Source organism: Geoalkalibacter sp. (assembly GCF_030604225.1).
Taxonomy (GTDB): domain Bacteria; phylum Desulfobacterota; class Desulfuromonadia; order Desulfuromonadales; family Geoalkalibacteraceae; genus Geoalkalibacter.
Map to the genome: position 1 here is coordinate 1 of NZ_JAUVWH010000003.1, position 54,570 is coordinate 54,570.

The following is a 54,570-nucleotide window of genomic DNA, read 5'->3' on the forward strand; positions in this document are numbered from 1 at the left end:
CGCCCATCTTGAGCATGATGCTCGCCAGGATCACGCTGCCCGCGGTGGGCGCCTCGACGTGGGCGGCGGGCAACCAGGTGTGCAGGGGGAACATGGGCACCTTGACGGCGAAGGCCAGGGTGCAGCCGAGGAAGATCCACGCCTGGAAGGCAAAGGCGTAGGGCTGGCCCATCAACTCGGGGATGAAGAAGCTGCCGGTCTGCACGTAGAGGGCGATGATGGAGGCAAGAAAGAAAATGCTGCCGGCGAAGGTGTAGAGAAAATATTTGATGGAGGCGTAGTCCTTGCGCGGCCCGCCCCAGATGGCGATCACCAGGTACATGGGAATCAGCATCGCTTCCCAGAACAGGAAGAACAGCAGGGTGTTGAGGCTCACGAACACCCCGATCATGGCGGTCTCGATGACCAGCAGCACGAAGATGAATTCCTTCATGCGCTCCTTGATGTAGCTCCAGGAGCAGAGCACGCACAGGGGCATGACGAAGGTGGTGAGCAAGACCAGCAGCACGCTGATGCCGTCGACCCCGACCACGTAGTCGAGGCCCAGGGCCGGCAGCCAGTGGCGCAGCTCGACGAACTGATACTGGGCGGTCGTGGCATCGAAGCGCGTGTAGAGGGGCAGCGAGGCCAGGGCCGTCAGCAGCGTCACCGCCAGGCCCCAGAGCAGAAGCGCCCGGTCGCTGTTGAACAAAAGGGTCAACACCGCCCCGATCAGCGGCAGCAGCAGCAGCACCGAAATGATGGGATAGCCCAGGTCGTTGAAGATCAGATACTGTTCCACGATGCTTCCTTCGTCGGTCGATGGGGGACGACCCCGGGCGCACATCGGTGCGACCCTACGGGTCATACGAACCGGTTGCCAAATCGTAGGGGCGCACCGATGTGCGCCCGGTTTTCACGATTTCGTCGCCTAAATCAAAACCACCACCAGCAGCACCGCCAGCAGGGCCACGACCGCCCCACCGATGTAGTGCTGGATGCGTCCCGTCTGCAGCCGGCGCAGGCGGTCGCCGCCGTCCACCACGCCGCGCGCGGCGCCGTCGATGGTCCAGTCGATGCCTTCCTTGTCAAACCAGGAGAAGGCGCGCGCCGCCGCCATGGTGAAGCGTGTGCCGATGGTGCGATAGACGTTGCTCACCCATTCGTTGACCGCCACCACCGGCCCGGCGGCAAAGCCGAGGAAGCGCAGCGACCCCTTGCGGTAGAACCAGTCGAGATCCAGGTTGGACACGTCGTGGGGCTTGAGGTACTTGACCATCAGGTAAAAGCCCAGGCCGGTGAAACCGAAGATCTGGAAGGTTTCCGAGAGGTGGTAGGCGGTGTAGGGGTGGTACTCCACCGGGTAGGGCAGCATGCTGTAGAGCGCCCCGGGAAACACGCCGAGAAAGATGCAGACGAAGGCCGCCATGGCCATGGCCAGCTGCATGTTCCAGGGGGCTTCCTTGGCCTCGACGCCGGAATCGCGGCCGAACCAGATGAAGTAGGGCAGTTTGATGCCGACGGAGAGAAAGGTCCCGACCCCGGCCAGGGTGAGCATCACCAGCAGGATGATCTGATGATTGTTGCCCGCCGCCGCGACGATCATGGACTTGCTGATAAAGCCGCTGGTCAGGGGGAAACCGGAAATGGCGATGCCGCCGATGACCGTGAAGAACATGGTCCAGGGCATGTGCTTGTAGAGTCCGCCGAGCTCACTCAGTTTGGAGCGCCCGGTCATCTCCAGCACCGCGCCGGCGCCCATGAAGAGCAGCGCCTTGTAGACGATGTGGGCGTAGGCGTGCGCGGCGGTGCCGTTGATGGCCATGGCGGTGCCGATGCCCACCCCGCACACCATGTAACCCACCTGACTGACCACGTGATAGGCGAGGATGCGCCGCGCGTCGTTTTCGATGACCGCGTAGGCGACGCCGTAAAGGGCCATGACCGCGCCGAGAATGGCCAGCACCTCGAAGCCGGGAAAGGCGCGCGCCAGGACATAAACGGCGGTCTTGGTGGTGAAGGCGCACATGAACACCGCGCCGGTCACGGTGGCCTCGGGATAGGCGTCGGGCAGCCAGGCGTGGATGGGCGGCACCGCGGCGTTGAGCATGAAGCCGATCATCACCAGATACTCGGCCCAGCCCGCGCCCTCCTGGGTGAACATGCCGAAGGACAGGTCATGCCCGCTGTGGTAGAGCAGGAAAATCCCCGCGAGCAGCGCCAATCCCCCGGCGGTATGCACCAGCAGGTAGCGGTAGCCGGCCTCGATGGAGCGCTTCTTCTTGCGGTACCAAATGAGGAAGGTCGAGGCGAAGGCCATCAGTTCCCAGAAAATGAACAGGGTCAGGTAGTCGCCCGCCAGGGTCACGCCGAAGGAGCCCGCCACGTAGAGAAAGGCGGCGATGTGCTGGCCGCTTTCCTTGACCTGCAGGGCGAAGATGCTGCCCATGAGCGCCATCAGGGCGAAGACGTGCAAAAAGACGAAGGTCAGCCTGTCGACCCGCCCGAACTGCAAGTCGAAGCCGAGATATTCGACCAGGCCGAAGCTCTCGGGCAGAAAGTGAATGCGCGCCAGGGCGATGAGCGGGATCAGCACCAGCCACACCTTCATCACCCCCAGGCGCCGCGCCACGGGCATGAGGGCCGCGCCGAGGATGAACCAGCTCGCCGGATGCACGAACAGGCTAGCGGTCATGGTAATCCTCCTCGCGCTCCAGCCACACGTGGGACAATCCCTTGCAGACGATGATCATGCCCAGGCAGCCGAGCAGCCCGAACAGGGACCAGAAACCGATGATCTGATCACCGAAGAAATGGGGCTCGTGGCGGTGGATGAGAAAATCGAAGGCCACCGCGAACACCAGGAAGGCGAAGAACACCCCTTTGACAATGTGCGCGCGCTCGCGCAGATATCCGATCCAGCGTGCCATCATGAGCCCACCATCAACTTGATCGTGTTCAAAAAGAGATCGGGCCAGATGCCGATCAGCACCGAAATCAGGCCGGTGATCAGCAGCGGCACCACCATGAGCAGCACCAGCGGCTGCGTTTCAAGGCTGCCCGTCGCCTCGTCACCCGCCCGGGGCTTGCCGAAAAAAGCCTTGAAAAAGATCGGCGCGAAATAGCCGGCGTTGAGCAGACTGCTGGCGAGGAGCACGCCAAGCAACACCATGCTGTTCACGTCCATGGCCCCCAGGGCCAGGTACCACTTGCTGACGAAGCCGCTCACCGGCGGGGCGCCGATCATGCTCAGGGACGCCAGGCCGAAGGCGATCATGGTCACCGGCATGCGCCAACCCAGCCCACCCAGTTCCTCGATGTCCTTCTTGCCCGAGGCGACGAAGATGGCGCCGGCGGCGAAGAACAGGGTGATCTTGGAAAAGGCGTGGTTGGCGATGTGCAGCAGACCGCCGGTAATCGCATGGGGCGTGAGCATGGCCACGCCGAGCACGATATAGGAGAGCTGGCTGACCGTCGAATAGGCCAGCCGCGCCTTGAGGTTGGTCTGGGTGAGGGCGATGACCGAGGCGGCAAGAATGGTGAAGGACACGAAATAGGCGGTGAACATCCCCATCCCGGTGACATCGAGCAGATCGACGCCGAACACCGAGAGCATCACCCGGCAGATGGAGAACACCCCGACCTTGACCACGACCACCGCGTGGAGCAGGGCGCTGACCGGCGTGGGCGCGACCATGGCGTCGGGCAGCCAGTTGTGCAGGGGCATGATGCCGGCCTTGGCGAACCCGAAAAGGCACAGCAGGTAGGCGACGATCACCAGCAGGCGGTCGGCCTCGGCGGGGAAGATGCCGCCGGCGATGCCCGCCATGTTGAAGTCCAGGGTGCCGGTGAGCACGTAGACCAGGGCCATGGCCGGCAGCAAGAAGGCCTTGGAGGTGAACATCAGGTAGATGATGTACTTGCGCGCCCCGGCGTAGCCCTCCTCGTCCTGATGGTGCATGACCAGGGGATAGGTGAAGATCGAAACGATCTCGTAGAACAGGTAGAGGGTGAACAGATTCGCGGAAAACGCCGCGCCCATGGCCGCGCCCACGGACACCGCGTAGCACACGTAGAAGCGCGTCTGGGCGTGCTCGTTGAGGCCGCGCATGTAGCCGATGCAGTAGACCGAGGCCAGAATCCACAGGAATGAGGCCGTGCCGGCGAAGATCAGCCCCAGGGGATCGAGATGGAAGCTGACGCTGATGCCCGGATAGAGGGTGATCAGCTGGTAGGCGTAGCCGCCCCCGGCAAGCACCTGCGGCGCCAGGTTGATCACCGCGAGAAAGGTCAGCACCGCGCCGCCGAAGGAGCAGGTCTCGCGCAGGTTGGGGTTGCGCCCCGTGGCCATGACGAGGGCAGCGGTCACCATGGGGATGAGGGTTGCCAGCAGGATCTTGGACGTGATCAATGGTTCCATGGTTTCGTCCTGGAAATTAGCCGCGCAAATCGTCGATGGCCTGGGGATCGACGCTGTGGAAGCGGCGATGCACGGCGATGACGAGACTGATGACGATGGCGGCCTCGGCCGCGGCGATGCCCATGATGAACAGGGTGAAGGCCTGACCGACGGCCGGATCCGGCGCGGTGAAGCGGTTGAAGGCCAAGAAGTTGACCCCGGCGCCGGCCAGCATCAGCTCGACGCTGATCAGCATGCCGATAAGGGTGCGATGGCGGATCATGCCGTAGAGGCCGACAAAGAGCAGAAACGCGCCGATGACCAGATAGGTGGTGAGATTGTCGCTCGGCATCATGACGGAGTCTTCTCCTCGGGGCTGCGCGCGATGATGATGGCGCCGAGAATGGCGATCAGCAGGATTACCGAAATGAGCTCGAAGGCCAGCACGAAACGATGCAGGAAACTCTCGCCGAGGTGCTGCATGGAAAAATCGCCGACGCGCTCGGCGGCAGCCGCCCAGCGGGTGCGGACCAGGGTCGCGGTGAGCAACACGAATCCCAGGCCGCAGGAGCCGGCGGCAAGCTGCCGATTATGCCCCGTCAAGCGCGGCTGGCCGGTCCGGGTCGGCGCCTGGCCGACCATGACGCCGAACACCAGCATGACGCACACCGCCCCGACGTAGATCAGCACCTGCATCATCGCCATGAACGGCGAGCCGAGATGGAAGAAAAGCCCGGCGACGCCGATGAAGGCGACCGCCAGCCCCAGGACCGCGTGCATCAGCAGCCGCGCCCGCACCGTGAGCAAACCGCCGAAGAAAATCAGCGCGATGAAGCCGAAGAAAATGCATTCGGCAAGATACCGGTAAACGATCATTTCTGCTCCTCCACCATGGCCAGCAGATCGTAGTGGAAGTCCTCGCGGCGAAAACCGACATGGCGGTATTCGTTGGAATAATCCAGCGCATCCGTCGGGCAGACCTCCACGCAAGTGCCGCACAGGCTACACTTGGTGAAATCGAGCCGGTAGCGCACCAGCACCAGGCCCTTGACCCCCTCGCGCTTCTCGCCCTGCAGGCCGATGCAGCCCGACGGGCACTCGCGCTCGCACATCTTGCAGGAAATGCAGCGATGCTTCTCGGGCTTCTCCTCGTCGCGGACCAGAATGGTGTGACCCCGGTAGTTGGGCGAGATGGGGAGTCTCTCGCGGGGATACTGCACGGTCACCACCGGGCGAAAGAATTCGCGCAGGGTGATCATCATGCCGACGAGCAGGCTCTTGCCCCCCGTGAAGATCTGGGCGAAATAGTCTTTCATATCTTGAGCACCACGGCGGTCACCAGGAGGTGAACCAGGGAAAAGGGGACCAGATATTTCCAGCAGAAATTCAGCAGCTGATCAAAGCGCACCCGCGGGAAGGTCCAGCGGATCCAGATCATGACGATGAGCAGAAAATACACCTTGAGGAAAAACCACAAGGCCGAGGTGTACTCGGCATAGGGCAGCGGCGGCCCGTGCCAGCCGCCGAGGAACAGAATGACGGTGAGCGAACAGGCGATGAACATGTAGGTGTATTCGGCCATGAAGAACAGGCTGAAACCCATGCCGCTGAACTCGGTCATGAAACCGGCGGTCAGTTCGCTCTCGGCCTCGGGCAGGTCGAAGGGCGCGCGGTTGGTCTCGGCCACGGTGGCGACGAAGAAGATGAGAAAGGCCACCGGCATCACCAGGATGAACCAAAGGCCTTCCTGCGCGGCGACGATCCCTTTCAAGCTGAAGGTGTTGGTCACCAGGATGACCGAGAGCAACGTCAGCAGCATGGGGATTTCATAGGCGACGTTCTGCGCCACCGAACGCATGGCGCCCAGCAGGGAATACTTGTTGTTCGACCCCCAACCGGCGATGAGGATGGCGAGCACATTGATCGCCACCACCGCCAGGATGAAGATCAGGCCGATGTCGAAATCGCGCCCCTGGAGCTTGGGACTGAAGGGGATCACCAGCAGGGGCAGCACCGCCGGGGCGAAGGACACGATGGGCGCGATGCGATAGAGCACCTTGTCCGCCTGGCGCGGAATCACCAACTGCTTGCCGACCAGCTTGACGCCGTCCACCGCCAGCTGCAGCAAGCCCTGCCAGCCTACCTCCATGGGGCCGGGGCGGCGCTGGAAGCGTCCGGCGAACTTGCGCTCCAGATAGCCCATGACCAGGGCATTGCCGAAAACCACGACGATGGCGCAGATCGCCGCGAAGAGGATGCGCAGCAATTCGGGGGGCAGAAAGGAATCAGTCATCACGCCGCTCACCTGTCAATCTCCGGAATCACCAGGTCCAGGCTGCCCATGCAGGCGCAGAGGTCGGAGAGGAGCATCCCCCGGCAAACTTCGGGCAGAATGCTGAGGTTGGAAAAAGAGGGCACCCGGATCTTCATGCGGTAGGGAACCTCGCTGCCGTCCGCCGTCAGGTGGTAGACCAGCTCGCCGCGGGGGGATTCCACGGCATAGGTGGCATCGCCCGCCGGCAGCTTGATCTTCTTGGGAACCTTGGCCAGAAACGGCCCCTCGGGCAGGCGGTCGAGGGCCTGTTCGAGAATGCGCAGGCTTTGCTCGATCTCGCGCACCCGCACCAGATAGGCGGCCAGGCAGTCGCCGCCGGTTTCCGTGGGGATTTCGAAATCAAAATCGGGATAGACCGAATAGGGCTCGGCGCGCCGGATGTCGTAGGCCACGCCGGTGCCGCGCAGCACCGGGCCGGTCAAACCGTAGCGCCGGGCGAGGTCGGGGGTGAACTCGCCGATGCCTTCGACGCGCTTGCGGAAGATGATGTTGCCGGTCACCAGCTTGTCGTACATGGGCATGCGCGAACGCTGCCATTTGATGTACTCGCGGGTGCGTTCGATAAATTTGTCGTCGATGTCGCGCACCACCCCGCCGACCCGCATGTAGCAGTAGGTCAGGCGCGATCCGGTGACATCCTCGAGGATGTCGAGGATTTTCTCGCGATCCTCGAAGGTGTACATGATGGGCGTGAAGGCGCCGAGGTCCAGAACCAGCACGCCGAGCCACAGCAGGTGGCTTTGCAGGCGGTTGAGTTCCGAGGTGATGACGCGGATGTATTCGGCGCGCGGCGTCGCCTCGATGCCCGCCAGACGCTCCACCACCCCGACATAGCCGTGGTTGTAGATGAGGGAGGCCAGATAGTCCATGCGCGCCGCGTTGGGCAGAAAGCCAGGCCAGGAGCGCGACTCGGCCATCTTTTCGTGCATGCGGTGGCCGTAGCCGAGCACCGGCTGCGGATCCATGACGTACTCGCCCTCCATTTCGAGGATGACGCGCAACACCCCGTGGGTACTCGGGTGCTGCGGCCCCATGTTGAGGACGTAACGATGCTCGCGAAATTCCGGCGTCGTGCTCATGCGCCCTCCTCCCCACCGGCGGGGGCCGGGGTTTTTTCGGCGACATCCGCTTCGGCGCGGGTCACCGCCGCGCGATCCTTGAGCCGCTCGTCTTTCTTGAGCAGCGGCTTGAGATCTTCCATGTCCTCGGCGAGCAGCAGCGGCTTGAGGTTGGGATGGCCGCGAAAGACCACGCCGAAGAAGTCCTTGGTTTCGCGCTCGTGCCAGTCGGCCCCCTGAAAGATATCCGAAATGGTCGGCAAGGAATGCTCGGCGTCCACGATGACGCGGGCGAGAATACGGCAGGCGAAGGCGTGGTTGGCGAACTGGTAGCTCACTTCGAGGGCGGGCTTGACGTGCAGACCGGAGACGAAACTCAGATAGAAATCGCCGCCGCGCAGCAGTTCGGCAAAGGGGCGCAGGCGCTCGGGCTCCAGCCAGACCTCCAGATGGTAGCCGCGCTGCCGGAAATCCACCTCCCGCACCTGTGCCGGCAGGCTTTGCAGGGCCGCGATGACGGAATCACGAGATTCCATGGGGTCAGACTCCTTCGGGCATCTTGTTCATGGGAACGGGGAAGCGCTTGCCGGTGATCTTTTCCTGCAGCTTGAACAGCGCCTCGAAGAGCGTTTCGGGACGCGGCGGGCAGCCCGGCACGTAGACATCGACGGGAATGAGGCGATCGACCCCCTCGATGACGTTGTAGTTTTCCTCCACCGCGAAGGGCCCGCCCGAAATGGCGCAGTTGCCCAGGGCGATGACGTAGCGCGGCGCGGCCATCTGCTCATAGAGGGTCAGCACGGCGGGCGCCATCTTCTTGTTCACCGTCCCGGCGACGATCATCAGGTCGCACTGGCGCGGCGAGGGGCGAAACACCTCGGCGCCGAAACGCGCCAGGTCGTAGCGAGCCATGCCGGCGCTCATCATCTCAATGGCGCAGCAGGCCAGACCGAAAGTCATCGGCCACAGGGAATTGGCCCGGCAGAAATTGAGCAGCTTTTCCACCTGGGCGAATTGAACGACGGAACTGACCTCCTCGGGAGGATGACCGTCGAGCTCGCGGCGACGAGCCTCCTCGGTCTGGGTATGAACCCTCAGGAGATCTTTTTTCTCTTCGGCCATGTAAAAACTCCTTTGGCCCAGGGATAGACGACGGTCAGCGACAGAACGAAAACGAAGATGAACAGCACAACGACGCCGTGCGCGCCGGACACCAGGTGATAGGCGGTCGCCACGGGAAACAGAAAGAGAATGTCCACGGCGAAGGCGACGAAGATCAGGGCGTAGAGGTAGTAGGCGACGTGAAAGCGGACATCCAGGGCGTCGCCGAAGATATCCATGCCGCACTCATAGGGATCGAGGGTGGTTTTGAGGATCGAACGCGGATTGACCAGGTTCGAGAGGATGAGCGGCCCCAGGGCGGTACAGATCCCCACCAGGAGGAAGAGGACAACATAGATGTAATCGAGAAGCTGACTCTCGGCCATGAGTGCCATCCTTTGCCGGCAATGATGTCCTCTCCCCCAGGGGCGGAAGCAGGCGGGATTTTTACTGCGACTAAATTTTTTGCGTATACAAGCTTCTGGTTTCTATCTTAACTGAAATAAAAATGTCAAGCCTTTATTTTAAAATTGGTCTGACCATTTATTATATAAAAAACCAGACCAAATACGGGACTCATCGGACCCAGGGCGCCGCGCGCGCCAGCCCATCACCTTTGCAACAGAGGTGCCAGCCTGAGACTCGCGCCCGCCGTCGCGCCAAAAATCATCAACATCCTGTATTTACAAGGGATTTTTTATCGCGAAAACCAACAACCCGCCCGGCCGGGCGGGCCGTGCGTCGAAATGCCCACAAGAAACCTGGCGAGAAACTCCCCCCTGTGGCCATCCTCCACACTTTGCCCCGAGCAAGCCCCCCTCAGGACGAACGCCGCGCCCAGGGAGAAAGCCCAACCAACTGCGCCGCTCGCAGCGTGACCTCGGCGCGCACCGCGCCGTCCAGGCGGCGCAGCCAGACGGCAGGCAGCTCGCCCGCGCCGTAAAAGGCGCCGGCGAGCATCCCGGCGATGGCCCCGGTGGTATCGGCGTCGCCGCCCTGATTGACCACGCCGATCAGGCATTCCTCGAAGGTGGCGGTGGAGAAGAAATAATGGAAGACGGTCTGCAAGGTTTCGACGACATAACCGCCGGCCTGCCCGCGATAGTCGGTGAAGCGGAAATTGGGGTGGGCCGCCACCAGCTCGCGCGCCACCTGATGCAGCTGGTGGCGGCTCGCGCCGAGCAGCGCCTGCTGCACCAGGCGACCGACGGCGACGCAGGCGGCATCGGAAAGAGGATGGTGGTGGGTGAGGCGCGCCTGGGCCAGGGCGCAGCGCGCCAGCAGCTCGCCGTCGCCGAGGGTGAAAAGCGCCACGGGCAGCATGCGCATGACGCCGCCGTTGCCGGCATCCCAGTCATTGGCGGGCGTTTCCAGCTGCCCCTTGTGCATGTAATCGCGAATGCCGCGCCGGCAGGTGGCGCCGATGTCGATGGGCTTGGCGCGCATCCAGGCGACGAACTGCTCGGCGATGCCCGCAAGATCCCAGCCGCCGGCCGCCACCAGGGCGCGGGCGATGCACAGGGACATCTCCGTGTCGTCGGTGACCTGTCCCGGCTTGAGGTGCAGCCAGCCGCCGCCGACGATCTTGCGATGCACGCCATGGGCGGCGCGAATCTCCGCCGGCGTCATGAATTCGGTGGTCGCCCCCAGGGCGTCACCCAGGGCCAGGCCGAGAAAAGCGGCCTGGGCGCGGGACAAGACCTCGCTCATCCGAAGCCGCCCGTGAGGACCTCGACCTCGAACTCCCCGCCCAGCACCAGCACCTCTTCTTCCCCCTTGAGCAGGCTCGACGGCAGGATGCCGCACTGGTAGACGATCTTGAACAGGGGCACCTCGGCCTTCATGACCTTGCTGCCGAATTCCCAGGCGCGCTCGAAATCGCTGGTAAAGGAGTTGAGGTTGTTGAGGCGCACAACAAAGCGGTTCTTGCCGAGTTCCTCGAGGATGGGGTACTCGCTGAAATCATGGACACCGCGATAGAGCGGCAGATGGCCGCGGCCGGGGTGGCGCCGCGCCAGCTCGTACTGCACGAAGGCGAAGAGCACGTCGAACTGGGTATTGATGGCGTTGGTGCGCGCCGCCCCCTTCATGCGCTCGACCAGATAGCGGTAGTAGGCCTCGCCGTGCTGGTCGGCGATCCTGGTGCCGTGATAGGTGGGCGGCAGGCCGAAGCGGCTCTCCACCCAGCCCTTGAGCACCGCCCCCTCGGGGGAGTTGGAATCGAACATCCAGCCGCGCAGAAAACGCAGGTAACTGTTCTTGAGGCTTTTGCGCCCCTTGGCGGAGGTTTCCTGCTGCCACTGGTGCAACTGGAAGGTCACATCCATGTAGTCGTGAAACTGCATGCCCCGCGCCTGGGGGTCTTCCAGGGCGTCGAGGCGCGCGAAGAGCAGGCGGTTGGCGTGGCGCACGCCCTGGATGTCCAGGGGCTGGGGATGGGCGTTGTAATGGCGCGAAGCGATGGCCCAGGGCGGCAGACCGCACAGATTCAAGGGAACCGAACGCATGGCAGCCCCCTTTCATTCCTCCATGAGCAGGATCGCCTCGGCCACCTCCTTGAGGGACTTACGCTTGTCCATGGCCAGCTTCTGCATGCGCCGGTAGGCCTCGGGCTCGCTCAGGCCCTTTTTCATCAGCAGTCCCTTGGCCTTCTCGATGGATTTGCGTGCCTCGAGGGTTTCGCGCAGGGCCGAGACCTCATCGCGCAGGGTGGTTATTTCCATGAAATAGTGGATGGCCAGATCCACGGCGGGCAACAGCTGCACGTCACGGAAGGGCTTGACCACATAACTCATGACCCCGGCTAGGCGCGCCCGTTCGATGGTGGCCGCATCGGCATTGCCGGTCAGCAGCACGATGGGAGCCGGCGCCTGCTTGCCTATTTTTTCAGCAGCGCTGATGCCATCCAGCACAGGCATGGTCACGTCCATGACGATGAGCAGCGGCCGCTTGGCCAGGGCCAGATTCAGCGCCTCCTGGCCGTTGCCGGCCTCGACGATCTCGTCAAAGCCGTAATTCATCAGGGTTTCCGCCACCTGGCGGCGGATCATGGGTTCGTCATCGACCACGAGAGCAGTCTTCATCGGGGCACCTCGCAAAAAAGGAAAATCAGGGACGGCCGACGCTGGCCCTCGCCGCTGGCCTGATGCATTGCACAAGGGATGCCGCCGAGGGTCAGCCCAGGGAGCGATCCCGGTCGGGCCCGCCCTGATGACGGAAGGCGCCGTGAAAAACCCCGCCCGCGGCCACGGTGGTCAGGGCCGAAACCAGAAAGACGCCGGAGAAGTGGATGGGTGCGGCCTCAAGGGTGCCCCGGGAAACAAAATGGATCAACACCTCGATGAGCCGCCCGGTCAGGGCCGCGCCGAAGGCCCCGGCGGTAAAAAACACCAGGTTGTACAGGCCCATGCCCACGCCGCTGTGTTCCGGCGCCAGGGTGGTGGACACGGCCTTGGCCAGCGCCGACTGGATAAAGGCGAACCCCGTATAGCAGACGATCAGCACCAGGGAAAGGAGACGAGCATCGGCTCCGGCCACCGCGGCGAGGGCGAGAAAACTCAAGAGCAGCAGGGCCAGGCCGAGCCTGACCACGAAAACGCTGCCGCGCCGATCCGCCAGGCGCCCGCCGAGAAAGCCGAAGGCCGCGGCGCTCAGGGCGCCGGGAAAAATCACCAGGCCGATGTGCAGGGTGGACAGATCGTAGAGAGCGCGCAGCATCAGGGGCACGGCGAAGAACATGCCGAACACCGGCCCCAGGGCCAGAAACACCGTGAGCAAACCATGGCGATAGAGGTGATTGGCAAACAGCCGGGGCGGCGCGAAAGGGCTCGGCGCGTGAAGAATATGCCGCCAGAACCAAGCAAGCAGCAGCAGCCCCAGGGGCAGCAGCCAGACATGGCCGTCGGTGATGAACACCAGCAACACCGCAACGCCTGCCGCCAACAGCAGGGCCCCGGCCAGATCGAAACTCTTATCGCGGCGCGGTTCGGCGGGCAGCAGGCGACGAAACAGCAGCAAGGCCACAAGGGTGGCCAGGGACAGCAGAAACAGGTAGCGCCAGTGCCAGCGCCCGGCGATCAGCCCGCCGATGATGGGTCCGATGCCCGCGGCGAAGGCCACCGTGGAGGCCATGGCGCCCAGCACCCGCCCCCGCAGTTCGGGACCGAAAAAGCGCGTCGCCACCAGCATGGAAAGTGCGGGAATCGCGCCGCCGCCGGAAGCCTGCAGCAGGCGCGCCGCGACCACCACCGGATAGCTTGACCAGGACGAGAAAAAGCCGAGGATGGCACCGGCGTTGAACAGCAGCAGGCCGATGGTTATGAGGCGCCGCAGGGCGTAGATGTCCGCCAGCTTGCCGTAGCTCACCGCCGCCAAGGCAAAGACGATGATGAAGCCGGTCACCACCCAGCTCACCTGGGTGGGCGACAGGCCATACTGCTGCTGAATATCCGGCACCGCCACGTTGAACATGGTGCCATTGAGCACCGAAAAAAAGACGGTGAACACCATCAGTGCAACGATGCGGCGCTGGAAATGCGGCTGGATTTGCGATGGATTCGACATTGTCAGGCAAACAGGGCCAGGGGGTTGGGGATCGTCATCAAACGGGCATCATCCTCCCGCGAGGCGCTTCTGTCAATCGCGGAAACGGAACCCGCCGAGGGCAAAATCGCCGGGGAAACCCGCAACGATTGCCCGGGCATCCACAGGAAGCGGGGCCGGGCGCGAAGGTTGAGCGCAGCGGCAAATGTTTGAGCCGCGGACGAGTTTTTCCGCAAGCGATGCCTCCGCGCCCGGCCCGGCATGTTGAACGGATACAAAGCCCCTTGACAAAAATGTAAAACATTCGTTTAAATCGAACGATCAAATTTATTCCTTCCGAGGTCCGATGAGCCAACCCGCCACCAAACAACGCATTCTCGACGCCGCCGAGCAGCTCTTCGCCGAAGGCGGCTTCCACCACACGTCCCTGCGCGCCATCACCACCAAGGCGGGAGTCAACCTGGCCGCGGTCAACTATCATTTCGGCAACAAGGAAGCCCTGGTGGAAGCCATTTTCGAGCGGCGCCTCTGCCCGCTGAACACGGCGCGCCGCCAACAGCTTGACGCGGTGCGCGACCGGGCGCGCGCCGAGGGTCGCGCCCCCGGCATCGAGGAGATCCTGCGCGCCTTCATCGAGCCGACCCTGGCCTTTCGCGACGCGGGGCCGGGAGCCAGGGCCTTCATCTCCCTGGTCGGTCGCGCGCTGAGCGAACCCGACGGGGTGGTGCGCGGCACATTTATCCACCACATGCAGCCGCTCTTCGCCTACCTGCTGGAACTGACCCGCGTGGCCCTGCCCCAGCTCAGCCCGCAACGAACTTTCTGGCGCCTGTTTTTTGCCCTGTCCGCCATCGGCCACACCATTTGTCTGCTCGACAAACCCCTGCCCTGGCCCCCCGGCGTCACGCCCTTGCAGGACAGCGAAGCCCTGCTGGCGGAAATTCTCCCCTTTCTCACCGCGGGCATGGAGGTCAAGGAATGAATCCGCGCCGCTGCCTTTTCGTCGTCCTGCTGATCTTGACCGGCGGCTGCGCCCTGCGCCAACCGCAGCCCATCACACTGCCCATCGACGAGGTGCCGGCGACCTATGGCGGCATATCCGGCCAGGAACAGGTGGAGCCGCCCCACGCCCCCTGGTGGCGAGCCTTTGCCGATCCGGCCCTCGATGCGTTGCTCAACCAAGCCTTGGTCGCCAATCCCGACTGGCGTCAGGCCCTGGCCCGCCTGGAACAGGCCGAGGCGCTGCAACGCGCGGCGCGCGCTCCCCTGCTGCCGAGCCTCGATCTCCAGGGCCAGGGGCGGCGCGAGAAGAGCCCGGGGATCTTCGGCGAGCACACCGGCACCAGCTACAGCCTGTCCCTGGCGGCCGGCTACGAGATCGACCTCTGGCAAAAAATCGCCGGGCGGGCGCGAGCGGCCGACCTCGACCTGCAAGCGGCCACGGGCGACGCCCAGGCCCTGCTGCTGACGCTTTCGGCGCGCGTCGCCGACTTCTACTACCTGGCCGCCGAGCAGCGCAGCCAGTTGGAACTCATCGACGCCAGCATCGCCACCTTCGCCGATACCCTGGAACGGGTGGAACTGCGCTACCGCGAGGGCCTGGTGCCCGCCCTCGATGTCCACCAGGCGCGACTGGCCCTCGACGCCGCCCGCGCGCGCCGTCCCCAGTACGAATCAGGACGGGCCCAGGCCGAACATGCCCTGGCGGTGCTGCTGGGGCGCTATCCCGGCGACTTGCCGACGGGCGCCCTGATCCCGCTGCCCGAGGTGCCCCGGGCCTTTCCCGCCGGCCTGCCCTCCACCCTGCTCGCCCGGCGCCCCGATGTCCAGGCGGCGCTGCTGCGCGTGCAGGCCGCCGACGCGCGCCTCGGCGCCGCCGTGGCCGAGCGCTTTCCCGCCCTCAACCTGCTTGCCGGCTACGGCTATGCGGAAAACTCCTTTGCCCTTGGCGACATCTCCGGCACCTTCTGGAACCTGATCCTCAACGCCGCTCAGCCGCTGTTCGACGGCGGACGGCGCCGGGCCGAGGTCGAGCGCCACGAAGCCCTGGTCCGCGAGCGGCTCGCCGCCTATCACGGCACGGTGCTCGGCGCCTTTCAGGAGGTGGAGGATGCCCTCGCCGCCAATCGTGCAAACGAGGAGCGCATCGCGCGCCTCGAAACCCAGACCGCCACCACCGCCGCCACCCTGCGCCTGTCCCTGGAGCAATACCTCGCCGGGCTCTCCGATTATCTGCCGGTGCTCTCCGCCCAAAGCAACCATTTCAACAGCCAGAGCCAACTGGTCAGCGCCCGGCGCCAGCTCATCAGCGACCGCATCACCCTGGCGCGCGCCCTGGGCGGCCGGTGGATGGCCGCCGAACTCGACCTTCAGCTCAGCGCAACCGACCAGCGAGGGGACCAGCTGCCATGAGTCGTACCGCCCTTTTCCTGAAGATCCTTCTGCCCCTGCTGATCCTTGCCCTCGGCGCCGCGGGCATGGCCGCGCTCATCAAGTCCCGCCAGCCGCCGGCGCGGGAAGCTCCCGAAACCCTCGGCGCCCTGGTCGACATCCTGGAAGTCCGCCGCGGCGACCATCAGGTGCGCATTCATGCCACGGGCACCGTGCGGCCGCGCCACGAGGTGAGCATCACCCCCCAGGTCAGCGGCCTGGTGGTGGACATCGCCCCCGGGATGCTGGCGGGCGGCCGCCTTGCCAAGGGCGAGGAGCTCTTCGCCGTGGAGGACGTCGACTATCGCCTCGCCGTGGAACGCGCCCAGGCGGCCCTAGCCCGCGCCGAACTGGACCTGCGCACCGTGGAGGGACAGGCCCGCGTGGCCCGCGCCGAATGGCAGCGTCTCGACCTCGATGGCCAGGAGGAACCCAATCCCCTGGTACTCTTCGAGCCCCAGTTGGCCAACGCCAAGGCCGGACTCGCCGCGGCCCGCGCCCAACTCGAGCAGGCGCGTCTCGACCTGGCCCGCACCCGCCTCAGGGCGCCCTTCAATGCCCTGGTGCGCAACGCCCAGGTGGAGATGGGCCAATACCTGCGCGCCGGCAATCCGGTGGCGACACTCATCGGCACCGATCGCGCCGAGGTCATCGTTCCTCTGCCCCTGGAGGATCTTGCCCTGGTGCGCGTGCCGCGTCCCGGCGCCAATCAGCAGGGCTCGCCCGCCGCGATTCACCTGACCTTCGGTGAACGCGGCTTCGCCTGGCAGGGGCAGGTGGTCCGCTCCCTGGGCGAGGTCGACGAACGCGGCCGCATGGCGCGCATCGTCGTCGCCGTCGAGGATCCCTACAATCTGCGCGGCACCTGGCCGGCCAACCACCCCGCCCTGGAAATGGGCAGCTTCGTGCAGGTCGAAATCCTCGGCGACACCCTGCCGCAAGTGGTGAGCATTCCGCGCACCGCTTTGCGCGAAGGTGACGAGGTATGGATCGCGGCTGAGGACGACAGCCTGCGCATCCGCGCCGTGGACGTCCTGCGCCGCGAACAGCATTCCCTGCTTATCGGTGCGGGTCTGGAGGAAGGCGAGCGGCTGGTGCTCACCCATCTCATGGGCGCCGCCGAGGGCATGAAACTGCGCCCCCGCGCTCCGGAGGACACCCGGCCATGAACGGTCCGATTCGCTGGATGGCTCGCAACCACGTGGCCGCCAACCTGCTGATGCTGGTGTTCGTGGTCGGCGGCCTGATCATGGCCAAGTCCATCAAGCAGGAAATCTTTCCCGAGGTGTCCCTCGACACCATCCAGGTTTCCGTCGCCTACCCCGGCGCGGGCCCCGAGGAAATCGAGGACGGCATTCTGCTGCAAATCGAGGATGTGCTCACCGAGGTCGACGGCATCCGCGAGTTGCGCGCCACGGCCGTGGAGGGCCTGGGCATGGTCAACGCGGTGCTGCGCGCCGGCGAGAATGCCGATGTCATCCTCCAGGACGTCAAGAGCGCGGTGGATCGCATCATCACTTTTCCCGAGGACGCCGAGCGACCCGTCATCGCCAAGCTGCTCAACCGCCGCGAGGTGGTGTCGGTGGTGGTTTACGGCGAGCTCTCCAGTCACGCCCTGCGTGAACGCGCCGAACTGATCCGCGACGAGTTGCTCGAATTCGCGCAGATCACCCAGGTGGACCTGGGCGGGGTGCGGCCCTACGAAATCTCCATCGAGATCGGCGAGGAGAACCTGCGCCGCTACGGTCTGTCCCTCGATCAGGTGGCGCAGCGCATCCGCCGCGCGTCCCTCGATCTGCCCGCCGGCGCGGTCAAGACCCAGGGTGGTGAGATTCTGTTGCGCACCAAGGAACGGCGCTATTTCGGGCCGGGCTATGCCGACATCAGCCTGATTACCCTCGCCGACGGCACGCGGGTGCGCCTCGGGGATATCGCCACAATCAAGGACGACTTCCGCGAGACCGATGAGTTCGCGCGCTTCGACGACCAGCCGGCGGCCATGGTCAAGGTCTACCGGGTCGGCGATCAGAAACCGACGGAAATTTCCCGCATCGTCAAGCGCTACGTCGCGGAGAAAAGCCGCGACCTGCCGCCCTCGGTGCGCCTGGGCATCTGGAACGACACCTCGGAACTGCTGCAAAGCCGCATGGACCTGCTGATCAAGAACGCCATGATCGGTCTGGTGCTGGTGTTTCTCATCCTCGGCCTGTTCCTCGAAATCCGTCTGGCCCTGTGGGTCATGCTCGGCATTCCCATTTCCTTTCTCGGCGCCATGTTCCTCATGCCGGGCATGGACGTCTCCATCAACATGATCTCCCTGTTCGCCTTCATCATGGCCCTGGGCATCGTGGTGGACGACGCCATCGTCATCGGCGAAAACATCTTCGACCACCGGCAGATGGGCAAGCCCTATCCGCAGGCGGCCATGGACGGCGCGGTGGAGGTGGGCCGGCCGGTGATCTTTTCGGTGCTGACCACCATCGTCGCCTTTTTGCCCCTGGTGTACGTCAGCGGCATGATGGGCAAATTCATCGGCGTCATCCCCCTGGTGGTCATCTCGATCCTCGCCGTCTCCCTCATCGAGGTGCTGTTCGTGCTGCCCGCGCATCTGTCCCTGGGTGGCCCGCGCCAGGCCCCCGGCGGCCTGCTCGGCGGCATCGACCGGGTGCGGCGGCGCTTCGGCCGGGCGCTGGACGCCTTCATCGCCGGACCCTACCGCCGCACCCTCGATCTGTGCCTGCGGTTTCGCTACGCTACCCTGGCCGCCGCCGTCGCGGTGCTGCTGCTTAGCGTCGGCCTGGTGGGCGGAGGGTTCATCCGCTTTCTGTTCATGCCCGCGGTGGACGGCGATGTGGTGCTGGTCAGCCTGGAGATGCCGCCGGGCACGCCGGTGGAGCTCACCCGCGAGGCGCAGGAGCACATCGTCGCGCAGGCCTACGCGACGGTCGCCGAATTCGACGAACAGCGTCCCGAAGGGTTCTCCATCCTGCGCAACATCTACGCCCTGGTGGGCGCCACCCTTGACCAGGGCGGCCCCAATCCCGGCGACACCAGCAGCGGCGCCCATCTCGCCAACATCGCCCTGTTCCTTCAACCCAGCGAGGAGCGCGGCCTGCCCGCCACGCACATCGCCCAGCGCTGGCGGCAACTGGTGGGCGAAATTCCCGGGGCGCGCAACCTCAGCTTCAAATCCAATCTGGTGATGCTCGGCGCCAACATCGACGTGCAGCTCGCCCATCAGGATTTCACCGTGCTGCAAGCCGCCGCCACCCGGCTCAAGGAGGCCCTGGCCGCCTACCCCGGGGTGGGCGACATCGCCGACAATTACGCCCCGGGCAAGCGCGAGCTCAAGCTGCGTCTCACCCCCGAAGCCTTGAGCCTGGGCCTCACCGAGGAGGACCTGGGGCGCCAGGTGCGCGCCGCCTTCCATGGCGCCGAGGCCCTGCGCCTGCAACGCGGCCGCAACGAGGTGCGCGTCATGGTGCGCTATCCCGAGGAGGACCGCCGCAGCCTCTGGGACTTCGAGCAGATGCGCATCCGCACGCCCCAGGGCGGCGAACTGCCCCTGGCGCGCGCCGCCTTCATCAGCGAAGGGCGCGGCTACAGCCAGATCAACCGCAGCGACCGCAAGCGGGTGATCAACGTCACCGCCGATGTCGATGAGAAGCGCGCCAACGCCAATCAGATCCTCGCGGACCTGCAGGCCGGCATGCTGCCGCAACTGCGCGCCGACTTTCCCGGCCTGTCCTTCGACCTGGAAGGCGAGGAAAAGGAGCGCCGCGACTCGGTGGGCAGCATGCGCCAGGGTTTCCTCCTCGCCCTGTTCGGCATCTACGCCCTGCTCGCCATTCCCTTCCGCAGCTACAGCCAGCCCCTGCTGATCATGACCGCCATTCCCTTCGGCGTGGTCGGGGCGATTCTCGGCCATCTGCTCATGGGCTTTGACCTGACCATTCTGAGTCTGTTCGGCATCGTCGCCCTCTCCGGCGTGGTGGTCAACGCCTCGCTGCTGCTCGTCGATCGCATCAACAGCGGACGGCGCGAGGGCAGCGATCTCGTGACCGCGGTCATCGAGGGCAGCATGCGGCGCTTCCGCCCGATTTTGCTCACCTCCCTGACCACCTTTTTCGGCCTGGCGCCCATGATCCTGGAAACCAGCGTCCAGGCCCAATTCCTCATCCCCATGGCCCTGTCCCTGGGCTTCGGGGTGCTCTTTTCCACCGGTATCACCCTGGTGCTGCTGCCCTGCCTGTACCTGGCCCTTGAGGATCTGCGCGGCCTGGTCGGCCTGCGTCCCGCCCACGGCGACCACCGCACCGAGTTGGAACCGCCGCCCGCCTGATCGAACCCGGCCCTGCCCCGCACGGCAGGGCCGCGGATTAATGAAATTCTCACGCGATCCCCCCTTGCTTTCCAACCCGACTCAGGCTAGCGTTTTTCGAGTCGGGCCGTTCCTCGTGCCACAAGCGCATCCGCGCCGCGGCAGGGCGAGAAAGGAGGTTGTCACGCCCCTGGCGGGGCCGCAACGGGCGATGACCGGCCGCCACTCACACCAGTTCGTCGGATTGTTTTATTTCAGGGAGGACTCTTTCGCCTTATGCGCGCCAAATCGCTGACCTTCGTCAAGGTCTTGATTTTTCTGGCCGTAATCACCAGCAACCTCTGGGCGGCGGTGCCTCCGCCTCCCGTCAACCAGTATCTGGGCGTCCCCGACAGCACCTTCGCCAACCTCGTCGAGGACGACTGTCGCTTCTGCCACAATCAAACCCCGCCCATCGAAGCGGTCGACCCGACCTACCTGCCCGACCGTCATCACAACCTGCTCGGCCAGAGCGTGCCGTTCAACAGCGCCGCGCCCTACGCCCAGCCCGGCCAGCCCTACGCCTGTCTGAGCTGCCACAGCCTGGGGCCCGATCCCGTTACCGGGCAGTTTGTTTTCCAGATGTTTCGCGACTGCGCCCTATGCCATCGCCAGTTGCAGGGGCGCCCCACGGTGCATCACGCCAAGCCCGAGGCCCAGGCCGGGCAATGCGTCATCTGCCACGGCAGTCTGGTCAACGACATGGCCGATGGCCATTACATTCCCAGTTATCGACCGAGCCTGGTCACCCCCTGGCCGAGCAACAAGCCCAACGGCGGCCCCCAAGGCCAAGGCAACTGCAACTTCTGCCACAACACCGTCGCGCTGCCCTTCTTCAACCCGGCGCCGGTCGTCGACCCCGCGAGCGGCGTGCTGGTCTTCCGCAACGCCGACACCCACCACGCCACGGGCTTCGTCCTTGATGCGGCCAAATGCGTCTGGTGTCACAACATCACCCCCGGCATCAACAACGCCCTGTCCATCCGCACCTGCCAGAACTGCCACGGCGTCGCCTCCCTGCACAACATCCAGCACGACGACGCCGGCGACGGAATCATCCCCGGCCAGGAGAAGCCCGGCTTCGGCCACATCGGCGCCAACAGCGACTGCGTGGGCTGCCACGGCTTCAGCACCCAGTCCCTGTCCGCCCCCGGCGCGGGGCCGGTGACCCCCTTCCTCAGCGGCATCAGCCAGGCGACCGCGATCGCCGGGCAAAGTCCTTCGCTGACCCTGTACGGCAACGCCTTCGTCAGCCGGACCTCGGCAGCGGAAACTCCCATCCCCTGCCAGGTGCGCCTCACGGACAGCACCGGGCGCGACGTCCTGATCGACCCCGCGCAGGTCACGCCGGACAGGCTGCACGTCCAGCTGCCGGGCGATTTGGCGCCGGGCAACTATCATCTGCGCGTGCTCAAGCAAGACCGCCTCAGCAATCCCCTGGTACTGGCCGTGCGGCCCGCCGTCGTCATCGACGCGGCGCGCTGCCGGGACGGCCTGGTGGACGTCACCGGCAGCGGCTTCGGCGGCCATGACCCTTCGCCCCTCGCCGGCACCGGCATCCGCCTCAGGGTCCAGGCGCAAAAGGACAAGGACAAGAAAACTAGGCCCGGCGATGTGCTCATGAGCGGCGAGGTTCTGTCCTGGAGCGACGCGCGGATTCTCGCCCGCTTTGCGTCCTGCGGGGAGAGCCTCAGCATCGAGTCCGTGTTCGGCAGCGCCTCCGCGCCGCTGGCGCGGACGACCAGCATTGCCGTCCAACCGGCAAAGAAAACAAAATAAACCTCTCCAACACCACGCAAAAAGGGCGACATCCCCTCAAGGATGCCGCCCTTTTTGCGTGGCCTCACTATTGACGAATCAGCCGATGGTCGTGCGCCGCGCGCCCATCAGCCAGCGCAGCCGCAGCAGCCCCAGGCTGCCGCGCCGTGCCAGGGTCAGCCAGCGTGCCGCCCGCAGGTGCGCGGTCGGCATGCAGTTGGCCATGGAGGTCAGCAGCGCCGCTCCGTAGGGCAGCGACTGCACCAGCAGCAGCACGCCCCAGAGCAGTGCCTCGGGGGACCCCAGGCCGAAGCGCCACCAGGTGGCGCCGGCACTCAGCCACAGCAGGGCGCAGATCTGCCACTCTTCCCAGGCCATGAGAAAACCCTTGAACAGCGCCGGCTGATTCTCGCCCTTGGGGGTGCGCAGGAAGGGTTCGTTCTTGTAGAACAGCCCCTTGAACACCGCGCGCGCGATAACATGAGTCAGGCCCATGCCGGCGATGGCCGCGCCGACGCTCTGCCAGAAGGTGCAGTTGACCCGCGCCCGATAGAGAACCAGGGCGTGGCTGACCTTGAACAGGAACAGGCCCAGGGTCGGCACGATGAAGGGCGCCAGGGGAAATTCGAAATACTTGGGCGCGGCCAGCAGGCCGATGGTCCAGAAGATCCCGGCGAAGGTGAAGAGCAGGTGAAAGGCATCGGCGAACCAGGGGAACCAGCCCGTGGCGAAGTGAAACTTCTGCCCGGCGCTCAGCCCCGAGGGATTTCCGGGCAGCAGCCAGCGCCAATGCCGGCGCAGGATCTGAATGGCGCCGTAGGTCCAGCGGAACCGCTGGCCCTTGTAGCCGGCGAAGGTGAAAGGCGTAATGCCGTCACCGAAGTTGAAATTGACGTAGACCGCCTTGTACCCTCGGGCAAAGAGGCGCATGCCCAGCTCGGCGTCCTCGCAGATGCACCATTCGCTCCAGCCGCCCTGGACTTCCAAGGCCTCGCGCCGCACCAGGGTCATGGTGCCGTGCTGGATGATGGCGTTGCGCTCGTTGCGATGCACCATGCCGATCTCGAAAAAGCCGTTGTATTCCCAGTTGATCATGGTCTTGAACAGGTCGCCCTGCCATTCACGATTGTCCTGGGGCGCCTGCACGAACCCGACCTCGGGATCCTCGAAATACGGCACCAGGGACCGCAGCCAGCTCGAATGCACCACGTAGTCGGCATCGATGACGCCGACCACCTGGGCCTCGGGATCGGTCTGGGTCAGGCCGAAATTGAGCGCCCCGGCCTTGAAACCCGGCCAGTTGGCAAGGTGAAAGAAGCGGAAGCGCGGCCCGAGCAGCCGGCAGTACTCCTCCACGGGCTTCCATACTTCGTCCTTGACCGTGTTGTTGTCGAGCACCAGCACTTCGAAGTCGGGGTAATCCAGCCGCGCCAGCCCGTCGAGGGTCTGCTTGACCAGTTCGGGCGGCTCGTTGTGGATGGCCAGATGGATGGACACCTTGGGCAGCTTCTGGTAGCGGCTCGGCGGCAGCGGCCGGAAGTGACGCTTCCATTTGTCCACCCACAGCACCTCGGCCATCTCCAGGCCGCTGGTCAGCACCACCAGCAGCAGGGCGGCCTGGGCGGGCAGCAGCAGACCCCAGACGATGAGCCCGGCAAGGGTCATGTCGGAGACCAGAGGCAGCGCCGCGCTCCAGATCAGCAGGGACGCGGCCCCTTGCAGCAGCGCCGCGTAAAAGAGCCGGCCGCGCCGGCGCAGATTGTTCCACTGACGCAAAAAGATGGCCATGGGCCCCAGGGCCAGCAGAGTGGCCAGCAGCGGCTGCAGCACCCAGAAGCGCACTTCGAGAACTTCGCCGGTCATGGAAAATTTGGGGCGGCGATCCACGTCGAACAGCCCCCAGTGGATACCGGCCAGACCTTCCGCTTGTCTCTTCCACGACTGGTCGAAGGCTTCCATGATGAAATAATCGAGGCCCTGCGCCGCCGCGACATTGAGAAATTCACGAATGAAGCGCGCCTGGCCGGTCAACGACGGATTGGCCTTTTCCTGGCGGATGCCGCCGCTCGGCCAGCCGATCTCGCCGATGAGGATCGGCTTGTGGGGAAAGGCGAGTTGCACGCGTCGGTAGGACTCCATCGCCCACTTGAGGGCGTCCTTTTCCGCGATGCCTTCCCAGTAGGGCAGCAGGTGAATGGTGATGAAGTCGACGTCCTCGGCCAGTTCCGGGTACTTGAGCCAGACATGCCAGGGCTCGGCGGTGCTGACCGGCACGCCGACCGAGGCGCGCACCTCGCGCAGGTATTCGCGCATCTGCCGCGTGCTCAGATCGCCGCGCAGCACCGCCTCGTTGCCGACGATGACCCGCCCCACGTTGTCGTAGGTGTTGGCGTTGGCGATGAGATTGGCAATTTCGCGCTGGTTGTTCTCCGGCCGCCGGTCGAGCCAGGCGCCGGCCGTGACCTTGAGGCCGCGGGCGCGCGCCAGGGCGGGAACCGCCTCCAGCCCGTCGGCGGAGGAATAGGTACGCACCGCGCCCGCCCAGCCTTCGAGCAGGGCCAGATCCTGGTCGATCTGCTCCGCGGTGGGGTAAATCTTTTTATAGGGATCTTGCCCCTTCTGATAGGGGCTGAAGGAGACGCCGTTGATCAGGCCGGCATAGGTGACGGGGCGCACCGGCCGATTGAAGGCGGCCCAGACCAGCAGGTTGGCGAGAATGACGAGGAGTACGATGGCGAGGGTGGATTTGCGCATAGGCTGTCTTCTGACTTCCTCCAGAAAGGAGCGTGGACGTCGTCCGGAAAAATTTCCCCCTACACAACAAAAGCCCTTCACCGGACGCGAAGGGCATTGCCAAGATCGTTTCAAATTTTCAAGGACGGTCCCGACTCGGGCCGACCGACAACTTCGAGAGCGGATTCTACGGCCGAAGCCCAACTCCTGTCAATCGGGAAAATTGCCGAGCTAAAAGCCGGGCAGTTCCGCCTTGACCTTTTCCACGCCGAGCAGTTCGATGTCGAAGGTCAGCTCGCGGCCGGCCAGGGGATGGTTGGCATCCAGGGTGACGCTGTCCTCGGCGACCGCCGTGACCAGAACCACGAAGCGATGGCCCTCGGCCGAGGTGACTTCCAGTTGGCGGCCAACCTCAAGGGGCAGATTCTCCGGCAGCACGCTGCGCTGGACATCCTCCACCAGCTCGGCGCGGTGGGCGCCATAGGCCTGCTCGGGAGCGAGGGTCAGGGTCTTGCGGCCGCCCTGGTACATGCCGATGATCGCCTGATCGAAGCCGGGGATCACCTCGCCGCGACCGATGATGAATTGCAAGGGCCGCTCCGGCGGGGAGGCATCGAAGACCGTGCCGTCGCTGAGGCGACCGGTGTATTGCACCTTGACGATGTCTCCCTGGTCTGCTCTGATCATCCTGAAACTCCTCGTGGAAAAAGTCGACCGCCTGTTGATACCCCGTTCAGCCCTGCCCTGTCAACCCCGGGCGGCCCACGCGCCTTTCCGCATCCGCCCGTCCGGCGAAAATGCTTGCCATCCGTGCCGCTTTCCCTTAAAAAACCACGGCATCAACCACTTTGGAGAAAAATCACGTGCCAGATTCCGACACCAGCCTGTTTCGCCGCATCCGCAAACTCACCGGCCGCGCCATCGGCGACTTCAACCTCATCGAGGACGGCGATCGCATCGCCGTGGGTGTTTCCGGCGGCAAGGACTCCTACACCCTGCTGCATGTGCTGGAATCCCTGCGGCGCAAGGCGCCGGTGCGCTATGAACTGGTGGCGGTCAATGTCGACGCCGGTTATCCCGGCTACCGCAAGGAGGTGGTGGAGGAGCACCTGCGCAGCCACGGCTTTGCCTACCGCATGCAGAGCACCAACAGCTATGAGGTCATCGAGGAAAAGCGCCGTCCCGGCTCCTCCTATTGTTCCTTCTGCGCGCGCCTGCGGCGCGGCGTGCTCTACAGCCTGGCCGACGAACTGGGCTGCAACAAGATCGCCCTCGGCCATCACCTCGACGACTTCATCGAGACCCTGCTGCTCAACCAGTTCTACGTCGGCACCCTGGCCGCCATGAGCCCCAAGCTGCTCGCCGACAACGGCCGCCACACCGTCATCCGCCCCCTGGTCTATGTCGAGGAACAAGACATCATCGCCTTCAGCCGCCGGCAACAACTGCCCGTCATCTGCTGCGCCTGTCCGGTGTGCGGAGTGGTCGACCAGAAACGCAAGCGCATGAAGCGGCTGATTCGCGACCTCCAGGCGGAAATTCCCCAAATCCGCCAAAGCCTGCTCGGCGCCCTGGGCAACGTCCATCCGCGCCATCTGCTGGATCGGCAGCTAGGCGAGTTCTGAATCGGCCGAGGAACATTTCTTGCTTAATTTTCATGCGCGGAGCCACCCCTTGAGTCCGGCAACTGGCAGCCGAGGAGATTTCCGCTACACTTTGCACATTGCCACCCCGGGAGATCGCGCATGAAATGCCAATGCGGGGGCGAATTCGAACTGGCCCTGGCGCGCAACGTCCAACAACTGCTGCTGCCGAAAAGCTCGCCGAGCTGCCACTGGTGCTGTTTCGGCGTGAAAAATCTCATGGCTCAGGGGCTGGGCGGCGACTTTTTCGATTTCATCACCCTGCCCGACGGCCGCCAGGTGGTGTTCCTCGGTGACGTCACCGGCCACGGCCTGCACGCCTCGGTGGTCATGAGCCTGCTCTACGGCTTCATTCACCGCGCCTGCCTGAAGAGCTGCTCACCCCTCGAAACCGTGCTGGAAACCAACCAGTTCCTGCAATCCTTCGCCGAACGCTCGCAGAAATACGATCACTTTTTCTCCTCGACCCTGTTCTTCGGCATCATCGAACCCCAAACCCTGGAGATGCAGTTCATCAACTGCGGGCACCTGCCGCCCATGGTGCGACGCGACAAGCACCTCTACACCCTCAATTCCACCGGCCCGCCCATCGGTTTTTTCGAGAATCCGGACATCGAAATGCGCAGCTTCCGCTTCGAGAAGAACGACCGGCTGCTGCTCTACACCGACGGCATCTCCGAGGCGACCAACGCCGACAATCACATGTTCGGCCTGCGCCGCCTCAGTCAGCTGCTCATGCACAACGAGGACAACTACCTGGAATTTCTCGACCGGATCTTCGCCGAGCTGAAAAACTTCGGCGCCCCCAATCCGCCCCAGGACGACTGCACCGCCATCATCATGGATTTCCACCCTTTCCTCGCCCCCGTGCCCCGCGGCCAGACCCTGCCCGAATAAGCGACAAGCCGGGTGGACCGCCACCCGGCTTGCGCGAATTCCACCTATTTGCCAACCATCCAGCTGCCACGGACGGAGGCACCGTTGGGCGTGCCGGTTGAGTCCCGCGGCAAAGGTTTGAGTCACAGACGAGTTTTTGCCGCATGCGAAGCCGCCGCGTCCGGAAGTGCGAGTTACACAGTTACCCTATTTTTTCGTCAACTTCATTAAGCAGAGTGCCGGCTGAACACGTCCTGAAGCTGCGCCGGTGCAGTCACCACGTCCCAGCGCCAACGGCCAAATCCCCCCTTGCCGTTGACCGCCTTCACCCAGGCGTCGAGCGCCGCCCGCTTGGCCCGGTTCTGCTCGGAATCCTCTCCCTTGATTTCGAGCACCAGGGTTTCGCCGCTGCCCAGCCGGATCAGGAAATCGGGCACGTAGCGCCGACGCGAGCCGTTCCACAAATAATAGATCTGGAAACCAAGATGGTCATTCTTGGCGTAGGCAGATACGTCCTCGCTGGTTTCCAGCAGGTTGGCCGTGTACTGCTCCCAGCTGCTGTCGGCCACCATGTGGCTGATCTGCGATTTGCCGGTCGGGTGACAGGGCTTGGTCGTGTACCAGGTGCGCATGGCGGCGGTGCTGCCGATGGGCGACTCCTCGTCGTAAACCGGTTCCAGCCATTCGTGGTTCTGCTCGCTGACGAAGCGCAGCAGATGCTGCACGATCAGGTCGATGTTGAGGCCGAACAGGATGCGTTTGCGCAACGGCTCCTGATGGAACAGCGAGGGGATATGCAGGCGGTCGGAGCCGAAAAATTCCTCGACCAGTCTGATCAGCTGCACCACCAGATACTCCTGGCCGCCGTGGAAATTCTCGCGCAGGGCGGCGAAGGTCTTGCGCGCCGCCTGAAAAGTCAGCCGCTGCAGCCGGAAGCCCTCGGGCAGCTTTTCCAGGTCGATCACCTTGACCTTGCTCAAATCGGCAGCGCCACCGAGGGCCGGGGCCAGCTCGGCGGTGACCGGCGTGCGGGCCGGATCGAGGCTCAGCGGTTCGACCTGCTCCCAGTCCACCGTGAGCACCGGCTTCACCACCGTGTCGATACGCAGCACATTGGGCCAGCGGATTTCCATCGCGGCCCGCTCCGGCAGCGCCTCGATCTGAGTGCTCGGCTTCGGCGGGGGCGGCGCTTCGCCCCCCTCGCCGACCTCCTGGAAGATCGACAGGGGCACGCCAAAGACGTTGACGTATTCAGGCAGAAACAGGCCGTTTTCATCGGTTTCGTAAGCCACCCGCCGCAACCCCCGGCCGATGACCTGCTCGCACAGCAGCTGGCTGGTGAAGGCGCGCAGCCCCATGATGTGGGTCACGTTCTTCGCGTCCCAGCCCTCGGAGAGCATCGCCACCGAAATGACTTTCTGCAGGTCCTGGCCGGCGGCGCCGCGCTTGCCGACATTGTCGACGATTTCCCGCAGCAGCTCCTCCTTCTTCAGTTCCCGCAGCCGCTGCTTGCGGGTTTCCGGGATGCCGGACGCCTCCACGATGGCCCGCAGAGCCTGCTCGTAATCCTTGTCGCTGCCGGCGGTTTCGCCGATTTCCGCCTTGTCGAGCACCTTCGAATCGACCCGCAGGGTGCGCTCGGGCGCATGCAGTTCGGGCCAGAGGCCGTCGCCGTGCCGAAAATAATGCTCGATGCGCGCTGCCGTCTCGGTGCGGTTGCAGACGGTCAGCATCACCGGCGGCGAGGTGTGCCCCGCCTCACGCCACTGCAGCAACGCCTCGCGCCAGTCGGCCCCGAGCAACGTGTAGGCATCCTGCACCAGCTTGGGCAACGGATCGTGGGCCTGGGCCTTGCGGTTGAGGTCGTCGGCGACTTCCGGCTCGCGATAGATATGATAGAGCCTGGAGCGGTAGTCCCGGGTGTTGGGCAGGGCGTTGTCGCGGATGACCACCCGCGGTGTTTTCACCAGCCCGGCCTCGATGGCGTCGTTCAGACCGAAGTCGGAGACGATCCAGCCGAACAGGCCGGCCTCGGTGCTCGCCTTGCCGGTCGGCGCGAAGGGGGTGGCCGAGAGGTCGAAGCAGCGCTGGATGCGCCGGGTCTTGTGGATGCGGTCGAGCCCCTCGATCCAGCGGGTCGCCTCGTCCAGGTCGAGCCCCTGCTCCGCCGCCTGCTTCTTGCTGATCTTGACCTCGGCCGGCACCCGGTAGGCGTGATGGGCCTCGTCGTTGATCACGACCAGATCCTTGCAGGCGGCCAGCTTGCCCAGCACCCGGCGGGTGAAAGCCTCGTCGCTCTCCGCTCCCTTCTTGACCACCGAGCGCTCGGTCTGCTTGAGGGGCATCAGGGAGTGCCAGTTCTCGATCAGCAATTCCAGCCGGTTGAGTTTCTGACGCAGGGTCTCAGAGGGGCACAGGCCGAAAACATCGTAAAAGTTATCCGGCTCGCCGGGGTAGAGCACCCGCAGCCGTTCCTTGACCGTGATCCCCGGCGCCACGATGAAGACCGCGCGCGAGAAATCCTTGTTGCGCTTGGGATAGGTCAGGGCGTTGAGCACCTGCCAGGTGATAACCATCGCCATCACGGTGGTCTTGCCGGTGCCAGTGGCCATCTTGCTGCACAGCCGCTGCCAGGCGCCGCCGTCGCCGGGGATATGGATGCCCTGCTTGTGCTCGGGCGCCGCCTCCACCCACCAGATCAGGGTTTCGATCGCTTCGAGCTGGCAGAAGTAGAAGGGATACTGGCGGGCGCTCTTGTCGTGCCAATGCTCCAGCAGCCGCCGGGTGACGCTGGTGATGCCGGGATAGCCGGCGGCGCGCCACGCGTCGACCCGTTCGCGGATGCGGTTGACCAGCGCCAGCGGCTCGGTGCGCCGGGTGTTGTTGCGCACGTCGAAAATCTCGTAGCCCGCCGGCCGGCGCTGCGCAGCCAGCGACAGCGAACCATCGCGGGCCTGCTGCCAGTGCTGGGCCGGGACTTCGTAGGGGGAGTTGATAATGAGGGATGTAGAGGGTTTCATGCTTCGCCTCCGGCAGCCAAGCGGCGGAGACCCTCAACGAACACCCTGAAGCTGCAGGACGCATTGCGTTCAAGATCCAGCTGCCGTCCAATACGGCGCGCCCCATCCCGTTTTTGATAAGCAGGGATGTATTTTCTCAACTCTGCGGCGGGACTCCCTAAAAAGTCTGGCTGCCGATACGTAGCCTTTTGGGACAGCCCTTTAAGTTTAGCATTGCCAAAAGCCACGCTGACTGCTTCCCAATCACCAATAAACCAGGACTCCAATTCGCGGCAGGCAATGCGAACCAGGGCATCGGGCCTGCCGGCTTCACGGCACCGGGCGATCAAACCCTGCTTGATCTCTTTACAGTCACCGCTGTCCTGATCCCGCAAGACCACAAAAACGCAATCCGGCCGCAGCCAGGCCCTCATCCGCCGCACCATTCGCTTTTCCAGATCCTGCTTTCCTTCGAAGACCAGATATTCGACAGCTATTTCCTCCGGCAGAATCCGGGGCAACAATCCTTCGAGAGCGTCCTGGGCGGAAGGTTCCTCCAAAAAGAAAACGATGGTCTTCACTTGGGATGGGCCCCCTTGAACAAACCCTCCTTCCAGAGGTAACCCATCTGGTCTCCCTCTGCCATGAAAGCCGCCAACTGTTCATCGTCTTTGGCGCGGTGGACCTGGGTGAACCCGTTGTTTTTCTCCAGCCAGAACACCTCGCCCAGTTCCACCGCGTTGAGAAAATCGGGCGAGTGCGTCGATACAAAGACCTGCCCCCCCCGCACCGCATAACTGCGAAATTCCTCCGCCAGCTCCCACAGCAGCGAGGGATAAAGTTGATTCTCCGGCTCTTCGACGCACAGCAGCGGATGTGGTTTGGGGTCATAGAGCAGGGTCAGGTAAGCCAGCATCTTGATCGTACCGTCCGAAACGAAACGGGCCAAAATCGGATCCTCGAAGGCGCCGTCCTGAAACTTGAGCAGCACCCGCCCTTCCTCGGTTGTCTTGGCCTCGACGTTGGTGATGCCGGGCACCCGATCTTTTAGCTTTTCTTTAATCGTCTCGAAAACCTGCGGATGATGCTTGTAAAGGTATTCGATAACAAGAGAGAGGTTCTCACCCTCACGGGACAGATGCTCGGCATAACCCGCCTCCTGCTCCGGCCGGGCCTTGCTGATGTGAAAATCGGACAGATGCCAGTTTTCGATCAGGTTGCCCAGCGCCACCACGGCGGGGAATCGTTCGAATTGCGCCAGCCCCTTGATGGCGAGAATATCGGGGCTTTTCAGGGTCTGACTTTCGCGGACCAGCTCTTTGACGTCCTTGACCTTTTCCAGCTCATTGGTGACGGCCTCGCCCTTGCCCATGCTGAAATCGAGAAAGTGCCAGGGCTGCCCGCCACTGCCCCGGCGATATTTGAGAATTTCACGGGCCACAACTGGGCGGCCGTCGCGCTCGTCAATGGAAAGGCTGTAGGTAATAAGGTTTGACGCCTTGCGCCCGAGATCGGCCCGAATTTTCAGTTCGATCTCAATCGGGCCGTCACAGCCACGGGTACGAACCTCCTGAAAACCACGGCTTCCCCCCAATCGACCAAGGGCCGCGGTGATATTGGTCGTCATCGCATCGCGCAGAAAACCGAACACTGAGAACAAAGTGCTTTTCCCCGTGCCGTTGGCACCGACGAGGACGCAAAACGGGGGTATGTCCTTCAAGGTGACATCCCTGAAGGCCCGAAAATTTTTCAACCTGATCGATTCGATGCGCATCGGTCAATCCTCCAACGAAATAACCTTCAAACTCTCGATTCCCCGGTCGTCGACGATCTTCACCGCGATCTTGCGATGATCGCCGGCTTCGAAGGGAAGCGAGACGGTGCCGTGGTACTGATCGAGCAGTTCCTCGTTCAGTTCGGCGCGGATGTTCTTCTTCAGCTTGTACCACCCCTCCTTGCCCCCGGCCAGCGGGAAGAAGACCTGGCGGGGAAAAAGGGAGCGCTCGTCGTAGTCGGTGTCGAGCAGCCACAGGGCGATCTTCTTCTTGCCGCCGGAGACCAGCGCCCCCTTGGCGGTGTCGAAGTAGTCGAAGCCGTGCACCTCGACCTCGTACCAAATCCCCCCGCTCGCTTCGCTCGCACCCCCCTTTTTCAAAGTGGGGTTGGAAATCTTGCGCACTTCGACGTCGGGCTGGCCCATCAGCCAGAAACTCTGGTTGCTGGAGCGGGCTTTTTTCAAATCTTCGGTGAGCAGATCGGTGTTCATCTGCGCCTTGAGCGCCGTGATGCCCTTGAGCTGGTCGATGTCCTTGGCCGCTTCGGGGTCGAAGGTGAAGGCGCAGAAGACAATCATCTTCGGCAGCGGAAAGAGCTCGCCCGCCTCGCGCAGGGCCAGCTCCACCTGCCGCTGCTCCAGGGCCGCGTGCTCGGGCCCGAAGGAGACGACGACCCGTTCACCGCTGTCCAAATGACCCGAGGCGTGCAGGTAGCGGGTGCCGGGCAGGGTTTCCAGCTCGGCGAAGCGGAGCATCTGCCCTCCCTTGCCGCGGATGCCGGTTTTGAGCAGCTCGTCGCGCCACTGGTGCTGGCGGGACGACTCCCCCGAGCGGGCAATGGCGACATCGGCCTCCTCCGCCGGTTTGGCCTCGTCGAGGGAGAGAACGGTCGGGAAGGGGACCGCCTCCACGGTGAACGGCCCGGTGATGCGCAGTTTGTTCCTGTCGGGCTGAGGCTGATCGTAGAGGATTTCCTGGTCGGCGTGGGCGGCGATGGAGCGATCCATCTGCGCCTGCATCGTCTGCCGGGCCTTGTGGAAGGCGTCGAAGGGCTTGCGGGCGGCTTCGGGCCAGTCGGCGGGGAAGTCGAAGGGGACGTCCCATTCCTTCAATCCCCCCTCTCCCCGACCCTCTCCCACGAGGGGAGAGGGAGCAACCTTCGCCGCATTTGCCCCCCCTCCCTTCATGGGAGGGGGTTGGGGGGAGGGTGAAAGGGCGGCGCTCAAATCCCCCAACGCCGCCTCAACCGCCGGGTGCATCCGCGAGTAAATCTCGTCGATCTCCGGATTGTTGGCGATCGACTTGAGGGTGACGTGGGGGACGGTCTTATAGATGAAGCCCCCCTTGAGTCCTTCGTGGGGATACTTCAGTTCAAAATAGTCGAAGCTGGCGGTCATCAGCCGCTGCTTGGCCAGGGTCACCGCCACCCGCGAGGTGTCGCAGGTGATCCAGCGTCGGCCCCATTTCTCGGCGACAAAGGCGGTGGTCCCGGAACCGCAGGTCGGGTCGAGGACCAGGTCGCCGGGGTCGGTGGTCATGAGGAGGCAGCGTTCGATTATAGTTGTTGCCGTTTGAACAGCGTAGATTTTCGGATCGGTTCGACTTTGAATCCCACCACCTGTATCAGCCCAAAAATTTGTATAGGCAATTGCACCAAAATCATCAAAGAACTTCTTGAACCGGAGCTTACCTTTGCCAGTTGTAAGAATTCGATTCGCCCGCCCAACCCTCCGCATGCCGTCTTGGCCAGTCCTCCAACCACCCGCTGTAGGTGCCGAATTCACTCCTTGATGTTCAACTTGAAAACTCGTGCCCTCGCTACCGGTGCGGCTAGTAAGTCCCTGGTCAGTAAAGAATCTTATTCCCTCGCTGGCACCTTCCTCTATTCCGCTTGAGGGAAGAACTCTTCCATCAGGTAGCTGGGCGTATGAATACCTTGTCGCCCCTTCCTCGCCAAGCTCCAGAGGAATGTAAAGTTGTCGATATTTCAGCCTGCTCGTGTTTTTCCCAAACCACACCACATAGTCGTTGACACGGTCAAGAAAGGAAGAGCCCAGGCCAACTGATGTCTTGTAGGCTATTTGCGCTACAAAATTGTCCTCGCCAAATATTTCACCCAGCAGATTCCGGACAAGATGAACATTCTCATCCGAAATCTGCACAAACACACTCCCCGACTCGCTCAGCAACTCCTTTGCCAGCAACAGCCGGTCGCGCAGGTAGGTCAGATACGAGTGTATCCCCAACTCCCAGGTATCGCGGAAGGCCTTGATCATCTCCGGTTCCTGGGTCAGGTCCTCATCCTTGCGGTCCTTGACGTCGCGCTTGCCGACGAAAGGCTGGAAGTTGGAGCCGTACTTGATGCCGTAGGGCGGGTCGATGTAGATCATCTGCACCTGCCCGGCCATGCTCTCCTTCTGCAGCAGCGAGTTCATCACCAGCAGCGAATCGCCGGCCACCAGCCGGTTCGACCACCCCTTGTCGTGCCGGTAGAAGTCGATGGCGTCGCGCAGGGGCAGGCTCTCGAAAGGCGCGTCGAACAGCCCGGCCTGCACCATCGGTCGGGCCTTGCCGGCGCGGCCTTCCTTCATCTTCTTGCGCACGGCGGAGAGGATGCTCATCGGATCGATGCGCTCGTGAACGTGCAGCGAGACGGTATCGACCGCGAAGCTGGTGCGTTCGGCCTTGCCGGTCCAGGCGAGGTAGGGCGACTGCAGCCGCTTCAGCTCTTCGAGGGCGGCGCGCATGGTGGCGTCGTCGCCCGAGGCGAGGGCGTCGTCGATGAGCTTTTCGATGGCCACTCGGCCGACGTCAAACTGCAACACCGGGTCGAGGTGGGGGTCGTAGCGCCAGACGGTGGGCTTCTGCGCCGGGTCGGTGGCTTCGTTGACCATGCCGACCTCGGGATTGTTCTTGCGGCTGTCGAGATGACGGTAGGAGAGAACCTGTGTCTCTTCGGTGGTTTTTCGAGAAACTGGAGTCGGTTTCGCCGTGTTGGGCTTGGGCGATGACAAGGAAAGGGGTTTCTCGGGGGGCGCCTCTTGTACCCGGAGGGAAAATTCCTCGGTAGGTTCGGCCAGGCGGACGGAACCGCCACGGCCCTTACCCTTGAGCAACAATCCTTCGGCAACAAGCAATTCGCGCAGTTCGTCAAAACGGGGGGCATCGACAGGTTGGCCGATGTCCTTGGCCCGCGCAAGAAATCGTTCCTTGAGAGCCTGGTTGCCGATGCTCGAACCATCGTCTGGAACCAGACACAGTATCAACTCTTTCAAAGCACTTAGTTCGCGCATGCTCATCAGCCCTCCGCTCGATTTTTCAATTCAACCAAGCCCCAAACACTTCCCCAAAAAGCGGACGATCGCCTGCTTTCGGGGCAATCTCAATCCTTCGCCCCGGCCTGCGCCCCCGGCCCCAGGTGGCGCTCGAAGATGGCGCGGATGCTGTCCGTGACCCGGCGGTAGTCGGCGAGGAAGGCCTGGTCGGGACGCACGGGGCGTTCGGGGTAGCCGAGGCGCCGGGCGAGCTTGACCAGGTAGCCGCGCTCGCCGGAGAGATCGTTGATGGACTGGTCGTGCACCAGGCGCAGCTTGTTCTCCAGGCGGCGCAGAAACACATAACCGCTGCCCAGAGCCTGCAATTCGGAGGGGTCGAGGATTTTCGCGCGGCTCAGGGCGCCGAGCAGTTGGGTGGTGCCGGCGGTGCGCAGTTCGGGATTGGCGCCGCCGTGGAGCAGTTGCAGGTACTGGGCGAGAAATTCCACATCGACCATGCCGCCGCGCCCGGTCTTGATGTTGAAGTGCTCGGCGCTCTCGCGGGCGATCTCGGCTTCCATGCGCCCGCGCAGGCGATAGATTTCGTCCTTGAGCTGGGCGGGCACCGGGCGCCCGTACACCTGCTGCCGGCAGATCTCCTCGACGCGCTGGGCAAACTCGGGCGGTCCGGTGATCGCCCGCGCCTTGGTCAGGGCCTGACGCTCCCAGAGGGCGGCGCTGGCCTGGTGATAGCGCTCGAAGGCGGGCAGGCTGGTGACCAGCGGCCCCTGGTTGCCCGAAGGCCGCAGGCGCGTATCGATCTTGTACACATGACCCTCGCGGGTCTGCAGGGTGAGCACCGAAATCACGCGCTGCGCCAGGCGCGAGAAATATTCCTGGTTGGTCAGCTCGCGAAACCGCTCCGGATCGCCGTCCGTCGCCGGAGCATTGTGGCCGTCGGCTTCGTAGATGAAAATGATGTCGAGGTCGGAATGATAGGTAAGCTCATGGCCGCCGAGCTTGCCCATGCCGACGATGGCAAAGGCCGCCTCGCGCGCGCCCCCCGCCTCATCGGTGAGCAGGGGAACCCCGTAGCGCGGCAGGAGCTCGGCGCGGGCGATCTCCACCGCCTGCTCCAGGCACACGTCGGCGAGCAGGGACAGCTGCTGGGTGCCCTCGGCGAGGCTCAGCTCGCCGCTCAGATCATGCAAGGCGATGCGCAGGAACTCCTCGTTGCGAAACCGCCGCAGGGCATCGAGCTTGGCCTCGTAATCCTCGCCGCGCGCCAGTTGCTCGCCCAGATCGGCGCGCAGGCGCTCCTTGCTCTTGCGGATCACCACGTTCTGCCGCGACACTAGGGCATCGAGAATTTCCGGATGCTGGATGAAGATGCGCGAGAGAAACTGGCTGGTGCCGAACAGATTGACCAGCAGACGGATGATCTCACGATTTTCCGCGAGCAGCGCATAGAAGGTCGAACGGGCGCGCAGGGCCCCGAGAAAGCGCACCAGACTGTTGAGGGCCATGTCCGGCTCGGGGGTGTCGATCACTTCCTGCAGGAGCAGGGGCGCGATGCGTTCGAGGATCCGCCGGCTGCGCTCGGTGAGATGCGTATGGGAGCCGCCGTCGCGCAGCAGCAGCAGGTTGTCGTAGGCGCCCTCGACATTCTTGAAGCCGCGTTCCTCGAGCATGTCCTTGACCAGATCGGGCTCGGCGCCGGCATCGAAGAGAAAGGCGATTTCCGGGCGCACCTCCTCGCGGATCTTTTCCTCGCCGGAAAAAAACAGGTCGCGATAGATGGCCTGCACGCCCAGGCGATGACCCTCCAGCGCCTGCTGAAAAGACGGCAGATCGGCAAAGCCGCTGCGCCGGGCAAGAAGCAGCAGCTCGCTGTCCTTTTTCGGCAGGTTGTGGGTCTGGCGCTCCTGCACCACCTGAATGCGGTGCTCCACCGTGCGCAGAAACACATAGGCATTGCGCAGGTGACGCTGATCCTCCTCGCGGATCAGCCCCTCGCGACACAGCAGATCCAGGGCCTGGAGGGTGTTGCGCTCGCGCAGGCGGGGATTCTTCCCGGCGTAGATGAGTTGCAGGGCCTGGATGAAAAATTCGATTTCGCGGATGCCGCCGCGCCCGAGCTTGAGATTGAGATCGCCCTCGCGTTGGCGGGCGAGGTTGTGGTCGATCTTCATCTTCATGGTCTTGATGTCCTCGACCATGCCGTAATCGAGGTAGCGCCGGTAGATGAAGGGATCGAGTTCCTTGAGCAGCCGCTCGCCAAGGGCGAGGGAGCCGGCCACGGGACGTGCCTTGAGCATGGCGGCGCGCTCCCAGCTCTGCCCCCAGCTTTCGTAATAGACTTCGGCGCCGCGCCGGGAAATGGCCATCTCGCCCCGGCTGCCGTCGGGCCGCAGATTAAGATCGACGCGGAAGACAAAGCCGTCGACCGTCGCCTGACCGATGGCGCGGGTGAGCAGCTCGGCCAACTTGACGAAATACTGGTGCAGGCCGATGCGGTTGCGCACCCCGCCGCGCCCGTCGGAAATCCCGGCGGTTTCGCCGCGCTCGGAGGAGTAGACGTAAATCAGGTCGATGTCGGAAGAGAAATTGAGTTCGCGCCCGCCGAACTTGCCCATGCCGAGCACGGTGAATTCGGGCTCCGCGCCCTCATCGCCCTCCAGCCGGGGCGCGCCGAACTCCTGGCGCAGCAGAAGATCGCAGACCTCGTAGGCGCGATGCAGGCAGGCACCCGCCAGGTCGGCGAGGGCCGCGGTGGTCTCCACCAGATCGGCTAGCCCGCACAGGTCGCGCCCGCCGATGCGCAGGATTTCGCGGCGCTTGTAGCTGCGCAGGCCCGCCTGCAAGCCGGCGAAATCCACCTCGTCGCCGATGAGCGCGCGCAACTCGGCGGCCATTTCCGCACCCTGCTTGACGCGCAGCAGATCCTCCTCCACCAGCAGACGCCGCAGATAATGGCCGTCGCGGCAGAGAATGCCGGCCAGAAAGGGCGAGGCGCCGAGAATCCGCAGCAGCCGGCGGCGGCTCGCGGCGTGTTGCAGAACCTTGGCCAGATCCTCGTGCTCCGCGGAATTGCCGAGTCGTTCGAGAAAGTTGAGGGCGTCGTCGGGACAGGCGGTCGCCAGGGCGTCCTTGAGCAGATCGCCCAAGAGGTTTTCGGCATTCAGTTGCCGATGAATGAGCACCAGGTTGGTCGCGCCGCGCCGGCCGTCGTCGTAACCCAACTCCCCGAGCAACCCGGCAAGACGAGCTTCATCGCCTTGCCGACAAGCCGCCAGCGCCCCGGCGATGAGAGAATCCGTCATTCAGCCCCCTTCTCCACCAGATCCTTGAGCCCCTGGAGATAGTTGCCCGTCACCACCCCGCGCTCGGTGATGATGCCGCTCACCAGCCGCGCCGGGGTGACATCGAAGGCGGGATTGCGCACGCCGATGGATTCCGGTGCCAGGCGCTGCTCGCCGACATGGGTGATTTCGCGGGCGCTGCGCTCCTCGATGGGGATGCCGCCGCCGTCGGCGATGCGCAGATCGATGGTGGACACCGGCGCCGCCACGTAAAAGGGGATGCCGTGCTCGCGCGCCAGCACCGCCACCGTGTAAGTGCCGATCTTGTTGGCGACGTCGCCGTTGGCGGCGATGCGGTCGGCGCCGACGATGACGCAGTCGATCTCGCCCTTGCTCATCAGGTAGCCCGCCATGTTGTCGCAGATCAGGGTCACGGGAATCCCGTCCCGCATCAGTTCCCAGGCGGTCAGCCGCGAACCCTGCAAAAAGGGTCGGGTTTCATCGGCATAGACCATCAGGGTCTTGCCCTGGGCCACCGCCGCGCGGATCACCCCCAGGGCCGTGCCGTAGCCGCCGGTGGCCAGGGCGCCCGCGTTGCAGTGAGTCAGCACCCGCGCGCCGTCGCCGATGAGCGGCGCGCCGTTGGCGCCCAGGGCGCGGTTGAGCCGCTCGTCCTCGGCGGCCATCTCGCACGCCTCGGCAAGCAGCCGCGCCTTGAGTTGCGGCACGGCCAGGTCGCGATGCGCGCGGGCACAGGCCTGCATGCGATCCAGCGCCCAGAACAGGTTGACCGCGGTGGGGCGGGTAGCGGCCAGCACGGCGCAGACCTTGTCCAATTCGGCGGCAAATGCCGTGAAATTGTCCGCCTGGATGTCCCGCGCGCCCAGCGCCGCCCCCAAGGCCGCCGCCACGCCGATGGCCGGGGCGCCGCGCACCACCATGGTGGTGATGGCCTCGGCGACGCCCTGGAAATCGCGGTAGTCGTTCCACACCTCGCGGGTGGGCAGCAGGCGCTGATCGAGCATCCTCACGACGCCGTTTTCAAACAAAATGGGCTTGATGGACATGGTCTAGCCTCCCGCGAGTTTTTTCTTCAGCAGGTCGTTGACCGCCGCCGGATTGGCCTTGCCCTTGCTGGCCTTCATCACCTGGCCGACGAAGAAACCGAACACCTTCTCCTTGCCGGCGCGGTATTCCTCGACCTGGCCGGGGTTGGCGGCGAGGATTTCATCGATGATGGCCTCGATGGCGCCCGTGTCGGTGACCTGCTTGAGGCCCTTTTCGGCGATGATGGTGTCGGCGTCGCGCCCGCTGCGCCACATCTCGTCGAAGACGGTCTTGGCGATCTTGCCCGAGATGGTGCCGTCGTCGATGCGCTGGAGCATGCCGGCCAGCATCTGCGGGCGCACCGGGCATTCGGCGATGCCGATGCCCTGCTCGTTGAGGCCGCGAATCACCTCGCCCATCACCCAGTTGGCGCACACCTTGCCGCCGCCGTGCAGCTTGACGCAGGCATCGTAGTAATCGGCGAGGGCGCGCTCGGCGGTAAGCACCTCGGCGTCGTATTCCGGAATGCCGTAGTCCCGGACGAAGCGCGCGCGCCGCGCCTCGGGCAGCTCGGGCATTTGTTCGCGCATGCGCGCGATCCAGGCCTCGTCCACCACCAACGGCACCAGGTCGGGATCGGGGAAGTAGCGGTAGTCGTGGGCATCCTCCTTGCCGCGCATGGAGCGCGTCACGCCCGTCGCGGGATCGAAGAGGCGGGTTTCCTGCACCACCTTCTCGCCGTTCTCGACCAACTCGATTTGACGTTCGACCTCGTACTCGATGGCCTGCTTGATGAAGCGAAAGGAGTTGATGTTCTTGATCTCGGCGCGAGTGCCGAAGGCCTCCTGGCCGCGCGGCCGCACCGACACGTTGGCGTCGCAGCGAAAGGAGCCCTGCTCCAGGTTGCCGTCGCACACGCCGAGGTAGACCACGATCTGATGAAGTTTCTTGAGATAGGCGATGGCCTCCTCGGGCGAGCGCATGTCGGGCTCGGAAACGATTTCCAGCAGCGGCGTGCCGGCGCGATTGAGATCGACGAAAGACGACGCCGAGGTCTCCGGCGTTTCACCGTGCATGGACTTGCCGGCATCCTCCTCCATGTGGATGCGGGTGATGCCGATGCGCTTGGTGGCGCCGCCCTCCAGGCTGATGTCCAGGTGGCCGTGCTCGCAGATGGGCAGCTCGTACTGGCTGATTTGATAGCCCTTGGGCAGATCGGGGTAGAAGTAGTTCTTGCGCGCGAAGATGGAGCGCGGCGCGATGCGGCAGTGGGTCGCCAGGCCGGCGAGGATGGCGAAATCCACCGCCTTGCCGTTGAGCACCGGCAGCGCCCCCGGCAGGGCCAGGCACACCGGGCAGGTCTGGCTGTTGGGCGGCGCGCCGAAGCGCGTTGAACAGCCGCAGAAGATCTTGGTGGCGGTGGTGAGCTGGACGTGAACTTCGAGGCCGATGACGGTTTCGTATTTGGAGAGCATAAAAGGTATTCCTCGCGAATGAATCCTGGCGGTGTAGGGGCGAGGCGGTGCCTCGCCCAGGGCGACCCACCGGGTCGCCCCTTGGCGCATTACAACGGTGCCGTTTTTCTGTGCCAGTCCGTCGCCTGTTCGAAGGCATGGGCCACACGCAGCAGGGTCGCCTCGTCGAAGGGCTTTCCCACCAGTTGCAGGCCGATGGGCAACCCCGCCCCGGACATCCCGCAGGGCAGCGCCAGGCCGCAGGTGCCGGCGAGATTCACGGGAATGGTGAAAATGTCCGAGAGATACATCTGCAACGGATCGGCGGTCTTCTCGCCGAGGCGAAAGGCCGGCGTCGGCGCCACCGGCGTGAGCAGCACGTCACACTGGTCAAAGGCCCGGAGAAAGTCCCGGCGGATCAGGGTGCGCACCTTCTGCGCCTTGAGGTAGTAGGCATCATAGTAGCCCGAGGACAGGGCGTAGGTGCCGAGCATGATGCGGCGCTTGACCTCGGCGCCGAAGCCCTGGCCGCGGCTTTGCATGTACATATCGAGCAGCCCCTGGGCCGCTTCGGCGCGCAGGCCGTAACGCACTCCGTCGTAGCGCGCCAGATTGCTGGAGGCTTCGGCGGTGGCGATCAGATAGTAGCAGGCCACGGCATATTCCGTGTGAGGCAGGCTCACCTCGACGACCTCGGCCCCCAGGCCGCGATAGACATCGATGGCCGCCGCCACCGCCTTCTGCACATCGGCATCGAGGCCGGCGATGAAATACTCGCGCGGCAAACCGATGCGCAGCCCGGCCAGCCCCTCGCCCAGGGCGGCGAGATAATCGGGCACCGCCAGGTCGACGGAAGTTGAGTCGAGAGGATCGTGGCCCGCCACCGCCTGCAGCAGCAGGGCGCAATCCGCGACGTTGCGCGCCAGGGGGCCGACCTGATCCAGAGAGGAGGCATAGGCGATCACCCCGTAGCGCGACACCCGGCCGTAGGTGGGTTTCAAGCCCACCACCCCGCAGTGGCTCGCCGGCTGGCGGATGGAGCCGCCCGTGTCGGTACCCAGGGACGCGGGCACCTGGCATGCGGCCACCGCGGCCGCCGAGCCGCCCGAGGAGCCACCCGCCACGCATGCCGGATTCCAGGGGTTTTTCACCGCGCCGAAGGCCGAGGTTTCATTGGAACTGCCCATGGCGAACTCATCCATATTGAGCTTGCCGAGCAGCACCGCGCCCTGGTCCTTGAGCCGCGCCACGGCGGTGGCGTCGTAGGGCGCGACATAGTCGGCAAGAATCTTCGAGGCGCAGGTGGTGCGCACCCCCGCCGTGTTGAAGATGTCCTTCACCGCCAGGGGAAGGCCGGTCAGCGGCGCCGCATCCCCCGCGGCCAGACGCCGGTCGGCCGCTTCGGCGGCGGCCAGGGCCTGGTCCTCGCACAGGGTGATGAAGGCATTGACCTGCCCCTGGGTGGCGGCGATGCGGGACAGAAAAGCACGCGTCAGCTCCACCGAGGAAACCGCGCGCGTTTGAAGTTGCTGCTGCAGATCGTGCAGGGACAGCTCGGTCAGGCTCATGGCCGTATCTCCCATTGCATGCGTCATTCGATGACCCGCGGAACGCGGAAGCAGCCGTTGACCGCCGTCGGGGCGTTGGCCAAGGCCTTGTCCAGGCCGATGGAGGGACACTCCTCGTCCGCGCGCAGGGCGTTTTCCACCGGCACGGCATGGGCGGTGGGGACGATGTCGGCCACGTCGAGTTCGTCGAGCTTATCGACATAGGACAAGATGGCGTCCATTTGCCCGGTGAGGGTGTGGAGTTCTTCCTCAGGCAACGCCAGTCGCGCCAAGGTCGCGACTTTCCTTACCTGCTCAAGACTGATTTTCATGGACATCTCCCGAATCTGGAAAGCGTGTGAAGGGGGCAAAATTACCATGGCGGGCGCCGCCTTATCAAGAATTAAGACCCCGGCGCCACGACCGACGCGCCCCCGGACAGGAGGCGACATCGGGCGGCATGAGGACACTTCGGGCTTTGCGCTTCGCACCCTGGGGCGGTATAATAGCTCCAAGCTGTCCAAACAACTCGGAATTTTTACAGGAGGAGCAAGAACCATGAAGAAAACCCTGACTGTGCTGATGATCGCCATGCTCGCCGCGGCGGGCTGCGCCCAGCCCCCCACCAAGACCCAGCAGGGTGCCGCCATCGGCACCGGCGTCGGCGCTGCTGCCGGGGCGGGTCTCGGCCAGGCCATCGGCGGCGACACCAAGGGCACCCTCATCGGCGCCGGCATCGGCGCGGTGGTCGGCGGCATGGCCGGCGGCGCCATCGGCCGCTACATGGAGCAGCAGGAAGCCGCCCTGCAGCAGGCTGTCGCCGGGGTGGAAGGGGCCAGCGTGCAGCGCAACGTCAACACCATCGCGCTGACCTTCAAGTCCGACGTGCTCTTCGACGTCAATTCGGCGACTCTCAAGCCCGGCGCCTACGACGAGATCAACCGGGTGTCCAACGTGCTCAACCAGTATCCCCAGACCAACATCATGATTGCCGGGCATACCGACAGCACCGGCAGCGAAAGTCACAACCAGCAGCTCTCCGAACGCCGCGCCGAGGCGGTCAAGAACGCCCTGATGGGCAACGGCGTGAGCCCCATGCGCATGCGTACCATCGGCTACGGCGAAAGCCGCCCCATCGCCGACAACAGCACCGAATTCGGCCGCCAGCTCAACCGCCGGGTGGAAATCACCATCACCCCGCAGGGCTGATTCCGGTACGGCATCACGCAAAAAGCCCGCGCGAACAGCAAGTCGCGCGGGCTTTTTGCGTTAACCAGGCTCGGAAAGCCGGATCACACCTGGCCCAGATAGGCCTCCATCGCCGCAGCGGCACGCTTGCCGTCTCCCATGGCCAGAATCACCGTGGCGCCGCCGCGCACGATGTCGCCGCCGGCAAAGACCCCGGGCAGACTGGTGGCGCCCTGCGCGTCGCTTTCGATATTCCCCCAGCGGTTGAGCTTGAGATCGGGCTCCGTCGCCGTCAGCAGAGGATTGGCGCGAGTGCCCAGGGCATTGATCACCACATCGGCGGGCAACTCGAACGCGCTGCCGGACACCGGCACCGGCCGGCGCCGCCCCGAGGCGTCGGGCTCGCCCAGTTCCATGGCCTGACACGCCAGAGCGCGCACCCAGCCTTGCGTATCGCCGAGCACCGCGAGAGGCGCGGTGAGCATGACGAACTCCACCCCCTCCTCCTTGGCGTGGTGAATTTCCTCGACCCGCGCCGGCATTTCGCTTTCGCCACGCCGGTAGACGATCATCGCCCGCTCGGCTCCCAGGCGCCGCGCCGTGCGTACACAGTCCATGGCCGTGTTGCCGCCGCCGATGACCGCCACGTTGCGGCCGCGCAGGATGGGCGTGGCGCTCTCCGCAAACTGCCCCGCCCCCATGAGATTAACGCGGGTCAGGTATTCATTGGCGGAATAGACACCCTTGAGATTTTCCCCGGGGATGCCGAGCATCACCGGCAGCCCCGCGCCGTTACCGATGAACACCGCATCGAATTGTTCGCGCAACTGGCCGAGGGTCAGGGTCTTGCCGATGATCACGTTGCACTCGATGTCAACCCCGAGTCGACTCAGACGCGCCACCTCGGCATCGATGATCGCCTTGGGCAAGCGAAATTCAGGAATGCCGTAGCGCAGCACCCCGCCTGTGTCATGCAGCGCCTCGAAAATCCTTACCTCGTGGCCGCGCCGCGCCAGTTCGCCGGCGGCGGTCAGCCCCGCCGGTCCGCAACCTACAACCGCGATCTGCTTGCCCGTGGGCACCGGCCGCGACTCAACGGCCAGATCCTCGGCATTGGCCATGGCCCAGTCGGCGACAAACCGTTCCAGATAACCGATGGCGACCGGCAGGCCGCGCGCACCGCGCACGCATTTGGCCTCGCATTGCACCTCCTGCGGACAGACCCGGCCACACACCGCCGGCAGGGCATTATCGCCCATGAGGATGCGTGCCGCCACGGTCAGTTCGCCCGCCGCCAGCGCCGTGACGAACTCGGGGATCGCCACCTCCACCGGGCAGCCGGCGACGCAGGGGCGGCTCTTGCAGGCGAGACAGCGCTGCGCTTCGCGCATCGCCTGCTCCAGGGTCAAGCCGAGATTGACCTCGGCAAAATTGCGGCTGCGCGCGATTGCATCCTGCTCGGGCATTTTTACCCGCTCGATGCCCAGGCGCTCCTTGGCTGAAAGATTGTTCAACATGGGACAACCCTCGTTCACGGCTGAAGACCGACCCGGCATTGGGCCTCGTGGTCGCGATACATGGTCAGACGGTCGGCGAGGCTCTGGAAATCCACCTGATGGCCGTCGAACTCGGGACCATCAACGCAGGCGAAACGAGCTTCGCTTCCAATCATCACCCGGCAGCCGCCGCACATGCCGGTGCCGTCGATCATGATCGGATTTAGGCTGACCAGGGTGGGAATCGCCGTGGGCCGCGTCAGCTCAGCCACGGCGCGCATCATAGGCACCGGGCCGATGGCGAAAACCGCCCGCGGACAGGTGGCGGAATCGGCCATCAGCTCGGTGAGTTCATGAGTGACAAACCCCTGCCGCCCTCGGCTGCCGTCCTCGGTGGTGACGCGCACCTCGGCGGAAAAATCCGCCAGTTCCTTTTCCAGAATGACCAGGGGCGCGCTGCGCCCGCCGATAATCGTCGTCACCCGGTTGCCCGCCGCGGCCAAGGCCTTGGCCAGAGGATAGAGCACCGCCGTGCCCACCCCGCCGCCAACGCAGGTCACCCGCCCCCAGTTTTCGATGTGGGTCGGTTGTCCCAGGGGACCGGCGACATCGCGCAGGCAGCCGCCCGGCGGGACGGCGACGATGTCGCGCGTGCCCGCGCCGATCGCCTGCACGAACAGGGTCAGGGTACCCGCCGCCTCATCGGCATCACCGATCGTTAGCGGGATACGCTCGGCGCCCTCGGCGCGGCGCACGATGACGAACTGGCCCGGGCGGCGCGCCGCGGCAATGCGCGGCGCGCGCAGCACCATGCGATGCAGGGCGGGCGCCAGAGTTTCGTTTTCCAGAACTTCGAACATGGTCACTCCATCCGAAACTGTAGTATCAGCCCAGAATCCGCCGGCCCTCGCAAAAACGGCTAATCCAGGCGGTTACCAGCAGGCCGGCATACAAGGTCAGGGCCAAGGAAAAACTCTCGAACATTTCTTCGCTCCTTTCAGCGTGCGGACACCATGAGAAAACCCACCCCATGATTCAGCATAAATAGCTGTTTTTCAACGACTTTTCAGGTAACAGGGTTTGATAAACAAGGTTTTGCCTTGAATCATGATCCCGCGACGGAGACCGAGAAAGCCTATTTATCATGGGGTTACATCAAGCGGGCTATTCTGTTCCGGACAGAAAAAATTTAAATTCGCTCATTGTTTACGTCAAACAAAAATACCGTTTGAACCGGTTCATGCGCTCAACGGCCAGGGTCGCCAAGGGCCTTTTTCATCAGTGGTCTTCCCGATAACAACCGCGTGCGACAATCCCGGTTTTTCTTGACACCCGGAAGCGAGGCCCCATAATAAATAGGTGCCGCCGTGCAGTTTCCCCGGGATGATTCACAGGCGGTTTCGCCTTTTCCGGCGCCGGAGAAAGGGGGCTGAGGTCCTTCCGGCCCGCAATGCAACGTTCATTCGTGGAGGAAGAAAAAACAATGTTGAAAAGAGTTGTTCTGTTTATCATCACCAACCTGGCGATCGTCTTCGTCCTCAGCATTGTGCTGAGCCTGCTCGGCGTCGGCCGCATTCTCGATGAACAGGGCGTCGGCCTCGACCTGTACAACCTCACCGTGTTCGCCGCGGTGTTCGGTTTCGGCGGCTCGCTCATCTCACTGGCCATCTCCAAGTGGACGGCCAAACGCTTGACCGGTGCCCAGGTCATCACCACGCCGCGCAACGAGGTGGAAGCCTGGCTGGTGCAGACCGTGCGCAAGCAAGCCGAAATCGCCGGCATCGGCATGCCGGAAGTGGCCATCTACAACGCCCCCGACGTCAACGCCTTCGCCACCGGCGCGCGACGCAACAACGCCCTGGTGGCGGTGAGCACCGGTCTGCTCAACTCCATGAACCGCGAGGAGGCCGAAGCCGTGCTTGCCCACGAGGTAAGCCACGTTGCCAACGGCGACATGATCACCCTGGCTCTCATCCAGGGGGTGGTCAACACCTTCGTCATCGTCGCCTCGCGCGTCGTCGGCCACTTCGTCGACCGCGCCGTATTTAAAACCGAGGAAGGCCACGGCCCGGCCTTCTACATCACCTCCATCGTCACCCAGATCATCTTCGGCATTCTCGCCAGCATCATCGTCATGTGGTTCAGCCGCCAGCGCGAATTCCGCGCCGATGCCGGCGGCGCTCGCCTGGCCGGCCGCGAGAAGATGATCGCCGCCCTGGAAAAACTCAAGCGCAGCGTCAACCAACCGCACCTGCCCGACCAGATGGCCGCCTTCGGCATCTCCGGCGGCAAGAGTTCGAGCTTCATGCGCCTGTTCATGACCCATCCGCCCCTTGACGAGCGCATCGAGGCGCTCAAGCGGATGATGTAAACAAGGACGAAACCCTGCGAACGACAAAGGCCGGATCCCGCGAGGGGTCCGGCCTTTGTCGTTTGCGTAAGGCTTGGGCCGATTATTTACCGCGCCATCCTGCGGTACTTGATGCGGTGCGGCTGATCGGCGGCGGCGCCTACGCGCCGTTTGTAGTCGGCTTCGTATTCCGAGTAGTTGCCGTCGAAGTACACCACCTGGCTGTCACCCTCGAAGGCGAGGATGTGGGTGGCGATGCGGTCGAGAAACCAGCGGTCGTGGCTGATGACCACCGCGCAGCCGGCGAAATTCTCCAGGCCCTCTTCGAGAGCGCGCAGGGTGTTGACGTCGAGGTCGTTGGTCGGCTCGTCGAGCAGGATGACGTTGGCGCCCTCTTTCAGCATCTTGGCCAGGTGCACGCGGTTGCGCTCGCCGCCCGAGAGCATGCCGATCTTTTTTTGCTGATCGGCGCCGGAGAAGTTGAAGCGCGCCACATAGCCGCGGCTGTTGACCTGCTGCTTGCCGAGGGTCAGGGTTTCCTGGCCGCCGGTGACCTCTTCCCAGATGGATTTGTTGGGATCGAGTTCACGGCTCTGGTCGACGTAGGCCAGCTTCACCGTCTCGCCGGTGCGGAAGGTGCCCGCGTCGGGCTGTTCCTGGCCGGTGATAAGACGAAAGAGGGTGGTCTTGCCGGCGCCGTTGGGGCCGATGACGCCGACGATGCCGCCGGGCGGCAGACTGAAGGAGAGATTGTCGAAGAGCAGCCGCTCGCCGTAACCCTTGCTCACCCCCTTGGCCTCGATGACCACATCGCCCAGACGCGGTCCCGGCGGAATGTAGAGTTCGAGGTCGCGGCCGCGCTTTTCCGCCTCCTGGCTCAAGAGTTTCTCGTAAGCAGCGATGCGCGCCTTGCTCTTGGCGTGGCGCGCCTTGGGCGCCATGCGCACCCATTCGAGTTCGCGCTCCAGGGTCTTCTGCCGCTCGCTCTCGGCTTTTTCCTCGCGGCGCAGGCGCTCCTGCTTCTGTTCCAGCCAAGAGGAATAGTTGCCCTTCCAGGGGATGCCCTCGCCGCGATCGAGTTCCAGAATCCAGCCCGCCACATTGTCGAGGAAATAGCGATCATGAGTCACGGCGATGACCGTGCCCTCGTAGCGTTGCAGATGGTGTTCGAGCCAGGCCACAGTTTCGGCGTCGAGGTGGTTGGTCGGTTCATCCAGCAGCAGGATGTCGGGTTTCTGCAGCAGCAGACGGCACAGGGCCACGCGGCGTTTTTCGCCGCCGGAGAGCACCTTGACCGAGGTATCGCCGGGCGGGCAGCGCAGGGCGTCCATGGCCATCTCCAGGCGGCTGTCGAGATCCCAGGCATCCAGGGCATCGAGCTTTTCCTGCACCTCGCCCTGGCGCTCGATGAGCTTGTTCATCTCATCATCGGACAGGGGCTCGGCGAACTTGAGATTGATCTCCTCGAATTCCTTGACCAGATCGACGGTTTCCTGCACCCCCTCCTCGACCACCTCGCGCACCGTTTTGTTTTCGTCCAGGCGCGGCTCCTGCTCAAGGAAGCCGACGCTGTAGCCGGGCGAGAGCACCGCCTGGCCGACGAATTCCTTGTCGACGCCGGCCATGATGCGCAAGAGCGAACTCTTGCCCGAGCCGTTGAGGCCGAGCACGCCGATCTTGGCGCCATAAAAATACGAGAGGGAAATGTCCTTGAGGACCGGCTTTTTGTTGTAGAATTTACCGACCCTCATCATGGAATAGATGACTTTGTTGGCTTCGTTGCTCATACTGCTCTCTGACCTCCGGAAATGGCGGCGGCCCCGGCCCAAAAAAGTGCTTGCCAGCGGCCCCGTCTTTTGTTAGCATACTCTTAGAAAAGGCGATTGATCTTTGATTCTCTGGGATGCGCGACCGACGCCGACGAAACCCTCGCCGACATCAAGAGTCCCTAAACCTCGCGTAACGTCGTGGTGAGCAGGACCGCCATGCAGCGGGAAGCCTGAAGCGCCGTTCAGAGGCCAGTCCTTCTACTGAAGGGCGAGAATTTCCAACGCGCCGTCGCCATCCTGGAGCTCAGTCCGCCGAAAACCCCGTTCCCCGGAACGGGGTTTTTGCGTTTCAGCGGCTTATCAGGGCCAGCAGCGGCAGCAGCACGAAACCCAGCAGGATGAGCCCCGCGCAGATCAGGTTGATCCAGATCAGCAGGTGATTGCGCTTGCGCAGGGCGTATTCACGGTGGGGCCAGAGCAGCAGATTGTTGGTCCGCCCCCAAAACCCATGCGCCTCGGGCTCCTCGGGGTTTTTCGCCCGCGCCCGCTGTCCGGCGATAATGATCCAGATGATGGTGAGGGCGAACAGGTGCAGAGCGACCTGGGTCACCGCGTCGACGGTCATGATCAGATGTTTCATGGCAGGGCGCCCTCGCCTTCTTGCGGAATTCCAGGCAGGGTAGCAAATCCCCCGCCTGAGTCAATCCCCATTCGCAGCCGCCCCCGTCCAGCGAAGCCGCAGGCTGGTCCCAATGTGTTTGACATGGCGGGGCGGCTGTCTATCCTTTTAGAAGTTAAGGAGGAATCATGGGCAAACATCTGGCGCTGATCGGCGGCGGGCACGCGCACCTGACCACCCTGCTCAAGCTGGCGGATTTCGTCAAACGCGGTCACCGCGTCACCCTGATCAGCCCCTCGCCCTATCATTACTATTCGGGCATGGGACCGGGACTGCTGGCCGGCACCTACGAGCCGCGCGACACGCGTTTTCACATCCGCCGCATGGCCGAGGCGCGCGGCGCAAGGTTTGTTCAGGACCGGGTCACGGCCATCGAGGCCGCGCGACGCACCCTGAGACTCCAGTCGGGGGAGCAGATCAGCTATGATGTCGCCTCCTTCAACGTCGGCAGCGCCATCGACGGGCCTTCGGGGTCCGAGGAAGGCCCCTGGCTGGTGCCGGCCAAGCCCATTGAAAATCTCTATCATGCCCGCGAGGCAATTCGCGCGCGCCGTGACCGTCCCTTGCGCCTGGTGGTGGTCGGCGGCGGCGCGGCCGGCGTGGAAATCGCCGGCAATCTCTGGCGGCTGGCGCAAAGCTGCGGCGCCCGGGCGGAGATTTTTCTCATCGCGGGTGGCGGCTTGCTCGCCCAATTGCCGATCCGGGCGCGGGAACTGGCCCGCCGCTCCCTGACGCATCGGGGTATCAGTGTCCTTGAGGACGAGCGGGCCAGTGCCTTGAGCACCGGGGCGGTGCAACTGGCAAGCGGCTCTCACCTGAGCTGCGACCTGTGTTTTCTCGCCAGCGGCGTGAAGCCCCCGCCCCTGTTTCGCCAGGCCGGCCTGGCAGGCCCCGAGGACGATGGCCTGCTGGTTGGCGACTGCCTGCAGAGCATCGCCGATCCAAGGATTTTCGGCGGCGGCGACTGCATCAGCCTGATCGGAGAGCAGCTGCCGCGCGTGGGCGTGCATGCGGTGCGGCAGAACCCGGTACTGCGCCGCAACCTGCTCGCGGCCCTGGAGGAGCGCTCCCTGCACAGTTTTCGGCCACAGAAGAAATTCTTGTTGATTCTCAATCTCGGCGACGACACGGGCATCGCGTGTCGCGGCATGTTCACCGGCAGCGGCAGCGGCGTCCTCCATCTCAAGCACTGGATCGACCGCCGCTTCATGCAGCGTTTTCAGGTCAGCGGGGAAGCACGGGAGACCAGGGCTGTCGCCTAAGGCCGCCGACGGGAGTAGATACCATGGGATTGCTTGATTTTTTCCGTCCCGTACCTCAGCTCAGCGCCGAGGAGGTACGCCGTTTTCTGCTGGAACACGATCCCGAACAGTTCCATCTGCTCGACGTGCGCCAACCCAAGGAATATCAACAGGGGCACCTGCCCGGCGCCCTGCTGATGCCCGTCGACCAGTTGCGGGAGCGCCTCGACGAACTTGATCCGGAGCGCACCACCATCACCTACTGCGCGGCCGGTCCCCGGTCGCGCGCCGCCGTGGGCATTTTGAACAACGCCGGCTTCCGCAAGGTCTACAACATGGCCGGCGGGATCCGCGCCTGGGAAGGCGGCACCGCAACGGGCGATCCGGCCTCGCAGGCGGCCTGGTTTTCGCCGCGGCGCTCGCCCCTGGAGCACCTGGCCCTGGCCTGGATGCTCGAGGAAGGCAGCCGGGCCTTCTACGCCGCAGCCGCCGAGCAGTTCGAGGACTTGGGCGAGATCAATTTCATGCGCCAGATGGCGGCCACCGAAGAGCACCACAAGGCCACCCTGGCCGCGGTCTATCGTGATCTCACCGGCGAATTGCCCGACCCCGCCTTTCCCGGCGCGCTGCTGGAATCCGCCGGCGCGGCGGGCTTTGTCGAAGGCGGCCTGCCCCTGGATGAGCTCTTGAGCTGGATGAGCGGCAAACCGGCGCGGGTGATCATCGAATTCGCCATGGGCATGGAAGCCTGCGCCTTCGATCATTACCTGCTGCTGCGTCGTCACCTGACGGAGGAAAAAAGCCGGGAGATCTTTGCCCTGCTCGCCGAGGAGGAGCAGGCGCATCTGCGCACCCTCAGCCAGCATCTGGAGCGGTTCCTCGAAGGCAACTAATGGAGGGGGCGGTCAGGGGGCGGAGGCCAGACCGGGATACTCCAGGGGAAGGGTAAAATAGACGGTGGTGCCCTGGCCCGGGGAACTCTTCACCCAGATCCGGCCGCCGTGGGCTTCCACCAGGGTGCGGGCCATGCTCATGCCCAGGCCGATTCCAGCCACGGCGGTGTTCGAGCCGTCGGCGCGGTAGAATTTGTCGAAGACCCGCTCCACCTCCTCGGCGGTCATGCCGATGCCCTCGTCGCTGACGCTCAGCAGATAATCACGGTCCCGCTTGCGGCCCGCCACCCGGATCATCCCGCCCCCCGGCGAATACTTGCAGGCGTTGGAGAGCAGATTGTCGAGCACCTGCGCGATGCGCTGCCGATCGACGATCAGTTCCAGATCCTCCTCCTCCAACTCGATGTGGTACGCATGCAGCGGCGCGGCCTGTTTGAGCAGGGGCTCGGCCTGGCGCACCAGATCCCCCACCCGGCAGGGAAACGGGTTGAGAGCGGGTTTTTTCCCCGATTCGGCGCGGCTGATTTCGAGCAGATTTTCCACGATGCGCGTCAGTGCCCAGGATTTGTCGTGGATGTAGCTGAGGAACTCGCGCTGCTCGGCGGGCGAGAGATCGCCGCGCGCCAGCAGCAATTCGGAAAAGCCGGTCACCGCCGCCAGGGGGGTGCGCAGTTCGTGGGCGGCCGTGGAGATGAATTCGGATTTGAGGCGGTCGATCTGGCGTTGGCGACTTACGTCGCGCAGATGCTCGATGAGGTAGCGAATGCGCTTGCGCCGATCGAACACCGGATAGACGCGCACATCGAACCAGGCCTTGCGCACCGGGTCGTAAACCTCCTTGCGCCCCGGTCGCCGGGTGCGCAGGACTTCGCCGACGGGGCAAAACTCGCAGGGCTCCTCGCGTTCGTTGAGACCGTAGCAATGCCGACCGATCAGTTCCCGGGGCTCCTTGCCGAAAAATTCGTAGCCCGCGCGGTTGAACCGTACCACGCGCAGCTCCGGGGTAACCACGCCGATAACATCGGGGATGGCGTCAAGAATCGCTTCGAGTTGCAGGGACGTCTGCGCCAACTCCTTCTCGGCGCGGCGCCGTTCGGCGACCTCGCGGCGCAAGTCGCGATTGGCGGCGCGCAGTTCGGCGGTACGCGCCGCGACCTGCGCTTCCAGGCGCGCTTGATGCTCGTTGAGGACCCGCTCACAGGCCAGGCGCTCGCTGACGTCGCAGCCGATACTGAGCAGGCCTACCAGCCGCCCGGTTTCATCAAAGAACTTGTCGTCGTGCCATTCCACGGGCAGGCTGCGTCCGTCACGGGTCAGAACGCCGTTGACGTTGCCGCGCTGCGGCTCTCCCGCCACCACGTCCCGCAGCAGCCGACCGATGCGCTCGCGTTCCGCGACGGGCACGAAAGTCTCCACCCAGCTGCGTCCGGCGGCCTCCGCCAGGCTCCAGCCGAGGAGCCGTTCGGTATAGGGGTTGAAATAGACCACGCGCCCCTCGGCATCGAGCACCAGGATGATGATTTGCGCCGTTTCCACCAAACTGCGGGCGAAACGGTTGTCCAGGCCGAGAAGCCCAAGGGGATCTTGTTTGCGCGCCCTGTTCATGCCGTCCTCAAAAAGCTGCGAAGAAAAGCCGCGGTACCCAGAAATTAGACCTGAAAAACCAAAAAAGTAAACCCTCGCCCGGCCGTTTCCCATGGCGGGCGCCCAGGGCTCAGGAATCTCGCAGCCAGGTCTCGCGGATCAGGGTCGCGATTTTTTCTCCCTGGAAAACTGGATTAAACCAGTCACCGGGGCTGCCTTCACACCCGAACGCCTCGACCCGCTGCCGGTCATAATGCGCACTGAGCAGTTCCATGCGCTTGGCGCAGCAGGTCACGCCGTCGGGCGCGTGAAAAATCAGGTCAAACCCCGCGCGGCGGCAAAAGCTGTTGAGCATCGGACGATCAATGTCGAGGGGTTGCAGATCAAAGTGTTCGGTGGTGACGGCGCTGCCGGGATAATGGGCGCCGCCCCAGGAGATCAACCGTGCCAGCAAGTAGCTGCCCAGGCCGAAGGAGCGCCAGGCGCGATCCAGGGCCAGGGTTCCATGGGGCGGGCCGAAGCGGCACTTGCCGCGCCGGCGATCCGCCACCAGGAAGAAGCGATTGACACGGCTGAAACCCAAGCCGGCGGTCAGTTGGTCGTCCACCTGCCGGCGCTCCCGGTCGAAGAACAGCAGGGGCCAGAGTTCCGCCACCCGGCATTCGAGATGGGGCAACAGGGGCAGCCGCAGGGTTCTCTCCGCGACCACGCCCCACAGCTCGCGGCGCGGCGCGCCCCACTGCCGCCCGCGCACCACCCGCGCCTCATCGGGCAGGCG

General features: G+C 64.2%; 44 protein-coding genes and 1 other RNA gene. 12 read left to right on the forward strand and 33 right to left on the reverse strand.

Annotated elements, in window-relative coordinates:
* The 16 genes from QAT43_RS00775 to QAT43_RS00850 all read right to left on the reverse strand — a co-directional run.
* On the reverse strand, window positions 1–781 hold a 781-nt coding region (locus tag QAT43_RS00775), incomplete at its 3' end, for a complex I subunit 4 family protein (protein ID WP_305041114.1).
* Window positions 782–910: 129 nt separating this feature from the next.
* Window positions 911–2,674, reverse strand: a complete 1,764-nt coding sequence (locus QAT43_RS00780; protein WP_305041115.1) for a Na(+)/H(+) antiporter subunit D — start codon at window positions 2,672–2,674, stop codon at window positions 911–913.
* Window positions 2,664–2,912 carry a hypothetical protein gene (locus QAT43_RS00785; RefSeq protein WP_305041116.1) on the reverse strand — a complete coding sequence of 83 codons (249 nt, stop codon included), beginning with the start codon at window positions 2,910–2,912 and terminating at the stop codon, window positions 2,664–2,666. Before QAT43_RS00785 ends, QAT43_RS00780 begins: the two co-directional genes overlap by 11 nt.
* Entirely contained in the window at window positions 2,909–4,399 is a 1,491-nt protein-coding gene (locus QAT43_RS00790) for a monovalent cation/H+ antiporter subunit D family protein (RefSeq protein ID WP_305041117.1), read from the reverse strand. The genes QAT43_RS00785 and QAT43_RS00790 overlap by 4 nt, the downstream gene beginning before the upstream one ends.
* Window positions 4,400–4,415: 16 nt before the next feature.
* Window positions 4,416–4,733 carry an NADH-quinone oxidoreductase subunit NuoK gene (gene nuoK / locus QAT43_RS00795; RefSeq protein WP_305041118.1) on the reverse strand — a complete coding sequence of 106 codons (318 nt, stop codon included), beginning with the start codon at window positions 4,731–4,733 and terminating at the stop codon, window positions 4,416–4,418.
* Window positions 4,730–5,254: an NADH-quinone oxidoreductase subunit J family protein gene (locus QAT43_RS00800; RefSeq protein WP_305041119.1), complete on the reverse strand. Its 525-nt coding sequence runs from the start codon at window positions 5,252–5,254 to the stop codon at window positions 4,730–4,732. Before QAT43_RS00800 ends, nuoK begins: the two co-directional genes overlap by 4 nt.
* Window positions 5,251–5,694 carry a NuoI/complex I 23 kDa subunit family protein gene (locus QAT43_RS00805; RefSeq protein WP_305041120.1) on the reverse strand — a complete coding sequence of 148 codons (444 nt, stop codon included), beginning with the start codon at window positions 5,692–5,694 and terminating at the stop codon, window positions 5,251–5,253. The genes QAT43_RS00800 and QAT43_RS00805 overlap by 4 nt, the downstream gene beginning before the upstream one ends.
* Window positions 5,691–6,671 (reverse strand): NADH-quinone oxidoreductase subunit NuoH, encoded by a 981-nt coding sequence (nuoH, locus tag QAT43_RS00810; RefSeq protein WP_305041121.1) that lies wholly within the window; start codon window positions 6,669–6,671, stop codon window positions 5,691–5,693. Before nuoH ends, QAT43_RS00805 begins: the two co-directional genes overlap by 4 nt.
* A gap of 8 nt (window positions 6,672–6,679) precedes the next feature.
* Window positions 6,680–7,792 (reverse strand): NADH-quinone oxidoreductase subunit D, encoded by a 1,113-nt coding sequence (locus QAT43_RS00815; RefSeq protein ID WP_305041122.1) that lies wholly within the window; start codon window positions 7,790–7,792, stop codon window positions 6,680–6,682.
* Entirely contained in the window at window positions 7,789–8,307 is a 519-nt protein-coding gene (locus QAT43_RS00820; protein ID WP_305041123.1) for an NADH-quinone oxidoreductase subunit C, read from the reverse strand. The genes QAT43_RS00815 and QAT43_RS00820 overlap by 4 nt, the downstream gene beginning before the upstream one ends.
* Window positions 8,308–8,311: 4 nt before the next feature.
* On the reverse strand, window positions 8,312–8,893 hold the full coding sequence (locus QAT43_RS00825) for an NADH-quinone oxidoreductase subunit B (RefSeq protein ID WP_305041124.1): 582 nt from the start codon (window positions 8,891–8,893) through the stop codon (window positions 8,312–8,314).
* A complete protein-coding gene (locus QAT43_RS00830; protein WP_305041125.1) occupies window positions 8,866–9,258 on the reverse strand; it encodes an NADH-quinone oxidoreductase subunit A in 393 nt (130 codons plus the stop codon). Before QAT43_RS00830 ends, QAT43_RS00825 begins: the two co-directional genes overlap by 28 nt.
* Before the next feature lie 433 nt (window positions 9,259–9,691).
* Window positions 9,692–10,582: an ADP-ribosyl-[dinitrogen reductase] hydrolase gene (draG, locus tag QAT43_RS00835; protein WP_305041126.1), complete on the reverse strand. Its 891-nt coding sequence runs from the start codon at window positions 10,580–10,582 to the stop codon at window positions 9,692–9,694.
* On the reverse strand, window positions 10,579–11,379 hold the full coding sequence (locus QAT43_RS00840) for an NAD(+)--dinitrogen-reductase ADP-D-ribosyltransferase (RefSeq protein ID WP_305041127.1): 801 nt from the start codon (window positions 11,377–11,379) through the stop codon (window positions 10,579–10,581). The genes draG and QAT43_RS00840 overlap by 4 nt, the downstream gene beginning before the upstream one ends.
* 12 nt (window positions 11,380–11,391) lie before the next feature.
* Window positions 11,392–11,955, reverse strand: a complete 564-nt coding sequence (locus tag QAT43_RS00845) for an ANTAR domain-containing response regulator (RefSeq protein WP_305041128.1) — start codon at window positions 11,953–11,955, stop codon at window positions 11,392–11,394.
* Window positions 11,956–12,046: 91 nt separating this feature from the next.
* Window positions 12,047–13,435, reverse strand: coding sequence for an MFS transporter (locus QAT43_RS00850; RefSeq protein WP_305041129.1), 1,389 nt, complete (start codon window positions 13,433–13,435; stop codon window positions 12,047–12,049).
* Window positions 13,436–13,760: 325 nt separating this feature from the next.
* On the opposite strand from QAT43_RS00850, the gene QAT43_RS00855 reads away from it, so the two are divergent.
* The 5 genes from QAT43_RS00855 to QAT43_RS00875 all read left to right on the forward strand — a co-directional run bounded on the left by QAT43_RS00855 (window position 13,761) and on the right by QAT43_RS00875 (window position 21,983).
* Window positions 13,761–14,396, forward strand: a complete 636-nt coding sequence (locus QAT43_RS00855; protein ID WP_305041130.1) for a TetR/AcrR family transcriptional regulator — start codon at window positions 13,761–13,763, stop codon at window positions 14,394–14,396.
* A complete protein-coding gene (locus QAT43_RS00860; RefSeq protein ID WP_305041131.1) occupies window positions 14,393–15,826 on the forward strand; it encodes an efflux transporter outer membrane subunit in 1,434 nt (477 codons plus the stop codon). The genes QAT43_RS00855 and QAT43_RS00860 overlap by 4 nt, the downstream gene beginning before the upstream one ends.
* Window positions 15,823–17,013: an efflux RND transporter periplasmic adaptor subunit gene (locus tag QAT43_RS00865; RefSeq protein ID WP_305041132.1), complete on the forward strand. Its 1,191-nt coding sequence runs from the start codon at window positions 15,823–15,825 to the stop codon at window positions 17,011–17,013. Before QAT43_RS00860 ends, QAT43_RS00865 begins: the two co-directional genes overlap by 4 nt.
* On the forward strand, window positions 17,010–20,186 hold the full coding sequence (locus tag QAT43_RS00870; protein ID WP_305041133.1) for an efflux RND transporter permease subunit: 3,177 nt from the start codon (window positions 17,010–17,012) through the stop codon (window positions 20,184–20,186). Before QAT43_RS00865 ends, QAT43_RS00870 begins: the two co-directional genes overlap by 4 nt.
* A 255-nt stretch (window positions 20,187–20,441) precedes the next feature.
* Window positions 20,442–21,983: a hypothetical protein gene (locus tag QAT43_RS00875; protein ID WP_305041134.1), complete on the forward strand. Its 1,542-nt coding sequence runs from the start codon at window positions 20,442–20,444 to the stop codon at window positions 21,981–21,983.
* A gap of 78 nt (window positions 21,984–22,061) precedes the next feature.
* On the opposite strand, the gene QAT43_RS00880 is transcribed toward QAT43_RS00875, so the two are convergent.
* A complete protein-coding gene (locus QAT43_RS00880; protein WP_305041135.1) occupies window positions 22,062–24,716 on the reverse strand; it encodes a glycosyltransferase in 2,655 nt (884 codons plus the stop codon).
* A 210-nt stretch (window positions 24,717–24,926) separates the two neighbouring features.
* Window positions 24,927–25,382 (reverse strand): FKBP-type peptidyl-prolyl cis-trans isomerase, encoded by a 456-nt coding sequence (locus QAT43_RS00885; RefSeq protein ID WP_305041136.1) that lies wholly within the window; start codon window positions 25,380–25,382, stop codon window positions 24,927–24,929.
* 176 nt (window positions 25,383–25,558) lie between these two features.
* Between QAT43_RS00885 and ttcA the strand changes: the two genes are divergently transcribed.
* Window positions 25,559–26,320 carry a tRNA 2-thiocytidine(32) synthetase TtcA gene (gene ttcA, locus QAT43_RS00890; protein ID WP_305041137.1) on the forward strand — a complete coding sequence of 254 codons (762 nt, stop codon included), beginning with the start codon at window positions 25,559–25,561 and terminating at the stop codon, window positions 26,318–26,320.
* A gap of 120 nt (window positions 26,321–26,440) precedes the next feature.
* Entirely contained in the window at window positions 26,441–27,235 is a 795-nt protein-coding gene (locus QAT43_RS00895) for a PP2C family protein-serine/threonine phosphatase (protein ID WP_305041138.1), read from the forward strand.
* A 206-nt stretch (window positions 27,236–27,441) separates the two neighbouring features.
* Here the strand turns inward: QAT43_RS00895 and QAT43_RS00900 are convergent, their stop codons facing one another.
* The 9 genes from QAT43_RS00900 to gatC all read right to left on the reverse strand — a co-directional run bounded on the left by QAT43_RS00900 (window position 27,442) and on the right by gatC (window position 42,924).
* Window positions 27,442–30,234 carry a BPTD_3080 family restriction endonuclease gene (locus QAT43_RS00900; protein WP_305041139.1) on the reverse strand — a complete coding sequence of 931 codons (2,793 nt, stop codon included), beginning with the start codon at window positions 30,232–30,234 and terminating at the stop codon, window positions 27,442–27,444.
* Window positions 30,231–30,794, reverse strand: coding sequence for a DUF4276 family protein (locus QAT43_RS00905; protein WP_305041140.1), 564 nt, complete (start codon window positions 30,792–30,794; stop codon window positions 30,231–30,233). The genes QAT43_RS00900 and QAT43_RS00905 overlap by 4 nt, the downstream gene beginning before the upstream one ends.
* Entirely contained in the window at window positions 30,791–31,987 is a 1,197-nt protein-coding gene (locus QAT43_RS00910) for an AAA family ATPase (RefSeq protein ID WP_305041141.1), read from the reverse strand. The genes QAT43_RS00905 and QAT43_RS00910 overlap by 4 nt, the downstream gene beginning before the upstream one ends.
* A gap of 3 nt (window positions 31,988–31,990) precedes the next feature.
* Window positions 31,991–35,281: a DNA methyltransferase gene (locus QAT43_RS00915; RefSeq protein ID WP_442900174.1), complete on the reverse strand. Its 3,291-nt coding sequence runs from the start codon at window positions 35,279–35,281 to the stop codon at window positions 31,991–31,993.
* 89 nt (window positions 35,282–35,370) lie between these two features.
* Entirely contained in the window at window positions 35,371–38,565 is a 3,195-nt protein-coding gene (glnE, locus tag QAT43_RS00920; RefSeq protein ID WP_305041143.1) for a bifunctional [glutamate--ammonia ligase]-adenylyl-L-tyrosine phosphorylase/[glutamate--ammonia-ligase] adenylyltransferase, read from the reverse strand.
* Window positions 38,562–39,611 carry an S-methyl-5-thioribose-1-phosphate isomerase gene (gene mtnA / locus QAT43_RS00925; RefSeq protein ID WP_305041144.1) on the reverse strand — a complete coding sequence of 350 codons (1,050 nt, stop codon included), beginning with the start codon at window positions 39,609–39,611 and terminating at the stop codon, window positions 38,562–38,564. The genes glnE and mtnA overlap by 4 nt, the downstream gene beginning before the upstream one ends.
* Window positions 39,612–39,614: 3 nt before the next feature.
* Complete coding sequence (gene gatB / locus QAT43_RS00930; protein ID WP_305041145.1) at window positions 39,615–41,066, reverse strand: Asp-tRNA(Asn)/Glu-tRNA(Gln) amidotransferase subunit GatB; 1,452 nt, start codon at window positions 41,064–41,066, stop codon at window positions 39,615–39,617.
* An 89-nt stretch (window positions 41,067–41,155) separates the two neighbouring features.
* Window positions 41,156–42,613: an Asp-tRNA(Asn)/Glu-tRNA(Gln) amidotransferase subunit GatA gene (gatA, locus tag QAT43_RS00935; RefSeq protein ID WP_305041146.1), complete on the reverse strand. Its 1,458-nt coding sequence runs from the start codon at window positions 42,611–42,613 to the stop codon at window positions 41,156–41,158.
* Window positions 42,614–42,636: 23 nt separating this feature from the next.
* Window positions 42,637–42,924: an Asp-tRNA(Asn)/Glu-tRNA(Gln) amidotransferase subunit GatC gene (gatC, locus tag QAT43_RS00940; RefSeq protein WP_305041147.1), complete on the reverse strand. Its 288-nt coding sequence runs from the start codon at window positions 42,922–42,924 to the stop codon at window positions 42,637–42,639.
* A 226-nt stretch (window positions 42,925–43,150) separates the two neighbouring features.
* Between gatC and QAT43_RS00945 the strand changes: the two genes are divergently transcribed.
* Window positions 43,151–43,801: an OmpA family protein gene (locus QAT43_RS00945; protein ID WP_305041148.1), complete on the forward strand. Its 651-nt coding sequence runs from the start codon at window positions 43,151–43,153 to the stop codon at window positions 43,799–43,801.
* Between the two features lie 83 nt (window positions 43,802–43,884).
* On the opposite strand, the gene gltA is transcribed toward QAT43_RS00945, so the two are convergent.
* Window positions 43,885–45,297 (reverse strand): NADPH-dependent glutamate synthase, encoded by a 1,413-nt coding sequence (gene gltA / locus QAT43_RS00950; protein WP_305041149.1) that lies wholly within the window; start codon window positions 45,295–45,297, stop codon window positions 43,885–43,887.
* A 14-nt stretch (window positions 45,298–45,311) separates the two neighbouring features.
* On the reverse strand, window positions 45,312–46,136 hold the full coding sequence (locus QAT43_RS00955; RefSeq protein WP_305041150.1) for a sulfide/dihydroorotate dehydrogenase-like FAD/NAD-binding protein: 825 nt from the start codon (window positions 46,134–46,136) through the stop codon (window positions 45,312–45,314).
* A gap of 626 nt (window positions 46,137–46,762) precedes the next feature.
* Between QAT43_RS00955 and htpX the strand changes: the two genes are divergently transcribed.
* Entirely contained in the window at window positions 46,763–47,647 is an 885-nt protein-coding gene (htpX, locus tag QAT43_RS00960) for a protease HtpX (RefSeq protein ID WP_442900175.1), read from the forward strand.
* Window positions 47,648–47,733: 86 nt separating this feature from the next.
* Here the strand turns inward: htpX and ettA are convergent, their stop codons facing one another.
* Window positions 47,734–49,413 (reverse strand): energy-dependent translational throttle protein EttA, encoded by a 1,680-nt coding sequence (gene ettA, locus QAT43_RS00965; RefSeq protein ID WP_305041152.1) that lies wholly within the window; start codon window positions 49,411–49,413, stop codon window positions 47,734–47,736.
* A gap of 105 nt (window positions 49,414–49,518) precedes the next feature.
* Here ettA and ssrS point away from each other — a divergent pair.
* Window positions 49,519–49,703, forward strand: a non-coding RNA gene (gene ssrS / locus QAT43_RS14810) — 6S RNA.
* 41 nt (window positions 49,704–49,744) lie between these two features.
* On the opposite strand, the gene QAT43_RS00970 is transcribed toward ssrS, so the two are convergent.
* Window positions 49,745–50,035: a hypothetical protein gene (locus QAT43_RS00970; RefSeq protein ID WP_305041153.1), complete on the reverse strand. Its 291-nt coding sequence runs from the start codon at window positions 50,033–50,035 to the stop codon at window positions 49,745–49,747.
* A 167-nt stretch (window positions 50,036–50,202) separates the two neighbouring features.
* Here QAT43_RS00970 and QAT43_RS00975 point away from each other — a divergent pair, with 167 nt between their 5' ends.
* Both QAT43_RS00975 and QAT43_RS00980 read left to right on the forward strand, forming a co-directional pair.
* Window positions 50,203–51,336 carry an FAD-dependent oxidoreductase gene (locus QAT43_RS00975; RefSeq protein WP_305041154.1) on the forward strand — a complete coding sequence of 378 codons (1,134 nt, stop codon included), beginning with the start codon at window positions 50,203–50,205 and terminating at the stop codon, window positions 51,334–51,336.
* Between the two features lie 23 nt (window positions 51,337–51,359).
* Window positions 51,360–52,208 (forward strand): rhodanese-like domain-containing protein, encoded by an 849-nt coding sequence (locus tag QAT43_RS00980; RefSeq protein WP_305041155.1) that lies wholly within the window; start codon window positions 51,360–51,362, stop codon window positions 52,206–52,208.
* Window positions 52,209–52,220: 12 nt separating this feature from the next.
* On the opposite strand, the gene QAT43_RS00985 is transcribed toward QAT43_RS00980, so the two are convergent.
* Window positions 52,221–53,813: a sensor histidine kinase gene (locus QAT43_RS00985; RefSeq protein WP_305041156.1), complete on the reverse strand. Its 1,593-nt coding sequence runs from the start codon at window positions 53,811–53,813 to the stop codon at window positions 52,221–52,223.
* A 109-nt stretch (window positions 53,814–53,922) separates the two neighbouring features.
* Window positions 53,923–54,570 (reverse strand): hypothetical protein (locus QAT43_RS00990; RefSeq protein ID WP_305041157.1); only part of this gene is annotated, 648 nt, incomplete at its 5' end.

Bases quoted from the DNA above. Each gene is read 5' to 3' on its own strand.
- QAT43_RS00780 (WP_305041115.1), bottom strand. From the start codon at position 2,674: ATGACCGCTAGCCTGTTCGTGCATCCGGCGAGCTGGTTCATCCTCGGC.
- QAT43_RS00785 (WP_305041116.1), bottom strand. From the start codon at position 2,912: ATGATGGCACGCTGGATCGGATATCTGCGCGAGCGCGCGCACATTGTC.
- QAT43_RS00790 (WP_305041117.1), bottom strand. From the start codon at position 4,399: ATGGAACCATTGATCACGTCCAAGATCCTGCTGGCAACCCTCATCCCC.
- nuoK (WP_305041118.1), bottom strand. From the start codon at position 4,733: ATGATGCCGAGCGACAATCTCACCACCTATCTGGTCATCGGCGCGTTT.
- QAT43_RS00800 (WP_305041119.1), bottom strand. From the start codon at position 5,254: ATGATCGTTTACCGGTATCTTGCCGAATGCATTTTCTTCGGCTTCATC.
- QAT43_RS00805 (WP_305041120.1), bottom strand. From the start codon at position 5,694: ATGAAAGACTATTTCGCCCAGATCTTCACGGGGGGCAAGAGCCTGCTC.
- nuoH (WP_305041121.1), bottom strand. From the start codon at position 6,671: ATGACTGATTCCTTTCTGCCCCCCGAATTGCTGCGCATCCTCTTCGCG.
- QAT43_RS00815 (WP_305041122.1), bottom strand. From the start codon at position 7,792: ATGAGCACGACGCCGGAATTTCGCGAGCATCGTTACGTCCTCAACATG.
- QAT43_RS00820 (WP_305041123.1), bottom strand. From the start codon at position 8,307: ATGGAATCTCGTGATTCCGTCATCGCGGCCCTGCAAAGCCTGCCGGCA.
- QAT43_RS00825 (WP_305041124.1), bottom strand. From the start codon at position 8,893: ATGGCCGAAGAGAAAAAAGATCTCCTGAGGGTTCATACCCAGACCGAG.
- QAT43_RS00830 (WP_305041125.1), bottom strand. From the start codon at position 9,258: ATGGCCGAGAGTCAGCTTCTCGATTACATCTATGTTGTCCTCTTCCTC.
- draG (WP_305041126.1), bottom strand. From the start codon at position 10,582: ATGAGCGAGGTCTTGTCCCGCGCCCAGGCCGCTTTTCTCGGCCTGGCC.
- QAT43_RS00840 (WP_305041127.1), bottom strand. From the start codon at position 11,379: ATGCGTTCGGTTCCCTTGAATCTGTGCGGTCTGCCGCCCTGGGCCATC.
- QAT43_RS00845 (WP_305041128.1), bottom strand. From the start codon at position 11,955: ATGAAGACTGCTCTCGTGGTCGATGACGAACCCATGATCCGCCGCCAG.
- QAT43_RS00850 (WP_305041129.1), bottom strand. From the start codon at position 13,435: ATGTCGAATCCATCGCAAATCCAGCCGCATTTCCAGCGCCGCATCGTT.
- QAT43_RS00855 (WP_305041130.1), top strand. From the start codon at position 13,761: ATGAGCCAACCCGCCACCAAACAACGCATTCTCGACGCCGCCGAGCAG.
- QAT43_RS00860 (WP_305041131.1), top strand. From the start codon at position 14,393: ATGAATCCGCGCCGCTGCCTTTTCGTCGTCCTGCTGATCTTGACCGGC.
- QAT43_RS00865 (WP_305041132.1), top strand. From the start codon at position 15,823: ATGAGTCGTACCGCCCTTTTCCTGAAGATCCTTCTGCCCCTGCTGATC.
- QAT43_RS00870 (WP_305041133.1), top strand. From the start codon at position 17,010: ATGAACGGTCCGATTCGCTGGATGGCTCGCAACCACGTGGCCGCCAAC.
- QAT43_RS00875 (WP_305041134.1), top strand. From the start codon at position 20,442: ATGCGCGCCAAATCGCTGACCTTCGTCAAGGTCTTGATTTTTCTGGCC.
- QAT43_RS00880 (WP_305041135.1), bottom strand. From the start codon at position 24,716: ATGCGCAAATCCACCCTCGCCATCGTACTCCTCGTCATTCTCGCCAAC.
- QAT43_RS00885 (WP_305041136.1), bottom strand. From the start codon at position 25,382: ATGATCAGAGCAGACCAGGGAGACATCGTCAAGGTGCAATACACCGGT.
- QAT43_RS00895 (WP_305041138.1), top strand. From the start codon at position 26,441: ATGAAATGCCAATGCGGGGGCGAATTCGAACTGGCCCTGGCGCGCAAC.
- QAT43_RS00900 (WP_305041139.1), bottom strand. From the start codon at position 30,234: ATGAAACCCTCTACATCCCTCATTATCAACTCCCCCTACGAAGTCCCG.
- QAT43_RS00910 (WP_305041141.1), bottom strand. From the start codon at position 31,987: ATGCGCATCGAATCGATCAGGTTGAAAAATTTTCGGGCCTTCAGGGAT.
- QAT43_RS00915 (WP_442900174.1), bottom strand. From the start codon at position 35,281: ATGCGCGAACTAAGTGCTTTGAAAGAGTTGATACTGTGTCTGGTTCCA.
- glnE (WP_305041143.1), bottom strand. From the start codon at position 38,565: ATGACGGATTCTCTCATCGCCGGGGCGCTGGCGGCTTGTCGGCAAGGC.
- mtnA (WP_305041144.1), bottom strand. From the start codon at position 39,611: ATGTCCATCAAGCCCATTTTGTTTGAAAACGGCGTCGTGAGGATGCTC.
- gatB (WP_305041145.1), bottom strand. From the start codon at position 41,066: ATGCTCTCCAAATACGAAACCGTCATCGGCCTCGAAGTTCACGTCCAG.
- gatA (WP_305041146.1), bottom strand. From the start codon at position 42,613: ATGAGCCTGACCGAGCTGTCCCTGCACGATCTGCAGCAGCAACTTCAA.
- gatC (WP_305041147.1), bottom strand. From the start codon at position 42,924: ATGAAAATCAGTCTTGAGCAGGTAAGGAAAGTCGCGACCTTGGCGCGA.
- QAT43_RS00945 (WP_305041148.1), top strand. From the start codon at position 43,151: ATGAAGAAAACCCTGACTGTGCTGATGATCGCCATGCTCGCCGCGGCG.
- gltA (WP_305041149.1), bottom strand. From the start codon at position 45,297: ATGTTGAACAATCTTTCAGCCAAGGAGCGCCTGGGCATCGAGCGGGTA.
- QAT43_RS00955 (WP_305041150.1), bottom strand. From the start codon at position 46,136: ATGTTCGAAGTTCTGGAAAACGAAACTCTGGCGCCCGCCCTGCATCGC.
- ettA (WP_305041152.1), bottom strand. From the start codon at position 49,413: ATGAGCAACGAAGCCAACAAAGTCATCTATTCCATGATGAGGGTCGGT.
- QAT43_RS00970 (WP_305041153.1), bottom strand. From the start codon at position 50,035: ATGAAACATCTGATCATGACCGTCGACGCGGTGACCCAGGTCGCTCTG.
- QAT43_RS00975 (WP_305041154.1), top strand. From the start codon at position 50,203: ATGGGCAAACATCTGGCGCTGATCGGCGGCGGGCACGCGCACCTGACC.
- QAT43_RS00980 (WP_305041155.1), top strand. From the start codon at position 51,360: ATGGGATTGCTTGATTTTTTCCGTCCCGTACCTCAGCTCAGCGCCGAG.
- QAT43_RS00985 (WP_305041156.1), bottom strand. From the start codon at position 53,813: ATGAACAGGGCGCGCAAACAAGATCCCCTTGGGCTTCTCGGCCTGGAC.